Here is a 57,671-nt window from a genome sequence, read left to right on the forward strand (position 1 = left end):
CGTGCCCACGGTCCGCAGGACGGTGGCTCGGGCGGAGCCGCGGTGCGTGAGGTCGCGGTAGGTGCTCATCGCGCCGATTCTGCCTCACGCTCGCGGGGGCGCGCACAACGGGGACCAACGTTCCCCGCGCCCCCTACGGGGCGCCCCCACAGGGGCGCGAGGAACTGCGCGGCCAACCACAAAAACGCCGCAGACGCGACTGCGCAGTACTCAGCAGACGCGACTGCGGATCCGATCGGGCTGAGCGCGCCGTTCCCCGCGCCCCCTACGGGGCGCCCCCCACAGGGGCGCGAGGAACTGCGCGGCCAACCACAAAAACGCCGCAGACGCGACTGCGCAGTACTCAGCAGACGCGACTGCGGATCCGATCGGGCTGAGCGCGCCGTTCCCCGCGCCCCTTGCGGGGCCGGGCCCGCTGCTCCCCGCGCCCCCTACGGGGCGCCTCCGCCCAGGTCGGGCTCGGGGGTGCGCTCCAGTTCGTGGCGAAGGTCGTCGAGCTCGGAGCCCCCCGCCATCTGGCGGGTCAGCTCGTCGAGGGTGATCTCGGCGCGGGTGTGGGCGCCGGACATCGCACCGCGCTTGAGGAGCACGAAGCGGTCGCCGACGAGGTAGGCGTGGTGCGGGTTGTGGGTGATCAGGACGACGCCGAGCCCGGCGTCCCGCGCGGCGGCGACGTACTTGAGGACGACGCCGGACTGCTTCACACCGAGCGCGGCGGTGGGCTCGTCCAGGACGAGCACCTTCGCGCCGAAGTACACGGCACGGGCGATCGCCACACACTGGCGCTCACCGCCGGACAGCGTACCGATGGGCTGGTCGACGTCGCGCAGGTCGATGCCCATGCGGAGCAGTTCGGCGTGGGTGGTCCTGCGCATGGCATCCACGTCCAGGCGCTTGAACGGGCCCGCCCCCTTCGTCGGCTCGGAGCCGAGGAAGAAGTTCCGCCAGACCGGCATCAGCGGCACGACGGCCAGGTCCTGGTAGACGGTGGCGATGCCGCGGTCGAGCGCCTCGCGGGGGCTGGCGAGCCGGGCCTCCTCGCCCTCGATGCGGAAGGTGCCCGCGTCGTGCTGGTGCAGCCCCGCGATGATCTTGATCAGCGTGGACTTGCCCGCGCCGTTGTCACCGAGGACACACGAGATCTCCCCCGCGTGCACCTCCAGGGAGACCCCTTCGAGGGCCCGGATGTTGCCGTAGTACTTGCTGACGCCGTCGAGCTCGACCAGCGGGGTGCGCTCGGGAGCGGCCGTCGCGCCCTCGGGGGCGGCCTCAGTGGTCATTTCGTCGCCTCCGCGCGCTTGCGGACCCACGCGTTCAGCAGGGTCGCGAGGAGCAGCATCGCTCCGAGGAAGAACTTGAACCAGTCCGGGTTCCACTCGGCGTACACGATGCCCTTGCTGGTCATACCGAAGATCAGCGCGCCCACCGCGGCACCGACCGCCGAGCCGTACCCCCCGGTGATCAGGCAGCCTCCGATGACGGCCGCGATGATGTAGATCAGCTCGTTGCCGACGCCCTCGCCCGACTGGACGACGTCGTAGTTGAAGAGCAGGTGCTGCCCGGAGACCCAGGCGCCGAAGGCGACACCCATGTACAGGCCGATCTTGGTCCGGCCGACGGGCACGCCCACCGCGCGGGCCGCCTGCTCACCGCCGCCGACCGCGAAGATCCAGTTGCCCGCGCGGGTGCGCAGCAGGATCCAGGTCGCCACCGCGATCATCGCGAGCCACCACACGATGGTGATCTTGAAGTCGACGCCGCCGATGGTGATCGTCGAGGCGAACACGTCCTTGGCGGACGAGAAGCCCTCCATGTCGGAGATCGACTTGGTGGAGACGGTGCCGCTGATCAGCTTGGTGAAGCCCAGGTTCATGCCCGTGAGCATCAGGAAGGTGCCGAGCGTGATGATGAAGCTCGGCGGGTCGGTGCGGATGAGCATGACGCCGTTGAAGACGCCGATGGCGAGAGTGGCCAGGAGGGACACCCCGACGCCGACCCAGATGTTCGCGGTCATCTGGTAGCTGAACATCGACGAGATCAGCGCGGACGTCGTGACCATGACGCCCGCCGACAGGTCGAACTCGCCGCCGATCATCAGCAGCGCCACCGGCACCGCCATGATGCCGATGGTGGAGGCCGCGTACAGGACCGTGGCCAGGCTCGCGGTGCGCAGGAAGCTGTCGGCGACGACCGCGAAGAACAGGAACACCGCCACGGCGCCCACGACGGAGCCCAGCTCGGGCCGGCCGAGGAACTTCTTCAGGGGCGAGGTCTTGAGCAGCCGCTCGTCGGCCGCCGGCTTCCCCGGCGCGGGTGCGGTCGTGCTCATCGGGTGCCCCGCTTCGCGTATTCCTCCAGCTCGGAAGCCTGATCCTTGGTGATGATCTGCGGACCGGTGAGCACGGGCTTGCCGCCGCCGAGCACGTCGGCGTTGTAGCGGTACAGCCAGAGCAGGTCCACGGCCTCGTACCCCTGGAGGTAGGGCTGCTGGTCGACGGCGAAGCCGAGCTTGCCGGACTTCAGGCCGCCCGCGACCTTCTCGTTCAGGTCGAAGGTGTCGATCTCCGCCTTGCTGTTCGCGCCCTCCTTGGCCTTCACGGCCGTGTCGGCGAACGGCGCGCCGAGGGTGAGGACCGCGTCGATGTCCTGGTCGGACTGGAGCTTGGCCTCGATGGCGGACTGCACGTCGGGCATGTTGGTGCCCTCGACGTACAGGTTCTTCATGTCGCCCTTGAATGTCTTCCGCGCGCCGTCGCAGCGCTGCTCGTGGCCGACGTTGCCCTGCTCGTGCAGGACGCACAGGGCCTTCTTCCTGCCACGCTCGTTCAGCTCGTCGCCGACGGCCTCGCCCGCGATCGTCTCGTCCTGGCCGATGTGGGTCAGGGCGCCGAACCTCTTGGACTCCTCCGAGCCCGAGTTCACCGTCACCACCGGGATCCCGGCCTTGCGGGCCCGCGCCACGGCGGCCTTCATCGCGTCCGGCTTGGCCAGCGTCACGATGATGCCGTCGACCTTCTTGTCGACGGCGGCGTCGACGAGCTGTGCCTGCTGCTGCGCCTCGTCGTGGTGCGAGTACAAGAAGTTGATGTTGTCCTTGCGCGCCGCCTCCTTGGCGCCGTTCTGGACGATGTCCCAGAACGTGTCGCCGTCACCCGAGTGCGTGATCATCGCGAAGGTCCACTCGGGCGTGCTCACCGCCGCCTTGCCCCGCGCCTGCTCCGCCTTGCGCGCGTCCTCGGCCCGCTTGCCCCCGGTGCTGCTGCATCCCACGAGGGACGCTCCGAGTACCGCCACAAGCACGGCACCCACTGCACGTACTCCAGTACCAACCCTTGCCACGTCCCCGTGCCCTTCTCGCTTCGCAGTGTCTGCCGTGTCCGCGGTGCCTGCGGTGTTCGCAGTGCGTGCGGCGCTTGTCGGTGCGGCCGGGTCCGGCTTGCGGACCCGGCCGCCCAAGTATCGGTCACGCGGATCACCGGTGCGGCCATCGGGTGCCGTCGCGGTGAACTCTGCCAGTCGGCTTGAGGAGTTCTAACGGCGAGATCAGGGCAGCGTCAATGACTTTGTCATAACATTCTTACGGGCGCACGAGGCAGTCTCACGGCCGCACGAGACATTCCTACGGCCGTACGAGGAGCTGGAACTCGAAGGAGTACCGCGAGGCGCGATAGATGTGCGAGCCGAACTCGACCGCGCGCCCGGTGTCGTCGAAGGTCGTGCGCTCCATGGTGAGCAGCGGCGCGCCCTCGGCCTCGGCGAGCAGCCCGGCCTCCTCGGCCCCGGCGGCGCGGGCGCCCACGGACTGGCGCGCGCTGTGCAGGGTGATGCCCGCGGCCCGCATCAGGCGGTAGAGCCCGGTGGCCTCCAGGCGCTCCGTGTCGAGCGGGAGCAGTCCCGCCGGGATGCGGTTGCGCAGATGGGCCATCGGTTCGCCGTGCGCGAGCCGGAGCCGCTCCACCAGATGGACGTCGCTGCCCTCGGCCACACCGAGGGCCGCCGCGGTCTCGGCGGACGCGGGCTCGACGACGTTGCGGAGCACCCGGGTCTGCGGCCGCTGCCCGGCCGCCTCCAGGTCGTCGTAGAGGCTGCTGAGCTCCAGGGGGCGCTTGACCTGGCTGTGCACGACCTGGGTGCCGACGCCCCTGCGGCGCACCAGGAGGCCTTTGTCGACGAGCGACTGGATGGCCTGGCGCACGGTGGGCCGGGACAGACCGAGCCGCCCCGCGAGGTCGATCTCGTTGCCGAGGAGGCTGCCCGGCGTCAGCGCGCCGCGCTCGATCGCCGCCTCCAGTTGCTGGGCGAGCTGGAAGTACAGCGGGACCGGACTGCTGCGGTCGACGCCGAGGTGCAGGGCCACCGTGGGGTCCACGGCCGGTTTGGCGGCTTTGGCTGCTGCTGGTTCGGTCACGGGGCGAGCGTAGTCCGGGGAGATGATGACGGGAAGTTCGGAAGTTCTGTTGTCAGGACAAACCATTGACAGGGGTGCGGGCGCGTGGCGATGGTGGGCCCCATGCGCATCGGACTGATCGGCACCGGACGTATCGGCACCTTCCACTCGGCGGTCCTCGCCCGCCATCCGGACGTGGAGTCGCTCGTGGTCGCGGACGTGGACGCCGCGCGGGCGGCGGACCTCGCGGGCCGGGTGGGGGCGGTGACGGCGCCTTCGGTGGACGCCCTCTTCGAGGCGGGCGCTCCGGGCGGGTCGCCCGCGGGTCCCCCGCTGGACGCCCTGGTGATCACTGCGGCCACCGCGGCGCACGCGGAGCTGATCGGCCGCGCGGCGCGGGCGGGCCTGCCGGTGTTCTGCGAGAAGCCCATCGCGCTCGACCTGCCGGGCACCCTGGCCGCGCTCGCCGAGGTCGAGGCCGCGGGCACCGTGCTCCAGCTCGGCTTCCAGCGGCGCTTCGACGCCGGCTACGCGGCGGCGCGCGCGGCGGTGCGGGCCGGGCGGCTCGGCCGGCTGCACACGGTGCGGGCCATGACGTCGGACCCGGCGCCGCCGCCCGCCGCCTATCTGCCGCTCTCCGGCGGCCTCTACCGCGACTGCCTCGTGCACGACTTCGACGTCGTGCGCTGGGTGACGGGGCGCGAGGTCGAGGAGGTGTACGCGATGGGTTCCGACGCGGGGCCCCTGATGTTCCGCACGGCGGGCGACGTCGACACGGCCGCGGTCCTTCTCACCCTCGACGACGGCACCCTCGTCACGGCGACGGCCACCCGCTGCAACGGCGCCGGGTACGACGTGCGCATGGAACTCGCGGGCGAGGCCGACCAGCTGGCCGTCGGCCTCGACGACCGCACCCCGATCACCTCCGCCGAGCCGGACGGGCCCACCGCCCCCGACAAGCCGTGGCCGGGTTTCCTGGAGCGGTTCGCGCCCGCGTACGAGGCGGAGCTCGCCGCGTTCGTGGAGGTCGTACGGGGGGAGCGGGCGAACCCGTGCGACGGGCGGGAGGCGTTGCAGGCCCTGCGGATCGCCGAGGCGTGCGAGTTGTCACGCGCCGAGCGGCGCGTTGTCCGCCTCTCGGAGATACAGGGCTGAGCCTGCGGCTGCCCCCCTGCGGGGGGCCGCAGGGGGCGTGGGCCTCGTCAAGCTCCGTTCAACAGCCCCGCGTCGTGGACCAGCAGGGCGATCTGCACCCGGTTGTTCAGGTCCAGCTTGGTGAGGATGCGGGAGACGTGGGCCTTGACGGTGGCGACGCTCAGATAGAGCTCCGCGGCGATGTCGGCGTTGGACGCCCCCTTGCCCACGGCCACGGCGACCTCCCGTTCCCGCTCCCCAAGACCCGCGAGGCGCCCGAGCGCCCGCTGCCGCCGGTCGAGCTCGGGTCCGCCCCCCGCCACCTGCGAGATCAACTGCTGGGTCACCGAGGGCGACAGGACGGGGTCCCCGGCGGCCACCGCCCGTACCGCCGCCACGATCTCGGCGGGCGCGGTGTCCTTGAGGACGAACCCCGCTGCCCCGGCGCGCAGCGCCCGCAGCACCTGTTCGTCGGCGTGGAAGGTGGTGAGGACGACGACCTCGGGGGCGTCGGGCCGCTTGCGCAGCGTCTCGGTGGCCGCGAGGCCGTCCATCGTCGGCATCCGGATGTCCATCAGGACGACGTCGGGCCGTACCTCGCCGACCAGCGCGGCGACCTCGCTGCCGTCACCCGCCTCCCCCACGATCTCGATGTCGTCCGCGCCGCCGAGCATGAAGGAGAGCCCGGCGCGGACCAGCGGGTCGTCGTCGACGAGCAGCAGCCTGATCGGTTTCATGCGCATACCGTAACCAGCGCCCGGACCCGTCACGGCACCGTCGGTCCCGGTCACGACGGCAGCCTGAGACGCAGCGGCCCGCACCCGAGCCGGTCGGCCTCCAGGGCGGCGTACCGGGGCAGCAGCCGCCGGACGTCGGCGGCCCTGCCCCCGTCCGCCGCCCGGACCAGGAAGGTGACCTCGCCGGTCTGGCAGGACGCCTGGAAGAGCCCCATGTCGTCGCGCAGGAACCCGCGCCCGCGCACCTGGTCCCCGGTGTCCCCCGCGGCCGTGACCCGGCGCCCGCCGTCGTACGAGAGCCCCTTGTAGATCAGCGCGAGCCGGGGGTCCTCGACGGTCATCAGACGCAGTCGGGGGTGGCCGAACAGCACGTCCCGGTCGCAGGTCCGCACCGGTGCGGCCGTGCCCCCGGTGACCAGCGGCCGCTCGAAGCGGCTCTCCCGGTCCCTGCCGGGCAGCCGCAGGCCCTGGACGCCGCAGATCGCGTCCCGCTTCTCGTCGAGGAAGCGGGCGGGTGCGGCCAGGCGCGCGGTGGGGTCGGGGATGGGGCTGTCGCAGCCGCGTCCCGCCATGTAGTCGTTGACGAGGGTGACCACGGCGCGGGCGAGGCGGGCCCGTTCGCCGGTGTCGACGACGTCGTCGTACGTCGTCCAGCCCGCCTCCATGTCGAAGACCAGGGGCCCTTCGCGGTCGCTGTTGCGGCCGACGCAGCCCTCGGGGACCGCGAGCCACGCGCGCGTGTCCGACACCATGCCGAGGAATCCGCCGCCGATCGGCGTCATGCGGGCGGACAGGAACTCGTCCGCCCACTTGTCGCCCGCGCCCGCGAAGCGGACGTCGAGCTGGTGCAGCCGGGCGCGGACGCGGTGGCCGCGCGGCGAGAGCAGTTCGCAGGCCCCGGAGGGTCCGTCCGAGGCGATGCGGTCGTAACTGACGCCCACCTCCGACGACTTGATGTCTCGCTTGCCGTGGAAGAGGTCCGCGACGTCGTCCTCGTCGAACGCGCCCCAGCACGCCCGCTCCCGCCCGAACGGACCGGCCTCGGCCTGCCAGGCGACCCCCGTGCCGCCGAGCAGCGCCCCCACGACGGCGGCGGCGAGCGCGGGCCGCCACCGCCCCCGGGTCAGCCGCCGCCAGTGCCACCAGGGCCGCGGGGCCGCGGCGGCCCCGTCCCCGCTCACGGCGGCTCCGTTCGCACGCACGGCGGCCCCGCCCACGCTCACGGCGGTCACGCCCTCGTTCACAGCGGTCACGTCTTCGCTCACGGCGGCCTCACCCCCGCTCACCGCGTCGCCCTCCGGCTTCCCGTGCGTACTCATCGACCGCTCCCCCTGTCGTCCGCGCCCGGCGCGACAGGCGCGCAACCGAGCCGTCGCGCCACCGCGTTGCTGAACGTGGCGAAGTACTCGTCCGCCGAACCCGTCGACGTACCGAAGGTCAGGAACGCCGTCGGGCGTCCCGCGCACCCGGCGCGTACGAGCGCGTAGCCCTTGCCGGACACGCCGGTGCCGCGCCAGCCCTTGCCGAGCGTCCCGCCCGGGGGCCTGCCGGACGCCCTGCCGTCGTCCGCGCCGTCGAGGAGCGCCGTGAGGCGGGGCTCGCGCACCATCACGGCGTCGAAGAGCTGCTGGTCCGAGCGCTCGCCGAGGCGCAGCGAGCGGCCGATGCGGACCGAGCAGGACTGGAGTTCGTCGTTGACCGCGCCGACCTGGTACTGGACGCGCAGCGCGGTCTCCTTGTCGAGGTCGCCCTCGATGTCGAGGCCCGGTATGCGGCAGGCGCCGCCCCTGGCGAAGGTCTCCGCGCGTTCCGGCAGCGTCGGCACGGGCCCGCTGACCAGCAGCGGCTCCGCGCCGGCGCAACCGGCGGACTCCATCCCCTTGTTCGCGGCGGCGACGAGGAGTTCGGCGACGGCCCGGGAGCCGCCGAGGTCGGGAACGCGGGCGAGGACGGCGTCCGCCTCGGCCTGTTCGCGCGCGTCGAGGGTGACGGCGGTGGGCCGCCCGTCGCGGGTGTCGCAGCGCTTCGGCAGGACGAGCAGGCCGTGGTGGCCGTCGGCGACGCCGGGCAGACCGTCCGGCAGGGGCATCGCGCGGTCACCGAGGTAGCCGCCGAGCCAGCCGACGCGGTCGCCGACGGACGCGGGCGCGGGGCCGTACTTCACGGTGACGGTGGTGCGCTGCCGCTTCTCGTCGCCGTCGCCGTACCGGTCGTGGGAGCTGACCGTGAGCCGGCACTCGCCGCGCCGCGTGTCCGCGGTCGGGGCGGACCCGGTGGCCGTGCGGCTGCGGCCGTCGTCGCCGCCGAAGGCCTCGTCGCCGAGGATGCCGGGGCCGCTGTCCTGTTCCCAGGCGCCCCAGCAGTAGCGGTCACGGCCGTCGAAGGGCCAGGTGTCCGTGGCCCAGGTGCCGGCACCGGAGGCGAGCAGGGCGAGGACCAGACCGCCGGCCGCGGCCCCGCGTCCCGTCCTCACCAACCCCCGTACGCGTGCGAGCCGTTGTGTGCCCCCGGGCGCGTCCCCCGGGCTCTCCCCCGTCACGATCTCCACCTCTCTGCAGGTGGCGGAGATCGTACAGAAGGTGTGCGGAAGCGAATTCAGCAGGCCGTGAAGATCACGGAGGCCGTTACCGTCACGCCCAGGGCAGCCAGGCGTCGACCGCGAAGCTCCCGTCGGGGCCGCCGCCGTGGGTGAGCCGCCCGCCGGCCAGCGAGGCGCGTTCGGTGAGGCCGATGAGGCCCTGCCCGGAGCCGGGCACGTCCGGTACGTCGCCGGGCGGCGGGGGGTTGCGGACGGACAGGGTGAGGCCCTCGCCGGGCCCGCCCGCGACGGTGACCGTCACCTCGGCGCCGGGCGCGTGCTTGCGGGCGTTGGTCAGGCCTTCCTGGGCGATGCGGTAGGCGGTGCGGCCGATCGCCGCGGGTACGGCGTCGGGGTCGGGCACGCGCAGGTCGAGCACCACCTTCATGTCCGCCTCGCGGGACTCCGCGACCAGCGCGTCGAGGGCGGAGAGCGTGGGCTGCGGCCGTCCCGACGCGTCCGTGTCGCCGCCCCGCAGCACCCCGATGACCTGGCGCAGGTCCTGGAGCGCCTCGTGCGCGCTCTCCCGGATGACGCCTGCCGCGCGGGCGATCTCCTCCTGGGGCGCGTCCGGCCGGAACTCCAGGGCGCCCGCGTGCACGCTGAGCAGGGTGAGCCGGTGGGCGAGGACGTCGTGCATCTCGCGGGCGATGGCCTCCCGGGCGAGCTGCTGGGCCTTCTCGGCGCGCAGGGCGGCCTCGTTCTCGGCGCGCCGCGCCCGGTCGCGCAGCGCGAGCAGGAGCTGGCGCCGGGAGCGTACGAACATGCCCCAGCCGATGGCGGTCGCGGTGAGCAGCGTGGTGAGGACGATCGACACCGCGTAGGGCAGATCGGGGTCGGGCCGCCAGGCGTAGAAGGGGATCATCAGGGCCACGGCCGCGGCGCCGAACCACGCCGGGTACTTCCACGGGCGGTGCACGGCGAGCGTGAAGTAGGCGACGAGCGCGGCGCCGCCCGCCGTGTTCGAGACGACGCTGACAGCCAGCATCGCGGCGGCGAACCCCACCGGCCAGCGCCTGCGCAGCCACACCCCGGCGCAGGCGAGCGCGCCGAGCAGATGGTCGAGCGCGGCGAGCCCGTCGGGGACGCCGGGGTCGTTCGCCACCTCGTCGCTGATGATCAGGCCGAGGAAGACCGCGATCAGGAAGCAGGCGAAGTCGACGAGCCAGTCGCGCACGGTCCGCTTGTGCCGCCCGGTCCTGCCGGTGGCCCGGTCCGGGTCCAGCTCGGCGGCGACAGCGGACGGCAGGAACCACTGCCGCCGGGCCACGGGGTCCACGTCGCGCCCGGCCCCCTCCGGGTCCACGTGCTCCGCGACAGGAGCCCGGCCCGCCCGACCTGCCCGGTTCGCCTTGCTCGACCAGCTCGTCCAGCTCTTCACAATCGACAAATCTACGCACCTCCGGGTCCGCCACCCGCTCCCCGGCCGTGATCATCGACGAAAGTCGGGGGCCGCGAGACTTTCGGCGGGGCACGACCGTGCCGGGGAACGCCCTGCGGCGGGAACGGCGCCGCCCCGTGGCCGATGTGCGCGGGGGGTCCACGGGGCGACGCTCGGTGCCATGAAGCAGATGTTGGAATACCTCGGCGTGCTCCTGCTGATCCAGGGTGTGGTCAGTCTGACGAGCGAACTCACCGGCCGGCTGCACGGCTGGGGCGTCGTGCACCGCATCGCGATCGCCGACGGTCACGAGCTGTATCTGAGCATCGCGCTCATCGCCCTCGCGATCGCGGTGTTCGCGGCGGCGGAGAGCCGCAGGTTCGGCTGACCCCGCGGCCGGGCCGCGGGCCCGGCAGCCGTGGACCGTTCAGCGCCCGCGGCCCGTAGCGGCAGCCGCGGCCCGTTCAGCAGCCGTGGTCGACGAGGTCGAACGAGCGGTAGTGGTCGGCGGTGTAGTAGTCCTCCTGGCTGCGGTCGCCGGTGACGATGCGGCGCGCGCCGCGGTGGGAGGAGCCGGGCGTCTTGACGGTGTACTCGTGGTAGTAGCCGTTGCTCTGCTTGGGCAGGATGCCTTCCCGGTTCTGGAAGACGGTGCCGTCCTGCGGGTACGGGTACGGGCCGCCCCTGTCGATCAGCTTGAGCGTGTCGTGGGCCTGGGAGGGCAGGGCGGAGTAGCAGATCTCGCCGACGGCGGCGGCCTGGAGCGAGGCCGGCGCGACGGCCGCCACCGACTGCTGGGGCGCGGCGTTCGCGGTGCCGGTGACGGAGCCGCCGACGAGCAGGGCGGCGGCGAGGGCGGTGACGCTGATGATCCGTGGGGGGATTCGCATGGAGCAAGCATGACGCGCGTAGAGGTTGATGTGTCAACGTCAAGTGCGGCGAATTCTCCGGAAGTTAACCGCCTCCCCGGAGCCCTCACGTATCCGGCAGCCCCCGCACGGCACCTCCGCGTCCATTTACCGCCAGCCCTCCTCGCCCCCCGTCGCTTTGATTGAACCCGTAAGCACTTAGTCCCACACAGCCCCACACAGCCCCACTCAGCCTTACGGCGAAACAAGGAAGCGAATCGACATGTCTCCTCTTACCGGCAAGAAGGCCCTGGTCACCGGCGGCAGCCGTGGCATCGGCGCGGCGACGGCCCTGCGGCTCGCACAGGAGGGCGCCGATGTGGCGATCACCTATGTGCGGAGCGAGGACGCCGCCCGTGAGGTCGTCGCCAAGATCGAGTCGATGGGACGGCGCGGGTACGCGATCCGGGCGGACGCCGCCGACGCGGGGGACGCCGTCGGCGCGGTCGAGCGGGCCGCGGACGATCTGGGCGGCCTGGACATCCTCGTCAACAACGCGGGCGTCGGGGTCCTCGGCCCCGTCGGCGACCTGGCCCTCGCCGACGTCGACCGGGTGCTCGACGTCAACGTCCGCGGGGTGTTCCTGACCGCTCAGGCCGCTGCCGGGCGGATGGGGCGCGGCGGGCGCATCGTCTCCGTCGGGTCCTGCATGGTCCAGCGGGTGCCCGGTCCCGGCGGCTCCCTGTACGCCACGAGCAAGGCCGCGCTCGTCGGGCTCACCAAGGCGCTCGCCCGGGAGCTCGGTGAGCGCGGGGTCACCGTGAACCTGGTGCACCCCGGGCCGATCGACACCGACATGAACCCCGCCGACGGTCCCTACGCCGAGGCCCAGTCCGCCGGGACGGCGCTCGGGCGCTACGGCTCCGCCGGGGAGGTGGCGTCCGCGGTGGCCTTTCTCGCCGGGGAGGAGGCCTCCTATGTGACGGGGGCGGAGTTCTCCGTGGACGGGGGGCATGCGGCGTAGCGGCGGCGCGCGCGGCTGCGGAGCCCCCAGGCCCGCCCCCTCTCCGGTCCTGGGGCTCCGCCCCGGACCCCGCTCCTCGAACGCCGGAGGGGCTCATTCGTTCGCCGGTGCGGCGGAGTTCCAGCGCGCGACGAAGTTTCCAGCGCGCGCGGCGAATTCTTCAGCCCGTCCGGCGTTTGAGGACGAGGCGCGCAGCGCCGACAGGGCGGGGGTCCAGGGGGCGCAGCGCCCCTGGTTACGGAGAAGGGGCGGGCCCGGGGCGCCCTGCGAGTGCCTCTGCCCTAGCCCCCGAGCTCCCGGTACCGAGCCGTCAGCCCCTCGGCCCCGCCCGGGGTGAGCGCCCCGTACAGCCGCAGCCGCGAGATCCCCCCGTCGGGAAAGATGTCCACGCGCGCGTGGGTGCCGACGGCCGCCGCGTCGAGGACGAAGCGGTGGTTGGTGTCGGGCTGGAGCCGGGTCCGGGGCAGGACCTCGACCCACTCGCCGGACTCCCCGTCCCGTACGGACACCGAGGCCCACCCGGCGGAGTTCCCCTTGAGATACGCGGTGTCGATCTCGACGGCGCGGATCGAGGACTGCGCGGCGAGCCGGTAGCGGATCCAGTCGTGCCCCTGGTCCCGCCGCCGCCGCGTCTCCCAGCCGTCGTCCATCTTGCGGGAGCGGCCGGGCTGGATGGTGTTGGTGGCGGGCGAGTAGAACCGGTCGGAGGCGTCCTCGACCAGGCCGCCGTGTTCCAGGGCGACGACGTCGAGGGTGCCGAGGGCGGTGAGCCAGGCGGGGTCGGCGAGGACTTCGCCGTACACGCGCAGGCGGGCGATGCCCCCGTCGGGGTGCTGGTTGACGCGCAGGTGCGTGAACCGCCGCGATACGTCCACGGCGAACCCGTTGGCGGCGTGGCCGCCGACGGGGGTGCGGGGCACGAGGGTGGTCCACTTGACGTCGTCGGCGAGGAGTTCCCCGGGCGTGGGCGAGCCCTCGACGCTGGTGCCCTCGACCGACACCGCCTGCGGATAGTTGCCGCGGAAGTGCGCGGTGTCGACGACGATGCCGTGGACGACGCCGGGCGCGCCGAGCCGTACGAGCGCCCAGTCGTGGTCGTCCTCGGTGGGCCAGGGGTGCTCGGCCGAGGCGCCGCGCCGCCGCCGGGTCTCCCAGCCGTCCATGACCTTGCCCTTGTGGCCGAAGTGCTCGGGGTCGAACTCGGCGTCGTTCGGCAGCAGCAGGTTCTCGCGCATCGCGAAGAACTCGTCGTTGGCGGCGACGACACCGGCACCGAGCCGGCGGTCCGCGAGGTTCGCGTACCGGGTGAAGGGGAAGTCGGCGGTGCGGTAGTCGGCGTAGGGGTCGCCGCCGCCGTAGGGGCTCGCGTCGCCGGTGAAGCCGGATATCGGTGTCGCCGTCACGGTGATCAGTTCTTCCTTTCCAGAAGTCGGCCCGCCGGCGCGGTGAACTCGCCGTCGGACACGATGCGTTGGCCGCGCAGCCAGGTGGACTTCACTACGCCGCTGAGCGTCTTGCCCGCGTAGGCGGTGACGCGGTTGCGGTGCTGGAGCCGCGCGGGGTCCACGGTGAAGGTCTCGTCGGGCGCGAGGACCGCGAAGTCGGCGTCGCGGCCGGCCTCGATGGCGCCCTTCTGTTCCAGGCCGACCAGGCGCGCCGTGCGCGTGGACATCCAGCGCGCGACGTCCTCCAAGCCGTGTCCGCGGGCGCGGGCGGCGGTCCACACGGCGGGCAGGCTGAGCTGGAGCCCGGAGATGCCGCCCCACGCGGTGGCGAAGTCGGCCGTCTTGAGGTCGGCGGTGGACGGGGAGTGGTCGGTCACGACGCAGTCGATGGTGCCGTCGGCGAGCGCCTGCCACAGCAGGTCCTGGTTGGCGGCCTCGCGGATCGGCGGGCAGCACTTGAACTCGCTGGCGCCGTCGGGCACTTCCTCGGCGGTGAGGGTGAGGTAGTGCGGGCAGGTCTCCACGGTGACCCCGACGCCCTCGCGCTTGGCGGCGGCGATCAGCGGCAGGGCGTCGGAGGACGACAGGTGCAGGACGTGCACGCGGGCGCCGATGCGCCTGGCGAGGGCTATCAGGCCCTCGATCGCGGTGTTCTCGCTGACGCGGGGCCGCGTGCCGAGGAAGTCCGCGTACCGGGGGCCGCCCTTCCCGGCGGCGGAGGCGGCGGCCAGCTCGTGCGGGTCCTCGGCGTGCACGATGAGCAGCCCGCCGAACCCGGCGATCTCACCCATCGACACCGCGAGCTGCTCCTGGTTCAGCTCGTGGAACTCCTCCACCCCCGAGGGCGACAGGAAGCACTTGAACCCGAAGACGCCCGCGTCGTGCAGCGGCCGCAGGTCCTTGACGTTGTCGGGCAGCGCCCCGCCCCAGAAGCCGACGTCGATGTGCGCCTTGGCGGCGGCGACGGCCTGCTTCGTACGGAGACGGTCGACCGACGTGGTCGGCGGCAGGGAGTTGAGGGGCATGTCGACGAGCGTCGTGATGCCGCCGGCCGCCGCGGCGCGGGTGGCGGTCCAGAAGCCCTCCCACTCGGCGCGGCCCGGGTCGTTGACGTGGACGTGGGTGTCGACGAGTCCCGGCAGCAGCACGTCGTCGCCGAAGTCCTCGACGCGGGCGTGCGTGGGCACCGCCGCGTCGATGTCGCGCACCGCGACGATCGTGCCGCCCGAGACGGCCACGGACGCGGCACGCGTCCCCTCCGGGGTGATGACGCGCGTCGAGCGCAGCACCAGATCCACGTCGGCCACCGCGACCCCTCTCTGTTCGGTTTCCCGGCCTTCCGGCCAGCGGAATTCAACGTTCTGTTGAAGGAGTTTTCCCTTCGGGGCGCGCCTCGTCAAGGGTCTATACGTTTCCACAAAGTGGAAGTAGAATTCCGCACACCAGAACGTAGCTACGCACAACGCGGACCGTCGAGGGACGCCCCCGGCCCGCCCGGAAGACCGGACAAACACCCACCGAAACCCCCGCCGGCCGCCACCCTGACCGGCACCGACGTGCCGACGGCAGCGGGGCTCCCCCGGAAGGTGCCCGGTAGGCTGCTGCCTTGCCTGCCCTCCTGTAAGGCCCTGAAAGGAACGCGCCGTGCCGACGTCAAGCGCCAGCACCACCGACGCCGCGAAGTCCTCCGCGACCCCCGCGAGCGGAGGCGTCCAGTCCCTCGAGCGTGCCTTCGACCTCCTGGAGCGGATGGCGGACGCGGGCGGCGAGGTCGGCCTGAGCGAGCTGTCCGCGAGCAGCGGGCTGCCGCTGCCGACGATCCACCGGCTGATGCGCACGCTCGTCGCCTGCGGCTACGTACGCCAGCAGCCCAACCGCCGGTACGCGCTCGGCCCGCGCCTGATCCGCCTCGGCGAGTCCGCGTCCCGGCTGCTCGGCACCTGGGCGCGGCCCTATCTGGCCCGCCTCGTCGAGGAGACCGGCGAGACCGCGAACATGGCCCTGCTCGACGGCGACGAGATCGTGTACGTGGCGCAGGTGCCGTCCAAGCACTCCATGCGGATGTTCACCGAGGTGGGGCGGCGGGTCCTTCCGCACTCCACCGGCGTCGGCAAGGCGCTGCTCGCGCACACCCCGCCGGAGGAGGTGCGCGCCCTCCTCTCCCGTACGGGGATGCCCGCCGCCACCGAGAAGACCATCACCACCCCCGACGGCTTCCTCGACGCCCTCGAAGAGGTACGCCGGGCGGGGTTCGCCGTCGACGACAACGAGCAGGAGATCGGCGTGCGGTGCCTCGCCGTGCCCGTCCCCGACTCCCCCACCGCCGCGGCCATCTCCATCTCCGGGCCCGCGGGGCGCGTCACCGAGGCCGCCACGGAGAAGATCGTGCCGATCCTTCAGCAGGTCGCCGCCGAACTCTCCGAGGCCTTGGCCACGTCCACTCCGTCGGCCTGACCCCCCGCCCGCCCCCCGGGGCTCCGCCCCGGACCCCGTGTCGGCGCTCCGCGCCTCGTCCTCAATCGCCGGACGGGCTGAAAACCCGCACCGCGCACCGGCAGACTTCCGCCACACCGGAGAAGACCTGAGCCCGCCCGGCAACCTCCGGGTCCGTCCGGCAACCTCTCAGCCCGTCCGGCGTTTGAGGACGAGCGCGAAGCGCGATCCCAGCCCGTCCGGCGCTTGAGGACGAGGCGCGGAGCGCCGACAAAGCGGGACGGGGCAGGGCAGGGCGGGGCGGCACCCCAGGGGACGCGAGGCTCACCCAGAGGGAAGCGGCGGTTCCCCGAACAGCTCAACTGCTCCCCGGACACCCGCAAGGGCAACGGTCAACGAACTGACCGAACCGATCGCCCCCGCGACAAGCAGCAGCGACCGCCGCAGCCGACGAGGCTCGGGATCACCCTGCGCGGCCATGGCGGCCAGTGCCGCTAACTCGTCCTCGGCGATCGCCCTGTCGGGGAACTCCCCGGGGTGCGCGGCGAGTTGACGGCGCAGCCGGGACACGGCCGCCCGCAGCTCCGCCACCCGCGGGTCCCCGGAACTCTCCGTCACCGCTCTCTGCCCAACGCTCCGCAACACAGCTCTCCCCCTCGCACGTCGTTGTGCGCCTGTCACGCGTGCGGGCCCCGGACGGGCCCGCCGCGGCGTCGGCCGGACACCGAAGGGGCGCGGACAGCGTGCGGCCACGCGGCCACGCACACGTCACTTTCGGCCACACCCCCGGCCGGAACAGGGTCCTAAGAACCCATGCGGTAAGCAAGAGTCATGACCGAATCATCGACTGAATCACCGAGCGAATCACTGACATCTTCCGCCCCCTCGACCTCGTCCGAGATCGTCGGCCTGCTGCTCGCGGCGGGCGGCGGGCGGCGTCTCGGCGGCTGCCCGAAGGCGCTCCTCGAGCACCGGGGCGAGCTGTTCGTGGAGCGTGCGGCGCGGGCGCTGCGGGGCGGCGGCTGCACCCGGGTGCACATCGTGCTCGGCGCCACCGCCGACGTCGTACGGGAACAGGCGAAGCTGCCGGGGTGCACGCTCGTGGACAACCCGCACTGGCACGAGGGCATGGGGTCCTCGCTGCGGGCGGGCCTGGCGTCGCTTCGCGGGTCGGGGGCGGGGGCGGCGCTCGTGTGCCTGGTGGACCAGCCGGGCATCGGCGCGGCGGCGGTGTCGCGGGTGCGGGCCGCCTTCCGCACCACGGCGACGCTCGCGGCGGCGACGTACGGGGGCGAGCGCGGCCATCCGGTCCTGTTCGGCGCGGACCACTGGGACGGCATCGCGGTGAGCGCGACGGGCGACCGGGGCGCCCGCGCCTACCTCGAGGAGTTCGCGGCCACGCTCACGACGGTGGAGTGTGGCGACGTGGCGGACCCGTACGACATCGACACGATGTCGGACCTGGAACGCCTGGAGTGAGCGCCTGGAGGGAGCGCCGGGGGTGGACGCCGACGTCCACGTGGAGTGACTGGCGTGGCACCCAGCGCCATGTTCTGTCGATGAAGAGAATCTCGACATCAACAATCCATTGAACTTCCACCATGAGGAAACTAGTATCCACTGTTCAGAAGCGCCCGACCCGGTGGACGGCGCCCGCAGCCGTATCCCGGCCCCGCGGCACCGAGTGCCGTGCCGACCGCCCGGCGGCCCGCGGCGCGCCGCTCCCGCCCGTGATGCAAGCTCGCTGAAGGAAGTGACAGCTCATGTCCGCACCAGCGCCGTCCCCGCTGGCCATCGTCGACGCCGAGCCCCTGCCCCGGCAGGAAGAGGTCCTCACCCCCGCGGCCCTCGCCTTCGTGGCCGAGCTGCACCGGCGGTTCACACCGCGGCGTGACGAACTCCTCGCCCGCCGCGCGGAGCGCCGCGTCGAGATCGCCCGCACCTCGACCCTGGACTTCCTGCCGGAGACCGCCGCGATCCGCGCGGACGACTCCTGGAAGGTCGCTCCCGCCCCGGCCGCCCTGACCGACCGCCGGGTGGAGATCACCGGCCCCACGGACCGCAAGATGACCATCAACGCGCTGAACTCCGGCGCGAGGGTCTGGCTCGCCGACTTCGAGGACGCCTCGGCTCCCACCTGGGAGAACGTGATCCTCGGCCAGCGCAACCTCACCGACGCCTACGAGCGCCGCATCGACTTCACCGACGAGCGCACCGGCAAGTCGTACGCCCTCAAGGACGCCGCCGAACTCGCCACCGTCGTGATGCGTCCGCGCGGCTGGCACCTGGACGAGCGGCACCTCACCGACGAGGCGGGACGCCCGGTGCCGGGCGCGCTCGTCGACTTCGGCCTGTACTTCTTCCACAACGCCCAGCGCCTGCTCGACCTCGGCAAGGGCCCGTACTTCTACCTGCCGAAGACGGAGTCGCACCTGGAGGCGCGCCTGTGGAACGACGTCTTCGTCTTCGCGCAGGACCACCTCGGCATCCCCCAGGGCACCGTCCGCGCCACCGTCCTCATCGAGACGATCACGGCCGCGTACGAGATGGAGGAGATCCTGTACGAGCTGCGGGACCACGCCTCCGGTCTGAACGCGGGGCGCTGGGACTACCTCTTCTCCATCGTCAAGAACTTCCGTGACGGCGGCCGGAAGTTCGTCCTGCCGGACCGCAACGCGGTCACGATGACGGCGCCGTTCATGCGCGCCTACACCGAACTCCTCGTCCGCACCTGCCACAAGCGCGGCGCGCACGCGATCGGCGGCATGGCGGCGTTCATCCCCTCCCGCAGGGACGCCGAGGTCAACAAGGTCGCCTTCGAGAAGGTCCGCGCCGACAAGGACCGCGAGGCGGGCGACGGCTTCGACGGCTCCTGGGTGGCCCACCCCGACCTCGTCCCCATCGCCATGGAGTCCTTCGACAAGGTCCTCGGCGACCGGCCGAACCAGAAGGACCGCCTGCGCGAGGACGTCTCCGTGGCCGCCGGCGAGCTGATCGCCGTCGACTCCCTCGCCGCGAGCCCCACCTACGACGGTCTCGTCAACGCCGTCCAGGTCGGCATCCGCTACATCGAGGCCTGGCTGCGCGGCCTCGGCGCCGTCGCCATCTTCAACCTCATGGAGGACGCGGCCACCGCCGAGATCTCCCGTTCCCAGATCTGGCAGTGGATCAACGCGGGCGTCGTCTTCGAGGACGGCAGGCCAGCGACGGCGGACCTCACCCGTGAGATCGCCGCGGCCGAACTCGACGCCATCCGCACCGAGATCGGCGCGGACGCCTTCGCGGCGGGCAAGTGGCAGGAGGCGCACGACCTGCTGCTCCAGGTGTCCCTGGACGAGGACTACGCGGACTTCCTGACGCTGCCCGCCTACGAGCGGCTGCGCTGACGTCAGCTCCCCGGATCCGAGTGGCCCAGGCTCCGGCCCGGTGCCACTCGGTCGCGCACCAGGCGCTTGACGGCCGCCGGCTCCGGGAAGCCCTGCTCCTTGCGGTCCCACACCGGCTCGCCGTCCACCCGTACGACGAACACCCCGCCCGTGCCCGGCTTCAGGGCCAGCTCGGTGAGTTCCGTCTCGAAGGTGGTCAGGAGTTCCTGGGCCAGCCAGGCCGCGCGGGGCAGCCAGCGGCACTGGGTGCAGTACTCGATCTCCACGCGATGCGGCGGGCGGCTTCCGGTGGTCATGGGTACCTCTTCGCGGGGCGCGGGTCGGGTTTGCCGTGCAGGTCGGGGACCCGCTTCAGCCAGGCGGGGCGGGCGGCCTCGGTGGCCCGTGCGCGGCGGGTGTCCTCGGCGGCGAGTTCCGCGCGGGACGGGAAGTCGGTGGGGAGCCAGGCCGCGGAGGCGCGGGCGCGGGCCGTCAGGTAGGTGACGTAGGCCTCGCGGAGTTCGTCGGGCGAGGTGAAGCCGGGCTCGTCGGCGAGCCAGGCGTCGGGGACGTCCGCCGTGACGGCGCGCAGCAGCTCCTCGGTGACCAGCGGCGCGAGCTCCGCGTCGGCCGCCCGCGTGTCGGGCCCGTAGCGGCCGAGGGCGTGCCCGCGGAAGTCGTACGCCTTCTCGGCGGTGGCGAGGACCGACGCGGCGTCCCAGCGGTGGTGGAAGACCAGGGCGGCGCCGTGGTCGATGAGCCACAGGCGCGGCGGCCGGACCCCGAACGTGGGCCACACCATGAGGTTCGAGCTGTGCACCGTGCGGTCGACGTTCGCGGTGAGCGCGTCGAGCCAGACGACCTTGCCCGCTTCCTCCGGGCCCACGTCGAGTGCGGTGTCCGGGGTGAAGTCGTGCGCCCCCGGCAGATAGTCCATGCCGAGGTTGAGGCCCGCGCTGGCCCGCAGCAGGTCCTGGACCTCCTGGTGCGGCTCGTGCGCGGCTACCGCCGGGTCGAAGTGGGCGAGCACGAGCTGGGGCACGCGCAGGCCGAGGCGGCGCGCCAGCTCGCCGACGACGATCTCGGCGACGAGCGCCTTGCGGCCCTGCGCGGAGCCGGTGAACTTCAGGACGTAGGTCCCGAGGTCGTCGGCCTCGACGACTCCGGGTACCGACCCGCCCGCCCGCAGCGGCTCGACATAGCGGGTCGCGGTGACTTCTCTCAGCATTCTCCCAGCCCAGCGGCCGGTTCGAGGCTGCGGCCGAGCCGGACCGCCATGCCGTCGAGGACGATGCCGAGACCGAACTCGAACGCGTCGGTGCGCGCGGTGCGCGGATCGGCGTTCAGGCGGGCCTGGTCCGCCACCCGTGCCTGTAGCCGGGGGAACTGGGCCACGATCTGGTCGGCGCTGGCCGCGGCCTCCTGCAACCGCTTCCGCACCGCCTCGCCGTCCTGCCGGCCCTTCAGCAGCCGGGCCTGCGCGGAGTCCTGGTAGGCGGCACCGATCACCAGCGTGAACAGGGTGTTGACCGCCCAGTCGAGGTCGACGCCGGTGAACCCCGCGGCCTCGAAGATCGCATAGCTGTGGTCCTGGTAGCGGGCCATCCCGACGCCGTAGGCCAGACAGCTGGGGATCGCGGGGATCAGCCAGTGATGGGTCACCCCGAGGTCGTAGGTGCTGCGCGCCAGCTCGGTGGCGGCCCGCCGCCACCCCGCCTCCGCGGGATCCAGTACGGAGATCCTGCCCCAGATGCGGTCACTGGCCAGAACTATCAGGTTCTCCTTGCTCTGCACGTGCCAGTACACCGACGTCGCGGCCGAGCCGAGGCTCTGACCGAGGCGGCGCATGCTGAGGCCGTCGAGGCCTTCCTCGTCGAGCAGCGCGATGGCGGCACTCACGATGTGCCCCTGGTTCAGGGTTCGGCGGGTCATGGGCCCACCTTAACTTGAACAGTGTCCGAGACTCACTTGCGTGCCGTTCAGAGCCTCCCGTACGGTGTTCAAGTACGCACTTGAACAGTGTACGAGGAGTGGCTGACGAATGACTGAGGCGACGGTCGCCCCCGCGGTGCGGGTGCGCGGGCTGCACAAGTCCTACGGCTCGAAGCAGGTCCTCGCGGGCGTGGATCTCGACGTGCCCCCCGGCACCGTCTTCGCCCTGCTCGGGCCGAACGGCGCCGGCAAGACCACCACGGTGCACGTCCTGAGCACCCTGGTGCAGGCCGACGGCGGCGAGGTCCAGGTGGCCGGGCACGACCTGCGGAAGGATCCCGACGCCGTCCGCTCGGCCATCGGGCTCACCGGCCAGTTCGCGGCGGTGGACAAGGTGCTCACCGGCGCGGAGAACATGCGCCTGATCGCCAGGCTCCGGCACCTCGACCGCGCGGCGGCCCGGCGCCGGATCGCCGACCTGCTGGAGCTGTTCGAACTCGGCGAGGCGGCGGACGAACCGCTGCACACCTACTCCGGCGGCATGCGCCGCAAGCTCGACCTGGCGCTGACCCTGCTGGACCGGCCGCAGATCATCTTCCTGGACGAGCCCACGACCGGACTCGACCCGCGCAGCCGGCAGGCGATGTGGGACATCGTCCGCGACGTCGTCGCCCAGGGGACCACGGTCCTCCTCACCACGCAGTATCTGGAGGAGGCCGACCAGCTCGCCGACCGGATCGCCGTCCTGGACGGCGGCAGGCTCGTCGCCGACGGCACCTCGGAGCAGCTCAAGGCCCGGATCGGCGGAGGGCGGATCGAGCTGCGCTTCGACACCGCCGCCACCCTCGACGCCGCGGCCCTGGCGGTGCCGGGATCGACGCGGGAGGACGAGACCCTCACCCTCACCGCCCCGATGGACGCCCTCGGCACCCGCTCGATCCGCACGGTCCTCGGCCAGCTGGACCGCGCGCGGATCGAACCGCTCTCCCTGGGCGTGCAGACCCCCAACCTCGACGACGTGTTCCTCGCTCTGACGGGCGCGACCGGCAAGAAGGAAGAGAGCGTGACCCGATGAGCACCACCCTCGCCCCCGCGCCGCGCAGCACGGCCACGCACCCGTTCACCGACACCCTCACCATGCTGGGACGCAACCTCAAGCGGATGCAGCGCAACCCGACGCAGGTGATCGTCGTGATCGCCGTGCCGGTGATCTTCCTGGTGCTGTTCGTCCACGTCTTCGGCAACACGATCGGCGCGGGCATCGGGGCCCACGGGACCGACCGGTATCTGGCCTACGTCGTCCCCGGCGTCCTGGTCCTCGGCATCTCCGCCGGCTCCCAGACGACCTCCGTCACGGTGAACACCGACATGACGGAGGGAATCATCGCACGCTTCCGCACCATGGCCATCGCCCGCGGCGCCGTACTGACCGGCCATGTGCTGGGCTCCATGATCCAGACGCTGCTCGGCATGGCCGGTGTCACGGGCATCGCGCTGCTGCTCGGCTACCGGCCCGACGCGAGCGCCGTGGACTGGCTGGGCACGGCCGCGGTGGTCACCATGATCGCCTTCGCCCTGAGCTGGCTGGCCGTCGCCCTCGGAACCTCCGCGGGCTCCGCGTCGGTCGCGAGCAACCTGCCCATGCCCTTGGTGCTGCTGCCGTTCCTCGGCAGCGGCTTCGTGCCCGCCGACACGATGCCCGACGGACTGCGCTGGTTCTCCGAGCACCAGCCCTTCACTCCGTTCATCGACGCCGTCAGGGGCCTGCTCGACGGCAGGCCCGCGGGCGAGGACATCGTGCTCACCGCCGTCTGGTGCGGCGCGATCGCCGTCGTCGGCTACGCCTGGGCACTGGCCCAGTACAACCGGAAATCCGTCCGGTGAGAAAAAGCGCCGACGAGCGCCGCCGCGAGCATCATCCCCCTCGGCCGGATGTAATCCAGCACGGACAGTGATTGCGAAAGGAAATAACCACGTCGACCTTGGTAAAGGCACGGCGAATGCAGCGCGCGATAAAGTTCTCACGATGAGAACAGGTCGCTCAATTCCACCGTGAATGCGGCTTGATTTTCGCCCCCGTCCCGTCAACGAGACGAAAGCCCATTCGCCGTGCGGCGCCATTCAGTTGATACGCCGCCATGGGCTCACTACCGTGGGCGACGGTTTCGGACGACGTCGGTATGCCTGGTCACAAGGACCACGTCGGATTTCCCGGGCGGTATGTCGACGCCCCGTACCGCCGCGAGCCCCCGGTGCCCCTCCTCCTGGAGTCCTCCTGGAGCCGGCGCGCCGGGCCTGTCGCAGGCATCGAACGCGAAGGGAGCAGGGACATGTCCGATGGCACGCCCGAGTGGAGTGCCGGCCAGGAGGAGCAGCGGGACTGGCCGTGTGTGCACGAACTGGTCGGCGAGCGCGCCCGGTCGGCCCCCGAGGCGGTCGCCGTGGTCGCGGGGCCGGAGACCATGACGTACGGGCAGTTGGACGACCGGTCCGGCCGGCTCGCGAACCTGCTGGTCGACGCCGGGGTACGGCGGGGCGACGTGGTCGCGGTGTGCTTGCCGCGCGGCCCGGAACTCGTCACCGCGCTGCTCGCCGTGGCGCGGGCCGGCGGTGCCTACCTGCCGCTCGACCCCGGGTATCCGACGGAGCGGCTCGGCTTCATGCTGGCCGACGCCGACGTGTCGGTGTGCGTGACGCGGAGTTCCCTGGCGGGGAAGGTGCGCGGGGCGACCGGTGCCGCCTTCCTGGTCCTGGACGAGCAGGAGCAGGCCCTGGCCGCCCGGCCCGCCGAACCTCCGGCCGTCCCGGTCGGCGGGCGGGACGCGGCGTACGTGATCTACACGTCGGGCTCGACCGGCAGGCCGAAGGGCACGGTGATCGAGCACCGGTCGATCACCGCGCTGCTCCACGGCGCCGACTACATCCCGCTGCGGGACGACGACGTCGTCGCCCAGGGCGCCGACGCGACGTTCGACGCGGCGACCTTCGAGATCTGGGCGCCACTGGCCGCGGGCGCCCGGATGGTGGTCGTCGACAAGGACACGATGCTCGACCCGAAGGCCCTCACCGAGGCGCTGACCAGGTACGGCGTCAGCACCCTCGTGCTCACCACGGCGGTGTTCAACCAGGTCGTCGCCGTCCGGCCCGACGCGTTCGCCTCGCTGCGCCATCTGCTCTTCGGCGGTGAGGCGGTGCATCCGGACCGGGTGGCACAGGCCCTGGCGGGGAGTCCGCCGCAGCGCCTCGTCCACAGCTACGGGCCCACGGAGACGACCACCTTCGCCACCTGGCACCTGGTGTCGCGGGCCGACGGGCACCGCACGGTGCCCATCGGCCGTCCGGTCGTGAACACCAGCGTCCATGTGCTCGACGACCGGCTGAGCGAGGTCCCCGCGGGGGTCACCGGTGAGCTGTTCATCGGCGGGCCGGGGGTGGCGAGGGGGTATCTGGCCCGCCCCGGTCTCACCGCGGAGCGCTTCCTGCCCGATCCCTTCGCGACCGCGCCGGGCGAGCGGCTGTACCGCACCGGTGATCTGGTGCGACGGTCCCCGGCGGGGGCGCTGGAGTACGTCGGGCGGATCGACCGCCAGGTCAAGGTCCGCGGGTTCCGGATCGAGCCGAACGAGATCGAGCTCGTCCTCCAGCAGCACCCGGACGTCGACGCCGCCGTGGTGGTCGCCCGCGACGAGGGTGACCACAAGCGACTCGTCGGCTATGTGCGCCCGCTGCCCGGCCACCGTCCGGACCCGGCCGCCCTGCGCGACTTCGCCGCGGAGCGGCTGCCGGACTTCATGGTGCCCGCGGCCGTCGTCCCGCTCGACGGGTTCCCGCTCACCCCGAGCGGCAAGGTCGACCGGGCCGCGCTCCCCGCACCGCAGCTCGGTGCGGACAGCGAGGACTACGTCGCGCCCCGCACGGACGACGAGCGGGTGCTCGCCACGATCTGGGCCGAGGTGCTCGACCTCGACCGCGTCGGGGTGACGGACAACTTCTACGAGCTCGGCGGCGACTCCGTCCTCGGGATCAAGGTGGTCGCCGAGGCTCGGGCCGCGGGCGTGGCGATCTCGGCCAAGTCCCTGTTCCGCCTCCAGACCATCGCGGCGCTGAGCGCCGCGGCGCACGCCGCGGCAGCCGGCTGATCTCTCGACCGTTCCCTATGCGTGGAGGGCGTAGTGCGTACCCAACGACCTGGCCTCAAGGGGCGTCTGGTCCCCGAGAACCGTTATCTGTGGCGTGCGCGGCGGCCGGACGCGGAGCACCGGATCATCTGCTTCCCGCACGCGGGCGGTGGCGCCAACGCGTACGCGCACTGGGCGCGTGCCCTGCCGGAGGCCGTCGAACTGGCGACCGTGCAGCTCCCGGGCCGGCAGAACCGCATCGGTGAGGCCCCGGCCACGGACGTCGGGCGGCTGGTGCAGGAGATCATCGCTGATCTGCGTCCGGCGCTGAGCGGCCCGTTCTCCTTCTTCGGCCACTCCTGCGGCTCGCTCCTCGCCTTCGAGGTGGCGCGGGCGCTGCAACGCCTGGGCGGCCCCCGCCCGGCCCGTCTCTTCCTGTCCGCCCAGTCCACGCCCGATGTGATCTGGGCCGGGCCCAAGCTGCACGAACTGCCGGAGCAGGAGTTCCACGCCGCCGTGCTCAGCCTCGGGGGCTTCGACGGAGAGGTGAGCGCGGACCAGGAGGTCATGGACGAGCTGGTGCCGGTCGTCCTCGCCGACTTCCAGCTCTGGGAGCGGCACCGCATCGCGCGCGTGCCCGCCCTCGACTGCCCGGTCACCGCGCTGGTCGGGGCGTCCGACTGGCGGGCCCCTCAGGAGACCATGGCGGGCTGGAGCGCGTACACGTCGGCTCCGTTCACCACTCAGGTCTTCCCGGGCGGCCACTTCTACCTGACGGAGGAGGGCAACGACGTCCCGGGGTTCGTCGGCCGGGCCCTGCTGGGGGCGTAGCGGGGCCGCCGCAGCGCTGCGGGGACACGAAGGGGGCCGCAACGGCGTCTGCGCCGTGCGGCCCCCTCTGCGCGCTCGTGGGCGGCGGTCAGGGCATCAGCAGCAGCTTGCCGACGGTGCGACGCTGCTGGAGGTCCGACTGCGCGGTGCCCGCGTCGGCGAGCGCGTAGCGCCGGCCTATGCGGACGTGCAGGTTGTCACGGAGCATCCAGGCGAACACCGCGGCGCTCCGCGTCCGCAGCTCGTCGGGGGTGGCGATGAAGTCCGGCAGGAAGGGGCGGGTCAGCTTGATGGAGCCGCGGGTGCCGGTGCTCAGATCAATGGGCGGCACCTTGCCGCTGGACTGCCCGTACAGGACGAAGGTGCCGCGGGGGCGCAGCGAGGCGATGCTGCCCCGGAACGTCGTGCCGCCCACCGCGTCGTAGACGACGTCCACGCCGTCGCCGCCGGTCAGGCGGCCGACCTCGGTGGCGAAGTCGACTTCCGTGTAGCGGACGACCTCGTCCGCCCCGGCCTGCCGGGCGGCCTCCTCCTTCTCCGCGGTGGACACGGTCCCGATGACGCGGACTCCGAGCGAGCGCAGCACCTGGGTGAGGATCAGTCCGACGCCGCCGGCCGCCGCGTGCACCAGAGCGGTCTCGCCGGCCCGTACGGGGTGGCTGTCCTGAGTGAGGGCGTGGACGGTGAGCCCCTGGAGCAGCACCGCCGCGGCCTGCTCGGCGCTCACTCCCCCGGGGACCCTGACGACGCGGTCGGCGGGCAGGACGGCCTGCTCGGCGTAGGCGCCGGGGGCGGGGGTGTCGGCCGTGGCGACCAGGTCACCGACCGCGAGCCCGGTGACGTCGGCACCGAGGGCCGCCACGACCCCCGCGAGCTCGCGTCCGGGGACATAGGGCAGCGCCCGCGGGTAGAGCCCGCTGCGCTCGTAGGTCTCGTGATAGTTGACACCGATGGCGGCGACGTCGACGAGAACGTCACCGGGACCGGGGGCCGGCGCGGCCCATTCGGTGGGTGTCAGCACCTCGGGACCGCCGTGCCGGTATACCGCGACCGCACGCATGACGGCCTCCTTCGGGGGATGGGGCGGGAATGGGGGAGCCGGGGAGTCTCCGACGGATCTCCGTGGCGGGGCTCCTGCCTCCACGGAGATCCATCAGGGACCCCTAGATGGTGCCGACCTCGTCGATGACGCCCGGCAGGCGCTCTCCCGCCCTGATGCGCCGCAGGATGTCCTGCTCGGTGCGTCCGGTGGCGGTGGCGGCGGACAGCACCTCGTGCAGCCGGGCCGACGGCACCACCACCGTGCCGTTGCCGTCGGAGAAGACCCAGTCGCCGGTGTGCACGAGGACGTGGTCGATCAGGCACGTGGTGCCGGCCGACTCGACCCGGTAGGCGCCCTGGGTGTCGGTCGGCACGAAGTTGCTCGCGACGACCGGCCGGACACTCTGCTCGACGACGTCCCGGTCGCGGATGGCGCCGCCCAGAACCATGCCCTCGAACTGCACTTGTTCGAGCAGGTAGGTCGTGGAGAGACCGCCCGCCAGCGCGGCGTCGGTGACCAGTGGTCCGGAGCCCGCGACATAGACCATCCCGCGCCCGTCGGCGACCTCGGGCAGCAGGAAGTCGCGGACCTCGTGCCAGGTGCTGGGCGAGGCGGCGACGATGCTGGGGCCCTTGCGCACCGCCACCCAGCTGACCGTGTACGCGGTGCCGAAGAACATCCGGCCGGCGCCCGAGACGCGGTGCAGCCGCGAGTTCAGCACGCGGTTGGTGACGCCCAGCGCGTCGAGCACGTCCGCGAGCGCCGGAGTGGAGAGGTTGTGGTCGTACACCGTCTGCGCGACCAGGTCGTAGGTCTCGTCGAGCGGCGCTCTCGGACCGGCAGGGCGGACGTCGGTCCCGCCGGTCACAGCGCGGCCTCGTGCGGCACGTGGATGCTGAAGCCCATCCGCACCGGGCCGAAGTCCTCGATGATCTCCAGGCCGTTCGCCTCGGCGGCGACGCTCGTCGTGATGCACGCGTCGGCCCCGCCGGCGGCGCACTCCAGAGCGGCCGCCGCGTTGCTGGTCACATGCTGGACGGCGTAGCCGCGGTCCTCGATGAGGTCGACCGGGGCGGGGTGGCTCAGCACGGTCCGCACCGCGCCCTTGCCGGGGGCGGCGAGCACCATGCGGTAGGTCGACATCATGAAGCACTCGTCGAGCGACATCGACTTGAGGTTGCGAAAGACGATCTCGTTCAGTTTCGGATAGACGACGCAGCCGAGCAGGACGCTCTCGGCCGGGTTCTTCAGGACGCCGTCGACCGCGTTCTCCAGGGTGTCGTAGAGCACCACGCTGCCCCGGCCGACGTTGCGCCGCTCCAGGTAGTGGCGCGCTGCCGCCTCGCAGTTCGTGCCGGTCGGCCCCAGGGTGTGGACCTGCAGGTGACGGTTCTTCTCGGACACAGACATGTGCTTCCCTTCAGCGTCGGTAGTCCTCGCGTACCGGGTGGAAGACATCGATCCCTCGGGCGGCCGTCCGCGCGTGAGCCGCGTGCTCGACGCCGCCGGGGATGATCACGGAGTCACCGGACTCCAGCACGACGGCCTCGCCGTCGACGGTCACCTCGAAAATGCCTTCGAGGCAGTGCACGATCTGCTCGTGCGGATGCCGGTGGGACGGGACGTCGCCACCCTGCTCGAACTGCCACAGGGTGACCGTCATCGAGTCGCCGTGAAGGAACTCGACCTGCCCCTTCGGGAACATGTCGGCGATGACCGACGTCCCCGAGCGATACTTTTTCGCTGCCATTTTGATGCTCCTTCGGTCGGTGCACAGCAATACCGGCGGAGTGAAGTGGGCAAAAAATGTCGATCCGGAGCACGAGCCCGGATGATCGCAAAGGCTTCTGCCATCTGCGGAACCCGGAAGAAAGCGTAGCGCCGGGTGTCCCGGTAACAGGACACCCGGCCAGCTTTCCGGACGCAACTGCCGTTCGTCGAACGGGATTCGACACGTTCCTTGACAGTCCGAGCGGTCGTCTTCATACGCTGGGCAATCCGGGTCCGGCGGCCGACACACGCTGTTATGCGTTCGCTCACCACTGCCGCGCGTCGACCGGAAATCTGCAGGGATCGCCGGCTGCATCGAGCCGCATCGATTGGGGAGGCACCGTGGTGGAAGGGCCGGGCACCGGGGCTGACGACGGAACACGCTCATTTCCGGGACTCTTCGGCCGCCGGGTCGAGGCGGCGCCCGACGCGGTGGCCGTGGAGTCCGCCACCGCCTCGATGACCTACCGGGAGCTGGACGAGCGAGCCGATGAGGTGGCCCGCGGACTGCTCGCCGCCGGAGTCGGCGCCGAAGCGGTAGTCGCCGTCGCCGCACGCCGGACGCCGGAGTGGGTGGCCACGCTGCTCGGGATCCTTCGCGCGGGCGCGGTCTATCTGCCGCTGGACACCGCGCACCCGGCCGAGCGCCTCGCGTACATGGTCGAGGACTCCGGGTGCGTCCTGGTCCTCGCGGACGGGAAGGGCGGCACCGAACTGCCCGGCAGCTCGGTGCCCGCGGCCGGCTTCGGGGAACTGCGCGGGGACGCCCCGGTGCCGAATTGCCCGTCGCCCGACCGGAGCGCCTACGTCATCTACACCTCGGGGTCCACCGGCCGGCCGAAGGGTGTGGTGGTCACCCACGGCGGCTTCGCCGGACTCGCCGAGGCCCACGCCGGGCAACTCGGTGCCGCCCGGGGCAGCCGCGTGCTCCAGTTCGCCTCCCCGGGCTTCGACGCCTCGGTGTGGGAGCTGTGCATGGCCCTGCTGTGCGGCGCGACGCTGGTGCTCGCCGACGACGCGGACCTGGCCCCCGGGGACCCGCTCGCCGCCACTCTGTCGAACCGCCGCATCACGCATGTGACGCTGCCGCCACCCGTCCTCGCGACGCTCCCCGCCGACGCCATGCCCGCCGTCGAGTGCCTGGTCGTCGCCGGGGACGCGACCGCGCCGAGCCTCGTCGAGGCCTGGGCCGGGGGCCGGACCATGGTCAACGCCTACGGGCCGACCGAGACCACCGTGTGCGCCACCATGAGCGGCCCGCTGGTCGCCGACGGCCGGACGCCGGCCATCGGCCGCGCCGTCACGGGTGCGCGGGTCCATGTCCTCGACGCGGAGCTGCGCCCCGTCCCGCACGGCACCGTGGGCGAGTTGTACGTGTCCGGTCCCCTGCTGGCCCGCGGCTACGCGGGCGACCCGAGCCGGACCGCGGCCCGGTTCGTCGCGGACGTGGCGGGACCGCCGGGCGCCCGGATGTACCGCACCGGGGACCTGGCCACCGCGTCGGCCGACGGCACGCTCACGTTCCGCGGCCGGGCCGACACCCAGGTCAAGATCCACGGCGTGCGCATCGAGACCCAGGAGGTGGCGGCCGTCCTCACCGCGCACCCCGACGTCGTGGACGCGGTGGTCACCGTCCGCGAGACGCGGTCGAGCAGGCAACTCGTCGCGTACGTCGTGTCGAAGGAGCGGGAACGGCGGCAGTCGGGTGTGTCGAGCGGGAACTACGGCTCCCTCTCCTTGACACCGGCGGGTTCACCGGTCGACGACCTGCGCGCCTTCGCGGCTCGGACGCTGCCCACGGCCATGGTCCCGGCGGAGTTCGTACCACTGGAGCGGATCCCGCTCACCCCCAACGGCAAGCCCGACCTCGCGGCGCTCGCCGCGCCCCGGCCGCGGCAGGTCGACTACCGGGCTCCGCGCAGCGCGACCGAGGCGCTGCTCGTCGAGCAGTTCGCTCAGGTGCTGGGGTCGGGGCCGGAACTGGTCGGTGTCGACGACGACTTCTTCGCCATCGGCGGCGACAGCATCCAGTCCATCCAGGTGGTCTCCCGCGTGCGCGAGCACGGCGTGCGGATCAGCGCCCGGGACGTCTTCGAGCGGCGGACGGCGGCCGCGCTGGCCGAACTCGCCGCGACGCGCCCGGCGGCAGCGGCCACCGTACCGGCCGAACTGGACGGGGGCGGCACCGGCGCGATGCCGTTGACGCCGGTCGCCCGGTGGATCCGGGGCTGGGGCCCCGGATTCGACCGGTTCCTGCAAGCCATGGTGGTCGCCCTGCCCGAGGGGATCGACGAGGAGGACCTGACGGCGACCCTGGGGGCGGTGCTGGACCACCACGACGTGCTGCGGTCCCGTCTGCGGGAGGACGAGGTCGTGGTGGCGCCCGCGGGCACCGTCGCCCTCGCCCTGGACCGGGTCGAGGGCGTCGTCGACCCGTCCGACCCGGCCTGGCACCGGGTCCTGGAGGGGGAACTGGACCGGGCGGCCGCGAGCCTGGACCCGTCCTCGGGGAACGTCGCCCGCTTCGTCTGGTTCGACGGCCGGCCCGGCGCGCTGCTCATCGTCCTGCACCACCTGACCGTCGACGGGGTGTCCTGGCGCGTCCTCCAGTCCGACCTCGCCGACGCGTGGACGGCCGTCCGTGCGGGGCGCAAGCCGCGCCTGCCCGACGTGGGCACCTCGATGCGCCGGTGGACGCACGCGCTGGCCGAAGAGGCGCACCACCCGCGCCGCCTTGCCGAACTCCCGATGTGGCGCTCGATCCAGGCGGGCCCCGACCCGCTGCTCGGCGCCCGGCGACTCGACAGCACGACGGACGTGGTCGCCACGGTGGCCCACGTCCCGGTGACCGTGCCCGCACCGGTCACCGAGGCGCTGCTGACCACCGTGCCCGCCGCGTTCCGCGGTGACGTCATGGACGGCCTGCTCGCCGCGCTGGCACTGGCGCTGGTCGCGCGGCGCCGGGCCCGGGGGGAGAGCGAATCGTCGGTCCTGATCCGGGTGGAGGGGCACGGCCGGGAGGAGGGCGTCCTGCCGGGAGCGGACCTCGCCCGGACCCTGGGCTGGTTCACCACCGTCTACCCGGTACGTCTCGACCTCGCCGGGATCGACCTCACCGAAGCGCTCGCGGGCGGCCCCGCCGCGGGCCGGGCCGTCCTTCAGGCCAAGCACCGGCTGCGCGCCATCCCCGACAGGGGCATCGGATACGGGCTGCTGCGCCATCTGAACGAGGACACCGCCGCGCTGCTCGGCGCGCAGCCGACCGCGCAGGTGGGTTTCAACTACCTCGGCCGGTTCGCCCCGGCGGACGGCACCGCCTGGAGCCGGATCGAGGTGCCCCAGCTCGCCCAGCTGGACGCCGGCCAGGACCCGGGGATGCCCGCGCCGGCGGAGCTGGACATCAACGCGAGCCTCGTCGACACCGCACAAGGGCCGCGGCTGCACGCCGTGTTCAGCGCCCCCTCGGGTGTGCTGGCACGCGACGAGGTGGCTCGGTTCGCGGAGCTGTGGGGTGCCGCGCTGGCCGCGCTCGCCCGGCACGCGGCCACCCCCGGCGCCGGTGGTCTCGTACCCTCGGACGTGCCGTTGGTGCCGGTCGCACAGTACCTCCTCGACGAGTGGACGCGGCGCCACCCGGATCTGGTCGACGTCTGGCCGTTGACGCCCCTTCAGTCGGGTCTGCTGTTCCACAGCATGGCGAACGACTCGGGCTTCGACGCCTACCAGGTGCAGTACGTGCTGCGGCTGGAGGGCCCCGCCGATCCGGAGCGGCTGCGCGCCGCCGGGCAGCGGCTGCTGGCCCGGCACCCGGCACTGCGGTCGGTGTTCGCGCCCGACGGCAGCGGGGAGATGGTGCAGCTCGTCCTCGGCGACGCCGAACTGCCGTGGCGGGTCGCGGACTTCAGCGACCTGGACGAGAGCGCGCGCACGCGCGCCATGGAGCGGCTGCTGGCCGACGACCTCCGCGAGCACTTCGACCCGGCCGTGCCGCCGCTGGTGCGGATGACGTTCGTCCGCGGCGCGCCCGACGTGGCGGACCTCGTGCTCACCGCTCATCACGCGGTCGTGGACGGCTGGTCGATCCCCCTGATGGTGCGGGAGTTGCTGCTGCACTACGGCTCCGGCTCCCCGCCGCTGCCGGAGGTGCGCAGCCAGCGGGACTTCCTCGCCTGGCGTGCCGCACAGGACCCGAACGAGTCGGCGACGGCCTGGGCGGGCGAACTGGAGGGCGTCGACGGGCCGACGCCGATCGCGGACGGACCGCGCGAGGACGGACCGCGCGAGGACGGACCGCGCGAGGACGGACCGCGCGAGGACGGACCGCGCGAGGACGGACCGCGCGAGAACGGACCGCGCGAGGACGGCGGTGCGGGGATCGGGCAGGTCGACGCCCCGCTCTCGGCGGCACAGTCCGAGGCGGTCGCCGCGTGCGCCGCGCGGCTCGGGGTGACGGTGAACACTCTCGTGCAGACCGCGTGGGCGCTGCTCCTGTCCAAGCTGACCGGGCGGCGGGACGTCCTGTTCGGAGCTGTCGTCTCCGGGCGCCCGCCCGCGGTGCCCGGCGTGGACGCGATCGTGGGCATGCTGCTCAACACGGTGCCGGTCCGCCTGGACTGCGATCCGGGCCGCTCCCTCGCCCACCTGGTGACCGACTTGCAGAGCAGGCAGGCCGCCCTGCTCGACTACCATCACCACGGGCTCAGCGAACTGCACCGGGCGACCGGCGTGTCCGAGCTGTTCGACACGGTGGTCGGCTTCCAGTCGTTCCCGCTCGACCGGACCGGCATCACCGACGCGGGCCGGGAGGCCGGGCTGCGGGTGCTGGGCATCCGTTCCTTCACGGTGAGCCACTACCCGCTGGCCCTCATGGTGTTCGCCGAGCCCGGCAGTCCGCTGCGCCCCTGCGTCCAGTACCGGCGGGACGCGTTCGACGACGCGGCGGCGGCCGGGATCGCCGCCCGGTTCGCCCGGATACTGAGCCTGGTCGCGCAGGACCCGGAGCAGCGGGCCGGCACGCTCGACGCCCTCTCCCCCGGCGAGCGGACGAGAAGGGACGCCGAGCCTCCCGCGTCCGCCGGGCAGACGGTCGACGAGCTGCTCGCCGCGCGCGCACGGTCAGCGCCGGACGCCGTGGCGGTGCGGGGCGCCGGGGGCCTGCTGACCTACCGGGAGCTCGACCGCAGGGCCACGGCGGTGGCCCTGGCCCTGACCGAGGACGGGTTCCGGCCCGGGTCCACGGTGTCGGTGCGGCTGCCGGCCGCACCGGAGCTCGTGATCGCGACGGTCGCGGTGCTGCGCGCAGGCTGCTGCCTGGTGGCGCCGGACGACGACGCGGACCGGGTGCTCGGCGACCTGCCGGCACAGCGGGCGGGAGCGGGCGCCCCGGATCCGGTGCACCCGGGTCGTTCGGTGCGTCCGGCCCGTCCGGTGCAACCAGGCCGTACCGCCGCGCTCCTTGCGACCTGGGGGCATGCGGACGGACGCCGCGTCGTCGCGCTCAGCCACGCGGCCCTCGCCGCGCGCGTCGAGCAGGCCGCGACGCCCGCGCCGCTGCGCACCGCCTGCGACGGTGAGTTCGGGCGGTGGCTCGTCGACGTGCTCGCGGCGGTGAGCGTCGGCGGCGGCCTGGAGATCGCCACCGGCTCCGGCGGACCGCGACCCCCGGCCGAGGACGGGGCCGGGCAGGCCGAGGACAGGGCCGGGCAGGCCGAGGACCGGGCCGGGCAGGCCGCGGGCGAGGCCGCGTGCTCGCACACCGAGACCGGACACCCACGCCTGTCGCCGCCGCACGGTGGCGAGGGCGCGGACCGGCGCGGCTCGCTCTTCGCACCGCGGCCCGGCCTGCGGCTGAACGTACTCGACCACAGCCTGCAACCCGCGCCCGAAGGGGCGGTCGGCGAACTGTACGTCGCGGGCCCGGCGCTCGGGCTCGGCTACCACGAGCAGTCCGCGACCACCTCGGCGTACTTCGTCGCCGACCCCTTCGGTCCTGCCGGGGCCCGCATGTTCCGTACGGGCGAGCGGGTGCGTCGTCGGCCGGACGGCACGCTGCAGCTGATCGGCCGGGCCGACGGGCAGGTGACGGTCCGCGGTGTCCGGGTCGGCCCGCGCGCGGTCGAAGCGGTCCTGACGCAGCACCCCGAGGTGGCGGAGGCCGCCGTGGTGGCGGAACCCGCCGGCACGGCACGGGGCACGGACGGCCGTCCGCTCCTGACCGCGTACGTGGTCGGCGCCGGTGCCGCCCCCGGCCTGCTGGCCGCGTTCGCCGCCGGGCGGTTGCCGCGCGACGTGGTCCCGGACAGCGTCGTCCCGCTCGCGTACCTCCCCCGGCGGCCCGACGGCAGGGTCGATGTGCCGGCTCTGGCCTCGGCGCGGCGCGCCGAGCGGGTCCGCCGTGAGCCGCGCGACGAGCGCGAGGCGAAGCTGTGCGCGCTGTTCGCGGACGTCCTTGAGGTGGACGGCGTCGGCCCCGACGACAACTTCTTCGAGCTGGGCGGGACATCGCTGACGGCGACCCGGCTCAGCAGCCGGATCCGCCAGGAACTCGGTGTCACCGTCTCGATCCGGACCATCTTCCAAACCACCGCCATCGCCGACCTGGCGCGCGCGGTCGAGGAGACAAGCGCGTCCACCAGACCAGCTCTGCGCCGGATGAACAGGAGTGGCCAATCGTGATCCCTTTGTCGTTCGCCCAGCGCCGGTTGTGGTTCGTCGACAAGTTCGAGGGCCCGTCGGCGACGTACAACGTGCCGTTCCGTCTGAACCTTCAGGGGCGTCTCGATGTCGCGGCCCTGCATGCCGCCCTCCAGGACGTCGTGGCCAGGCACGAGAGCCTGCGCACCCTGATCGTGACGGACGAGGACGGCGTGCCGTGCCAGGACGTGCTGCCCCCCGGCCGGGCGGTGGTGGACATGCCCGTGACCGATGTGGCCGAGGCGGACCTGCGGGCGGCCGTGGAGTCGGCCGCCGGGCAGGCCATGGACATCGCGGTGGACCTGCCGCTGCGGGCCACGCTGTTCCGGGTCCGCCCGGACCTGCATGTGCTGGTCCTGCTGATGCACCACATCGCCAGTGACGGCGAGTCGATGGCGCCGCTGGCCCGCGACCTGGCCACCGCCTACACCGCCCGGGTCCGTGCCGAGGCACCCGACTGGCCCGAACTCCCGGTGCAGTACGTCGACTACACGCTGTGGCAGCGGCAGACCCTGGGCGACGAGAGCGACCCGGACAGTCTGCTGTCGAAGCAGGCCGGTTACTGGAGCCGGGAGTTGGCCGGGGTCCCGCAGCCGATCAGGCTCCCGCTCGACCGGCCGCGGCCGCCGGCACCCAGCCACCGCGGCGACGTCGTCGGCGCCGTGCTGAGCCGCGGCGACCTGGCCGCGGTCGAGGCACTGGCCCAGGCGCACTGGGTGACCGTGCCCATGGTGATGCAGGCCGGTCTGCTGGCCCTGCTGCAACACCTCGGGGCGGGCACCGACGTCGCCATCGGCTCGACGATCGCCGGGCGTACCGACCACAACCTCCGCGACCTGGTCGGGTTCTTCGTCAACTCCTGGGTGCTGCGCGCCGACCTGTCCGGCGTCCCGTCGTTCGACCGGTTGCTGACGCTGGTCAAGGACAAGGCCCTCAGTGCCTACGACAACGAGGACGCCCCCTTCGAACGCCTGGTGGAGCTGATCAACCCGGAGCGGTCGACGGCGTACCACCCGCTGTTCCAGGTGATGTTCACCTGGGAGGACGACTTCAGGATCGACCTCGAACTGCCGGACCTGACGGCTCGCCTTGAGGTGCTCGACACCCGGACGGCCAAGTTCGACCTGGAGTTCAACCTCTTCCCCGACCCCGACACGGGTGGGCTGCGCTGCTATCTGGAGTACGCCACCGACCTGTTCGACCGTACGACCGCGACCGGCATCCTGGAGCGGTACCTGCGCCTGGTGGGGCAGTTGGCGCGCGAACCGCAGTTGCCGCCCGCCCGCGCGGACATCCTGACCGCGACCGAGCGCGACCTGGTGCTCGAACGGTTCGCGGGCAGCACACCGGCCGTCCCCGCGCTCACCGTCGCCGGGCTGGTCGACGCGCGGGCCGACGCCGATCCGCACGCGGTCGCCGTGGTGAGCGAGGGCGTCTCGCTCACCTACGGCGAACTGCGGACACGTGCCGATCAGGTGGCGCACGCCCTGGCCGGCCGGGGCGTCGGGCCGGAGGACCTGGTGGGGCTCGCGCTGCCGCGGACCGCGGAGCTCGTGGTCGGCATGCTCGGCATTCTCAAATCCGGTGCCGCCTATGTGCCCGTCGACCCCCGGTACCCGAGCAGGCGCCTCGGCTCCGTGCTCGCCGACGCCCGGCCGCGCCTTGTCCTCACCGACAGCGCGACCGCGCCGTCGATACCCGCGACGGACGTCCCGCTGCTGCTGCTCGACCAGGACGTCCGCACGGCGCAGGACGGGCCGTACGACGCGGCGGCACCGGACAACGCCGCGTACGTCATGTTCACCTCGGGTTCGACCGGTACCCCCAAGGGTGTCGTGATCACCCATGCGGGGGTGGTCAACGGCGTCCGCAGGCTCGCCGAGGTCGTCGGCATACGCGCGGGCTCGCGCGTCCTGGCCGCCACGTCGGTCAACTTCGACGTGTCGGTGTTCGAGATCATCACCCCTCTCTCCGTCGGCGGCTGCGTCGAGATCGTGCGCGACGGGCTCGTCCTCGCGGAGCGCGGCGGCTGGTCCGGCGATGTCGTCAGCACGGTGCCCTCGGTCCTCGCCGAGGTCCTCGACCAGGTGGGCGACGGCCTCGACGCGTCGGCCGTCGTGCTGGCCGGGGAGCCGCTGCCGGACTCCCTGGTGCGGCGGATCCGTTCGGCGGCGCCCGGGGCGCGGGTGATCAACGCCTACGGCCAGACCGAGAGCTTCTACGCCACGACATGCACCGCGGCCGACGGCCCCGACGCCCGCCCCGCCGTTCCCATCGGCACCCCGCTCGGCAACATGCGCTGCTACGTCCTGGGCCCGGGGCTGCGTCCGGTGCCCCCCGGTGTCGTCGGTGAGCTGTACGTCGCGGGTCTCGTCGGCCGCGGCTATCACGGCCACGGCGCCCTGACCGCCGACCGGTTCGTCGCCGACCCCTTCGGCCCGCCCGGGGCCCGGATGTACCGGACCGGCGACCTCGTCCGGTCCGGCCACGACGGTGTACACGAGTACGTCGGCCGCGACGACGCCCAGGTCAAGATCCGCGGGGTGCGCATCGAGACCGGTGAGGTCGAGGCCGTGCTCACCGCGCACCCCGGGGTGGCGCAGGCCGTGGTCACCCCGCGCACGAGCGGCGCGGGGAAGCACCTGGTGGGCTACGTCGTCCCGGTCGCCGCCGGCGACCAGGGCTTCGGCGACGTGGACAGCCTCGGCGACCTGAACGTGGACCTGACGGCCACGCTGTCGGCGCGGGACCTGCGCCGGTTCGCCGCCGAGCGGCTGCCCGAGTACATGGTCCCGTCCGTCTTCGTCCTCCTGAACCGTCTGCCGCTGGCCCCCAACGGCAAGCTCGACCGGGCGGCGCTGCCGGAGCCCGAGTCCGGCACCGGGGAGTACCGCGCGCCGCGCACACCGGGCGAGGAGATCCTCACCGGTCTGTACGGAGAGGTGCTCGGGCTGGAACGGGTCGGCGTGGACGACGACTTCTTCGCGCTCGGCGGGGACAGCATCCGTTCGATCCAGATCGTCTCCCGCGCCAAGGGCCTCGGTCTGGACATCGCGCCGCGGGACGTCTTCGAGTGCCGGACGGCGGCCGAACTCGCGGCGCGGGCGGCGGGCGCGGCACCGCGGGAGCGGTCCGTGCTGCCCGAGCTTGAGGGCGGCGGCACCGGCCGGCTGCCGCTGTCGCCGGTGGCGCGGCACGTGCTGCGGCTCGGCGGGGACGTGAACCGTTTCGCCATGTCGATGGTCGTCGACCTGCCGGCCGGTATCGACCGGGACGGCCTGCTGGCCACGCTCACCGCGGTCCTCGACCACCACGACCTGCTGCGGTCACGGCTCGTACCGGACGGCCTCGTCGTCCCCGCCCCCGGTGAGGTCGAGGTGGCGCCGCTGCTCCGCGAGGTCGACTGCGACGGCCGCTGGGACCAGGAGTGGCACGGGCGCGCGGTCACGGAACTCGACGCCGCCACGGCCGGACTCGCCCCGGCCGAGGGGCGCATGGCCCAGTTCGTCTGGTTCGCCCCGCCCCAAGGCCCCGGGCGGCTGCTGATCGTCCTGCACCACCTCGTCGTGGACGGTGTGTCCTGGCGGGTGCTGCTGCCGGACCTGGCCGTCGCCTGGCAGCAGGTGCGGGACGGCGAGCCCGTCTCGTTGCCGCCGGTGGCCACCTCTGCGCGCAGGTGGGCCCACGCGATGGCGGCGGAGGCCCGCTCCCCGCAGCGCGTCGCGGAGCTGCCGGCCTGGCGCGCGGTCCTGGGGGCGCGGGAGACCCCCCTCGGCCCGCGCGCGCTGGACCCGGAGACCGACGTGATGTCGACCGTGGACCATGTGTGGCAGCGGGTCCCCGCCTCGGTCACCGAACATCTGCTGACCACGCTCCCCACCGCCTACCACGGCGATGTGCAGGACGGGCTGCTCACCGCGCTGGCGATGGCGGTCGCCCAGTGGCGCCGGGACCGCGGCGAGGCGGCGGACGCCCCATTGCTGACCAACGTCGAGGGGCACGGCCGCGAGGAGCAGATCGTCCCGGGCGCCGACCTGTCCCGCACGGTCGGCTGGTTCACCGTGATGCGCCCGGCCCGGCTCGACCTCGGCCCCGTCGACCTGCGCGGCGCGTTCGCCGGCGCGCGGCCCGCGGGCGACGCGCTCCGGGCGGTGAAGGAGCAACTGCGTGCCGTGCCGGACCGGGGCGTCGGATACGGGCTGCTGCGGTATCTGAACCCGGACACCGAGTCGGTGCTGCGGCGCTATCCCTCGCCCCAGGTCGGGTTCAACTACCTGGGCCGCTACTCCCCCACCGACATGCCCAAGGACCTGCGCGACCTCGGCTGGCAGCAGGCCGAGGGCACCACGGACCTGGTGGCGGCCCCCGATCCCGCCATGCGCGCGCTGTCGGTGCTTGACGTGCACGCCCTGGTCACCGAGACCCCCGAGGGCCCGGCTCTGCTGGCACGCTTCGACTACGCCTCGCGGATCCTCACCCGGGACGACGCGCGGGAGCTGGCCAGGCTCTGGGAGCTGGCGCTGCACGGCCTGGCACGCCACGCGGTCGAACCCGGCGCGGGCGGGCTCACGCCGTCGGACCTGCCGCTGGTGCCGGCGAGCCAGCAGGAGATCACCGCCTGGGAACAGGGCTATCCCGGGCTGCGCGACGTCTGGCCGCTGACGCCGATGCAAGCGGGCCTGCTGTTCCACGCCCAGCTCGCGGGTGCCGGCTTCGACGCCTACCAGATGCGTCTGGTGTTCCACGTCGACGGCGCTGTCGACCCGGCGCGGATGCGCCGTGCCGGGCAGGCGCTGCTCGACCGGCACCGCAATCTGCGCGTCGCGTTCACGCGCGACGCGGCGGGCGACCGGGTGCAGGTGGTGCCGGGCCGGGTCGGCCTGCCGTGGCGGCACGTCGACATGAGCGCACTCGCCGAGTCCGAGCGCGGGGCCGCCCTCGACGCCCTGCTCGACGAGGAGCACGCCACGCACTTCGACCTCACGGCGGCCCCGCTGCTGCGGCTCACCCTCGTCACCCTCGGCCCCGACCGGTCCGAACTGGTGCTCACCGCGCACCACGTGCTCTTCGACGGCTGGTCCGTGCCGCTCCTGATGCAGGACCTGCTGCACCTCTACGCCTTCGACGGGGACGGCTCACGGCTGCCCCGGGTGCGCGGATACCGCGACTTCCTGCGGTGGCTGGGCGCTCAGGACCACGAGGCGGGCGCCGCGGCCTGGGCCCGTGAACTGGCCGGCGTCGAGGAGGCGACGCTCCTGGCCCCGCACCGGTCCGACGAGGCCGCCGGGTCCGGCATCGGTCAGATCGACGTGCCGCTCGACGCGGACTCGGCGCGGGCCCTGGAGCGGCTGGCGAGCGAGCTGGGCCTGACGGTGAACACGGTGGTGCAGGGCGCCTGGGCGATGGTGCTCTCCTATCTGACCGGGCGCTCCGACGTGGTCTTCGGCGCCGCGGTGTCCGGCCGCACCCCCGAGGTGGACGGCATGGACTCGATGATCGGGCTGTTCATCAACACCTTGCCCGTACGGGTGGACTGCCACCCGGCGCAGACCCTGCGGACGCTGTTGACGGAGTTGCAGCGCCGTCAGGGCGCGCTCCTCGCGCACCAGCATCACGGGCTGCTCGACCTGCACCGGGCGACCGGTCTCAACGTGCTGTTCGACACGCTGGTCGGCTACGAGTCGTACCCCGTCGACTCGGTCGCCCTCGCCGACGCCGGGGACGCCGCGGGCCTGCGGATCAGCGGCGTGAGCCCGCTCAGCGGCGCGCACTATCCGCTCGTCGTGATGGCCTTCGGCGACCCGAGGCTGCGCGTCGGTCTGCAGTACCGCCACGACGTGTTCGAGCGCCCGGCCGTGGAGGAGTTCGCGGCGCTCATGTCCCGGGCCCTGGGGCAGCTCGTCGACGATCCGGACACCCGGGTGGGCCAGGTCGACTTCGCCGTGACCACGGGGACCACGGGGACCACGGGGCCCACGGAGACCACGGGGACCACGCGGACCACGGGGCACGCTCCCGTGGCGGGCGGGGGCACCGGCTCGGCCGGAGCGGGGCAGTCGATCACGCGGCGGTTCGCCACGCAGGTCGCCGCGACCCCGGACGCCGTCGCCCTCGCCTTCGGCGGCACGGAGCTGAGCTACGCCGAAGTGGACGCGAGGGCCGCCCGGCTCGCCGCGGTGCTCGCCGCGCAGGGCGTGGACCGCGAGACCGTGGTCGGCGTCGCGCTGCCGCGCTCGCCCGACCTGGTGGTGGCCCTGCTGGCCGTGCTCAAGGCGGGCGGCGCGTATCTGCCGGTGGACCCCGGCTATCCGGCCGACCGCCTGGCCTTCATGCTGGCCGACGCCCGGCCGGCGCTCGTGGTCACCGTGGCCGAGTTCGCGGGGCTGTTCACCGGCCGGGACCGCCCCGCGCTGCTGCTCGACGATCCAGCCGTGGTGCGGCGGATCGCGGCGGCCGCACCGCGGGCCGACCGGGAAGGACACGGGGACCAGCAGGCGTACATCATGTACACGTCCGGGTCCAGTGGTGTCCCCAAGGGCGTCGCCGTGCCGCACCGGGCCGTGGTGGGTCTCGCCGACGACCGGCGCTACCGCGGCGGTGCCCACGAGCGGGTGCTCGTGCACTCGCCGCAGGCCTTCGACGCCTCGACCTACGAGTTGTGGGTCCCGCTCCTGAACGGCGGGCAAGTCGTGGTGGCGCCCCCCGGCAGGCTGGACACCGCCGTCCTCGCGGCGCTGGTGGCCGAGCACGGGATCACCGGGCTGTGGCTGACCGCGGGACTCTTCAGCGTCGTCGCGGAGGAGCACCCGGCCTGCCTCACGGGCGTACGGGAGGTCTGGACGGGCGGGGACGTGGTCCGGCCCGCGGCGGTGGAGCGGGTCCTGCGGGCCTGCCCGGACCTGACCGTCGTGGACGGCTACGGCCCCACCGAGACGACCACCTTCGCCACCTGCCACCCGATGGCCTCGCCGGCCGACGTCGGGGACCCGGTGCCCATCGGCGGCCCGATGGACGGGATGCGGGTGCACGTCCTGGATGCCGCGCTGCGCCCGGTGCCGCCCGGCGTACCCGGCGAGCTGTACATCGGCGGCACCGGCCTCGCCCGCGGGTACCACCACCGTTCCGGCCTGACCGCCGGACGGTTCGTCGCCTGTCCGTTCGGCGCGCCCGGCGAGCGGATGTACCGGACCGGCGACATCGTCGCCGAGGACGCCCGCGGCGAGCTGGTCTTCCGGGGCCGGGGGGACGCGCAGGTCAAGATCCGCGGGTTCCGCGTCGAGCCCGGCGAGGTGGAAGGGGCGATGCTCGCCCACGGCGAGGTCGCCCAGGCCGTCGTGGTCTGGAGCGGGGAGCAGGACGGCGACCGGCGCCTGGTCGGCTACCTCGTTCCCGGTGACGGCGCGGGAAGCGCCGACGCCGACGGCGGCGACCAGGTCGGCGAGTGGCGACAGCTCTACGACGACCTCTACGCGGACGCGGACGTCGTCTGGGGCGAGGACTTCAACGGCTGGAACTCCAGCTACGACGGAGCGCCCATCCCGCTGCCGCAGATGCGGGAGTGGCGTGCCGCCGCCGTGGACCAGATCCTGGCGTGGTCGCCGCGCCGGGTACTGGAGATCGGTGTCGGATCCGGCCTGCTGATGTCGCAACTCCTGACGGAGGTCGATGAGTTCTGGGGCACCGACCTGTCGGCACCGGTCATCGACCGGCTGACCGAACAGGTCCGCCACCTGGGCCTCGCCGAGCGGGTACGGCTGCGGACGGCGGCCGCCGACCGGCTCGACGGGATGCCCGCCCGCCACTTCGACACGATCGTGCTGAACTCGGTCGTCCAGTACTTCCCGGACGCCGGGTACCTCGACGCCGTCCTCACCCGGGCGCTGGACCTGACCGCTCCCGGCGGGCGCGTCGTCGTGGGGGACGTCCGGTCGGCGGCGTCGCTGTCCCTGTTCCACACCGGTGTGCGGTACGCCCGCCACCCCCAGGAGCGGCTCGCCGCCCGCCGCGCGGCCGTCGCCCGCGCGGTGCTGCTCGACGAGGAGCTGGTGCTCGACCCCGAGTGGTTCCACGTCTGGGCCGCCCGGCACGGCGCCGTCGCCGACATCCGGCTCAAGCGCGGGTCGGCGCACAACGAGCTGACCCGGCACCGCTACGAGGTCACCCTGCACAAGGCAGCCGAGGACACGGTCGACGTCGGTGCCGCACCGGTGCTGCGGTGGGGCCACCAGGTGGACCGGCTCGACGAACTCGCCCGGCTGTACGACGGGAGCCCGCTGCGGATCAGCGGCATCCCGAACGCCCGGCTCGCCGGGGACGCCGAGGCGTCGGGCCTGCCCGTCGCGCCGGGCGTGGACCCCGAACACCTCGTGCGGTGGGCGGACGAGCACGACCTGGACGTGGTGGCGGCCCCGGGCGGCGCGCCGGAGTGCTTCGACGCGGTCCTGGTCCCCCGCGGCCTCGCCCGCGGGCACGTCCTCGCCGGCGGCTACGTGCCCGTCGGCCGCACGAACCTGGCGGGCAACCCGGCTCGGGCACGCCGGATCGGCGCGCTCGTCGCCGAGGTGCACGAACACCTGCGGGAGCGGCTGCCCGAGTACATGGTGCCCGCCACCCTGATCGCGGTGGGCGAGATCCCGCTGACCGCCCACGGCAAGGTCGACCGCCGGGCCCTGCCCGTGCCCGACCAGGCCGTCGAGGCGTCCGGCCGCGGTCCCCGCAACCCGCGCGAGCAGCTCCTGTGCGGGCTGTTCGCGGACGTCCTGGGCCTGGACCGGGTGGGCATCGACGACGACTTCTTCGAGCTCGGCGGCCACTCCCTGATGGCGACCCGGCTGATCAGCCGGATCCGTACCGCGTTCGGTGCGGAGATACCGATCTCCACGGTCTTCCACGCCCCCACGGTCGCCGGGCTGACCGGCCACCTCTCCTCTGACACCCGGGTCCGCTCCGCCCTGCGCCGGGCCGCGAGCAGGCCCGAGCGGGTGCCGCTGTCGTACGCCCAGCAGCGGCTGTGGTTCATCGACCGGTTCGAGGGTCCCTCGGCCACCTACAACGCTCCGCTGCCGCTGCGGCTGACCGGTGAGCTGGTGCCCGCGGCCCTGCGGTCCGCGGTGCACGACGTGGTCCTGCGCCACGAGAGCCTGCGCACCGTCTTCGTGGAGGACGCGGACGGCGTCCCCTGGCAGCGGGTGCTCCCCCCGTCGCAGGTCCGTGTCGACCTGCCCGTCGTCGACGTCCTGGCCGAGGACGTCGAGGACGCCGTCGTGGCGGGCGCCGGCCACCGCTTCGACCTGGCGGGGCACATACCGGTGACGGCCCGGCTGCTGCGGTCCGCGCCGGACGAACACGTGCTCGTGCTCGTGATCCACCACATCGCCACCGACGGTTCGTCGATGGCACCGCTGGCCCGCGACCTGGCCACGGCCTACGCGGCCCGGCTGCGGGGCGAGGCACCGGACTGGCAGGAGCTGCCGGTCCAGTACGTCGACTACACGCTGTGGCAACGGGATCTGCTCGGCGACGAGTCGGATCCGGACAGCCTGATGGCGGCGCAGAGCTCCTACTGGCGCGCCGAACTGGCCGGCGTCCCGCAGCCCGTGCCCCTGCCCGCGGACCGGCCGCGCCCGCCCAGGGCGAGCCACCGCGGCGACGTCGTCGAGTTCGCGGTGGACGCGGACACGATGCGCGGGGTGGAGGCGCTGGCGCGGGCCGCCGACGCCACCGTGGCGATGACGTTGCAGGGTGCGCTGGCGGTGCTGCTGTCCCGGCTCGGCGGCGGGGACGACCTGACGATCGGTTCGCCGATCGCCAACCGCACCGACGAACAGCTCACGGACCTGGTCGGCTTCTTCGTCAACACCTGGGTGCTGCGCGCCGACCTGTCCGGCAACCCGGCCTTCGTCGACCTGCTGCGCCAGGTGCGGGACCGCGCCCTGGCCGCGTACGAGAACCAGGACATCCCCTTCGAGCGGCTGGTGGAGCTCCTGAAGCCGGAGCGGTCCACCGCCCATACGCCGCTGTTCCAGGTGATGTTCGCCTGGCAGAACTTCGCCCGCGAGGACTTCGCCTTCCCCGGGCTCACCGTGGGCTTCGACCACGTCCGGACCGGCACCGCCAAGTTCGACCTGTTCTTCAGCATGGCCGACCTGCCGGGCCGCGGTGTCCTCGGCGCCCTCGAGTACGCGACCGACCTGTTCGACCACGGCACCGCCCAGCGCATCGCGGACTGCTTCGTGCAGCTCCTCTCCCGTCTCGTTGCCGCCCCCGAGCGGCCGGTCGGCGCCGTCGACCTGATGGCACCCGCGGAACGGGAGCGCGTCCTCGACGCCTTCAACGACACCTCGGTGCCGGTGGTGGACCTGACCGCCGCGCAACTGGTGGAACAGCGGGCGGCGCTCACCCCCGAGGCCGTCGCCGTGGAATGCGACGAGGTCCTGCTGACCTACCGGGACCTGGACGGCCTCGCGAGCCGGCTCGCGGCCGAGCTGGCCGCCCGCGGCGCCGGTCCCGAGACCGTCGTCGGCGTGGCGCTCCCCCGGTCCGCGGACCTGGTCGTCGCGCTGCTCGCGGTGTGGAAGGCGGGCGCCGCCTACCTCCCGATCGACCCCCGGTACCCGAGCGGGCGCCTGGAGCTGATCCTCGGTGCCGCCCGACCGGCCTTGTTGATCACCGACACGGCGACCGAGGAGGTGCTGCCCGCCGTCGAGTGCCCCCGCGTCCACCTGGACAAGGCGCGCGCGGGCCACGCCCTCGCGCCGACGGCGGCACGGCCCGACAACACCGCGTACGTCATGTACACCTCGGGCTCCACGGGTGTTCCCAAGGGCGTCGCCGTCACGCAGCGGGGCGTGGTCAACGGCCTGAGCCGACTCGTCGACGCCGTCGGCATCGACTCCACCACCCGCACCCTCGCCTCGACGTCGGTGAACTTCGACGTCTCGGTGTTCGAGATCTTCGCCACCCTGGTCGCCGGCGGCACCGTGGAGGTCGCCCGCGACGTGCTGGTGATCGCCGAGCGCGGCGGGTGGACGGGCGGGATCGTCAGCTCCGTGCCGTCGGTCTTCGCCGAACTCCTCGACCAGGTGCCGGAGAAGATCCGTGCGAGTGCCGTCGTCTTCGCCGGCGAGGCGCTGTCGGAGGCCCTGGTCGACAAGGTGCGCACGGCGATCCCGGGCGTCCGGGTGGTGAACACCTACGGGCAGACGGAGAGCTTCTACGCCACCGCGTTCCCCGTACCGGGTGACACGGTGCGCATCGGGTCGCCGCTCGGCAACATGCGGACGTACGTGCTCGGCGACGGCCTGCGCCCGGTGCCGGTCGGGGTGGTCGGCGAACTGTACGTGGCCGGGGACATCGCCCGCGGCTACCACGGCCGTCCTGAGCCGACCGCCCACAGGTTCGTGGCCGACCCCTTCGGTCCGCCGGGCGGCCGGATGTACCGCACCGGCGACTTCGCGCGCTGGGACGAGCACGGTGTCCTGGAGTACGTCGGCCGCGGCGACGCCCAGATGAAGATCCGCGGTATCCGCATCGAACCCGGCGAGGTGGAGGCCGCGCTGGCCGCCCATCCCGCCGTGGCGCAGGCCGCGGTCACCGTGCGCGGTGCCGACGAGGGCCTGCCGCGGCTGGTCGGCTACGTCGTGCCGGAGGGCGCGCGGCAGGAGGACCCCGACGCCGATGTCGACCTGGTCTCCGGTGTCTCGCGCGACGAGGTGCGCCGGTTCGTCGCCGCCCGGCTGCCGGAGTACATGGTGCCCGCCGTCGTCATGGTCGTGGACCGGTTCCCGGTGGGCCCCAGCGGCAAGCTCGACCGCGGCGCCCTGCCGGAGCCCGGGTTCGTCGCCGCCGAGTACCGCGGGCCGCGCACATCCGACGAGGAGATCCTCGTCAAGGTGTACGCCGAGGTCCTCGGGCTCGGACAGGTCGGCACCGAGGACGACTTCTTCGCCGTCGGCGGCGACAGCATCCGGTCGATCCAGGTGGTCGCGCAGGCGGGCGCGCTCGGTGTGGAGATCACCCCGCGGGACGTCTTCGAGTGCCGTACGGTCGCCGAACTCGCCGTCGCCGCCGCGGCCCGGCGCAGCAAGGGCCGACGGCCCGTGCTCGCCGAGCTGGAGGGCGGCGCGAGCGGCCCGCTGCCGCTGCCGCCGGTGGCCAGGTACATCGAGGAACTCGGCGGTATGCGCGGCAGGTTCGCGATGTCGGCCGTCCTCGACCTGCCCGCCGGTGTGGTGGCGGACGAGCTGGTCGCGGCGGTGCGCGCGGTACTGGACCGGCACGACGTCCTGCGGTCCCGGCTGGCCGGCGAGGCCCTGGTGATCGGCGAGCCGGGCTCGGTGGACCCGGTGCCGCTGCTGCGCCGGGTGCCGTGCGCGTCCGCGTGGGACTCCGCGGACTGGCGGGCGAGCGCCGCGGCCGAACTCGATGCCGCCACCGGGCAGCTCGACCCTGCCGCGGGCGACATGGCCCGCTTCGTGTGGTTCGACCGTGCGGACGGCGCGGGCCGGTTGCTGATCGTCCTGCACCACCTGGTGGTCGACGGCGTGTCCTGGCGCATTCTCGTGCCGGACCTCGCCACGGCGTGGCAGACCGCGCACACGGGGCGCACCCCGGTGCTCGCCAGGGTCGGTACGTCGGTACGCCGCTGGGCGCACGTCCTGACCGACACCGCGGCCGAGCGGGCCGCGGAGCTGCCGCTGTGGCGGGAGATCCTCGACGGCCCCGACCCGCTCGTCGGCGCCCGCCCGCTGGACCCGGCCGTGGACACCATGGCCACCGTGGACCAGGTGCAGGTCGAGCTTCCGGCACCGGTCACCGAAGCGGTCCTGAACCGGGTGCCCGCCGCCTTCCACGGCGGCGTCAACGACGGGCTGCTCGCCACGCTCGCCCTGGCCCTTGCCAGGTGGCGGGCCGATCGCGGGGAGCCGGAGCCGTCCGCCCTGATCCGCCTGGAGGGGCACGGACGGGAGGAGCAGATCGTCCCGGGCGCCGACCTGTCCCGCACCGTGGGCTGGTTCACCAGCGTCTTCCCCGTCCGGCTCGACCTCGCCGGTGTCGACATCGCCGACGCCTTCGCCGGCGGTCCTGCGGCCGGTGTACTGGTCAAGGCGGTGAAGGAGCGGTTGGTCGCGCTGCCGGACAAGGGTGTCGGGTTCGGCATGCTGCGCTATCTGCACCCCGACACGCGGCGGGAGCTGAGCGCGCTGCCGACCGGGCAGATCGCCTTCAACTACCTCGGCAGGGTGGCCGCGGACAGCGAGATGTCCGGCACCGGCTGGACCGTGGCGGGCGACGCGCTCGGGCTGCTCGCCGACCCCGACCCCGACCAGCCGGCGATGGCCGCGGTGGACATCAGCGCCTACGTGGTGGACACCGCGGCGGGACCGACGCTCGCCGCCCGGTTCTCGTTCCCCACGGGACTGCTCCGCCGGGCCGAGGTGGCGGCGCTCGCCGACCTGTGGACGCGGGCCCTTGCCGGGCTCGCCCACCATGTCGCCGCTCCCGCGGCAGGCGGACTCACACCGTCGGACCTGCCGCTCGTCCCGCTGGACCAGCCCGCGATCGACCTGCTCGAACGGCGCTACCCGGCGTTGCGCGACGTGTGGCCGCTGACGCCGATGCAGTCGGGGCTGCTGTTCCACAGCGTTCTCGCGCAATCGACGTTCGACGCCTACCACATGCAGCTGGTGTTCCACCTCGCCGGACCCGTCGACGCCGAACGGCTGCGCCGGGCCGGGCAGGCGCTCCTGGACAGGTACCCGAACCTGCGGGCCGCCTTCGTGCCGCACGCGGACGACGGCTGGCTCCAGCTCGCCGTCGACGGCGTCGAACTGCCGTGGACCGAGACCGATCTGAGCGGGCTCGGCGCCGACGAACGGCACGAGGCGTTCGAGAGGTTCCTGGCCGAGGACCACGCCACCCGGTTCGACCCGGCACGGCCGCCCCTGCTGCGCATGTCCCTGGTGCGGATGGAGCCCGAGCGCGCGGAGCTGGTGTTCACCGCCAACCACGTGCTCTACGACGGATGGTCGCTGCCGCTGCTGATGCGCGACCTGCTGCGGCTGTACGAGTCCGCGGGCGACGCCGGGGTGCTCGACCGGGTCCGGCCCTTCCGTGACTTCCTCGCCTGGTACGCCGCCCGGGACCGCGAAGAGGCGGCCCTGCGGTGGGCCGAGGAGATGGCGGGGGTCACCGAGCCCACGCTCCTCGCCGCGGGCGACGGCCACACGCAGTCCGGACTCGGCCAGGTCGAGGTGGAGCTCGGGACGGAGCGGGCACGGAAGCTGGCCCGTCGCGCCGCCGAGCTGGGCGTCACGATGAACACCCTGGTGCAGGGCGCCTGGGCGGTGCTGCTCTCGGCGCTGACCGGCCGCGACGACGTCGTCTTCGGTGCCACGGTGTCGGGCCGGCCGCCCGAGGTGGGGGGTGTGGACTCCATGGTGGGCCTCTTCGTCAACACCATCCCGGTTCGGGTGCGGACCGCCCGCACGGACACGCTCGCCGGTGTGCTGACCACGCTCCAGGAGCGGCAGACGGCGCTGATGGACCATCACCACCACGGCCTCGCGGACATCCACCGCGCCACCGGGGTCGGCACGCTGTTCGACACCCTGGTGCTGTTCGAGTCGTATCCGATCGACCGTGCGGGCATCAGCGAGGCCACCGACGCCGCGGGCATCGTCGTCACCGGTATCCGCCCGCTCAGCGGCACCCACTACCCGATGGTCGTCGTGGCGTCCGCCGATCCCGTGCTGCGGGTGGGCCTTCAGTACCAGGACGGCGCGTTCGGCGGCGACGCGGCCGCCGACATCGCGGCCCGGCTCGGCCGTGTGCTCGCGCAGCTGGCCGACGCGCCGAAGGCGCCCCTGCGGTCGCTGGACCTGCTGGCACCTCAGGAGCGGGAACTGCTGCTGCGGAGCCACAGCGCCACCGAACGGCCCGTGCCCGAGCTCACCCTGCCCGCCCTGTTCGCGCGGCAGGCCGAGACGACGCCGGACGCCGTCGCGGTCGTCTTCGGCACGTCCACGCTCACCTACCGCGAACTCGACGAGCGCGCCAACCGGATGGCGCACCATCTGATCCGCAACGGGGCGGGCCCCGAACGCCGCGTCGTCGTGATGCTGCCGCGGTCGCTCGACCTGCCGGTGGCGCTGCTCGCCGTGCTCAAGTCCGGGGCCGGGTACGTCCCGGTCGACCCGGCGCACCCGGCGGCCCGCGTCGAGCACGTCCTCGCCGACTGCGAGCCGGTCCTCGTCGTCGACGCCGACACCGTCGCGCTGGATCTCAGCGGATGTCCCGGCACCGCGCCCGATGTCGACCCGGCGCCGGACAGCACCGCCTACGTCATCTACACCTCCGGCTCCACGGGGACGCCGAAGGGTGTGGTCGTCCCCCACGCGGCGCTGGTGAACTTCCTGGCGGCGATGGCGGACGAGTTCCCGCTGGGGGCGGACGACCGGCTGCTCGCGGTCACCACCGCCGCCTTCGACATCGCCGCTCTGGAGATGTACCTGCCACTGCTCGCCGGGGCCGCCGTCGTGGTGGCGCCGACCGGTTCGGTGGCCGATCCGAGCGCGCTGGCAGAGCTCCTCGACCGGCATCGGATCACCATCATGCAGGCGACCCCGTCCCTGTGGCAGACGCTCGTCGCGCACGATCCCGGGGCGCTGCGCGGCCTGCGGCTGCTGGTCGGCGGCGAGGCGCTGCCGCCCGCCCTCGCGGAGGTGCTGCGCACCGCGGGCAGCGGCGCCACCAACCTGTACGGCCCGACGGAGACCACCATCTGGTCGACCAGTGCGGCGGTCACCGACGCGCGGCCCTCGATCGGCCTCCCCGTCGCCAACACCCGGGTCCATGTGCTCGACCGGTTCCTGCGGCCGGTGCCGCCGGGTGTGGTCGGCGAGCTGTACATCGCCGGACTCGGCCTGGCCCGGGGCTATCTGGGCCGGCCGGAACTGACCGCGGAACGGTTCGTCGCCGATCCCTTCACCGCCGGGGCACGCATGTACCGCACCGGTGACCTGGTCCGCAGGCGGGTGGCGGGGGAACTGGAGTACGTCAGCCGCGCCGACTTCCAGGTCAAGATCCGCGGTTTCCGGATCGAGCCGGGCGAGATCGAGGCGGTGCTGACCGCGCACCCCGGTGTCGCGCGTGCCGCCGTGATCGCCCGGGAGGACCGGCCGGGCGACCGTCGCCTGGTCGGCTACGTCGTCCCGGACGACACGGTCCGGGCGGCGGCGGGCGCGGCGGAGCAGGTGGAGGAGTGGCGGCAGGTCTACGACCGGGCGTACACCGAGACGGATTCGGTCCGGGCCGAGTGGGGCGAGGACTTCGCTCTCTGGAAGTCGGCCTACACCGGTGAGCCGATCCCGGTCGCCGAGATGTCCGCGTGGAGGGACGCCGCGGTCGCTCAGGTGCTGCGGTCGTCGCCGCGCCGGGTCCTGGAGATCGGTGTCGGTTCGGCGCTGCTGCTGTCCCGTGTCGCGCCCCGCGTCGACGAGTTCTGGGGCACGGACCTGTCCGCCGAGGTGATCGACCGTCTCCGTGCGCAGTGTGCCGGTGCCGGACTCGACGACCGTGTGCGGTTGCTGGCACGGGCCGCCGACGAGACCGACGGGCTGCCCCTGGCGCACTTCGACGTGGTGGTGCTGAACTCGGTGGTGCAGTACTTCCCCACCGTCGAGTACCTGCGGACCGTGCTCGACAAGGTGGTGGGGCTGCTGCGTCCGGGCGGCCGGATCGTGGTCGGCGACGTGCGCAACGCGGACTCGCTGCGCGCCCTGCACACCGAGGTGGCGCGGCTGCGCACCGTCCCGGGGGCCGCCGAGCCCGCGTTGCGCACCGCCGTGGACCGGGCCGTGCTGACCGAGCGGGAACTCGTCGTCGCCCCCGACTGGTTCGACGCGTGGTCCCGTGACCGCGGGCTGGGCGCCGACATCCGGCTGAAGCCCGGCCACCACCACAACGAGCTGACGCGCCACCGCTACGAGGTCGTACTGCACACGGAGCGGGCCCAGGACGTGGCCGCCGTCCCCGGCAGGACCTGGCGCGGCTTCGCCGACGCCGAGCGGTTCCGCCGGGAGCAGGGCGCGGGGCCGGTGCGGATCACCGGCCTTTCGAACGCCCGCTTCGGCGGCGAGGTCGACCCGGCGGAAGTGGACGCCTGGGCCGCCGCCCGCGGCTGGGACGCGCTGGCGGTACCCACCGCCGTGCCGGAGCGCTTCGACGTGGTCCTGTTCGCCGGGCGGGAGGCGGGCCGGGCGGTGTCCGGCACCGTCGTCGCCGACGGCCCGCACCGGGCCCTGCACAACGACCCGGTGCGCGCGAGGCAGCTCCTGTCCCTCGTCGCGACGCTGCGGGAGGAGGTGCGCGAGCGGCTGCCCGAGTACATGGTGCCCGCCGCCGTGCTGGCCGTGGAGGCCCTGCCGCTGACACCCAACGGCAAGCTCGACCGCAGGATGCTCCCGGCGCCCGACTACGGCGCGGCGGGAACCGGGCGGGCTCCGTCCACTCCGTGGCAGGAAGCCCTCGCCGGTCTGTTCGCCGAGGTGCTGGGCCTGCCCGCGGTGGGGGCCGACGACGACTTCTTCGCCCTCGGCGGTCACTCGTTGCTCGCGACCCGGCTGATCGGCAGGATCCGGGCCGCGCTCGGCGTGGAACTGCCCATCCACGCGCTCTTCCAGGCACCGACCGTCGCCGGTCTGGCGGAGCAGCTCAGTTCCGGCACCACCGGTGACGGCCACAGCGACCCCTTCGACCTCGTGCTTCCCATGCGCACCACGGGTGACCGCGAGCCGCTGTGGTTCGTCCATCCCGGGATCGGCCTGTCGTGGGCGTATCTCGGTTACGTCGGCCATCTGCCCGCGGACCGGCCGGTCTACGGGATCCAGGCCAGGGGGTTCACCGGCACCGCGGTGCCCGCGTCGATCGAGGAGATGGTCGACGACTACGTACGCCAGATCCTGCGCGTGCAGCCGGCCGGGCCCATCACGCTGGTAGGGCTCTCGCTCGGCGGCACCCTGGCCCATGCGATGGCCGCCGAACTTCAGCGCAAGGGGCATCGGGTGGCCGCCCTCGTCCTGCTCGACTCCGTGCCCGCCTCGTGGTTCGCCGACAACGCGATCCCCGACGTGGACGAGGCCAGGTACTTCTTCGGCCGCCATCTGCCCGCGCTGGCGGGGCTGCCGAACGGCGACGAGAAGTCCCTGGTGGACACCGCTTCGTCGATCATGGTCCAGCACATGCGGATGCTGCGGGACTTCGAGTCCCCGGTCTTCCGGGGCGACGTGGTGTTCTGCAACGCCACCGAGGACAAGGACGAGTCCTACGCCGGACTGTGGGCGGCCCACGTCACCGGGACGGTGCGCGACCACGACATCCCCTGCGGCCACGTCGACATGCATCTGCCGGGCCCGGCCGCAGCCGTCGGCCGTGTGATCACAGCGGCGCTGGCAGCCAGCGATTCCGCCCGAGCCACCGAGGAGAACCGATGACCTTGCTCGCCGACCAGTGGGCCGGAAACAGCAAGCACTTCTGGATGCGCGGGGAGCCGCCGCGGGAGCCGGTCGTGCTGGACGAGGCCTCCGGCATCTGGCACGTCTACGGATATCCGGAGGCACTCGAGGTCCTCGGCGACACGGGGGTCTACTCGTCCGAGACGGCCCGCCGGTTCGCGCCCTCGGGCGGCGAGGAGTTCGCCGAGGGCAACCTGTTCCAGCTCGACCCGCCGGACCACCGCGAGCTGCGCAGGCTGACGGCGCAGGCGTTCACCCCCCGCGTGGTCGCCGATCTGGAACCCCGCGTCGCCGAGATCACCCACGAGCTGATCGACCGGCTCCAGGGTCGGGACGGCTTCGATCTGGTGGCCGAGCTGGCCTATCCGCTGCCGATCGTCGTGATCTCCGAGCTGCTCGGCGTTCCCGCCGGCGACTACCCGCTGTTCAAGGGGTGGGTCGACGCCATGATGGCCGCGAACGGGCAGTACGACCCGTCCGACGACCCGGAGAAACAGGCCGAGGACGCCCGCCCCCAGCTGGAGGCGTCCGACCGGATCACGGACTACCTCCTGGAGCACACGCGCGAGCGCCGCAAGCGGGGGCGCGAGGACCTGCTCACGCGCTTCGTCCAGGCCGAGGTCGACGGACAGCGGCTGACCGACCACCAGATCGCCAAGATCGGCAATCTGCTGCTGGTCGCGGGGCACACGACCACGGCGATGCTCCTGGCCAACGCGGTGCTGTGTCTCGATGCCTGCCCCGACCAGCAGGCCCTGGTCCGGGCCGACCGCTCGCTGGTGCCCACCATGTTCGAGGAGGTGCACCGGTTCATGACGCCGGTCTCCGCCGTCTACCGGGCCACCGGCACGGACACCGAGCTGGCGGGCCGGCACATCCCCGCCGAGCGGATGGTGATGGTCTGGTGCGCCGCGGCCAACCGGGACGCCCGCCAGTTCACCGACCCGCACACCTTCGACGTCACGCGCGATCCCAACCCGCATCTGGGTTTCGGCCGTGGCATCCACTTCTGCATCGGTGCCCCGCTGGCCCGCCTCGAGGGCCGCGTCGCCCTCGACATCCTCCTCGACCGCTACCCCGTGCTCGGCCTCGACCCGCACAGGCCGCCGACGTTCATCCCCTCGCACGACCTGATCGGCGTCCAGGACCTGCATGTCGTGGCCGAGCCGGCCGAAGGCCGCGGCGGAGCACGCTGACCGCGCTCGCCGCACGACGGACACCCGCCACCCCATCTCCGGGTCACAGCCCGAGCGGACCCGAGCAAACCCGAGCGACTTCCGAGCGAACCCGAGCGAACCCGAGCGCCTTCCGAGCGAACCCGAGCGAACCCGAGCGCCTTCCGAGCGAAAGAGAATCCATGAACGCGATCACCGACTTGTGGAACGTCCACCCGCGCCACACCTGGCTGCGCGGTGAGCGACCGAGCGAGCCCGTCGAATTCGACAAGGAAACGGGCATGTGGCACGTCTACGGGTACCCCGAGGCGGTCACCGTGCTGGGGGACCCGGCGACGTACTCCTCCGACGTGGCACGCAGGTTCGTGCCCGGTTCCGACCAGTGGGACTTCGACGGCAATCTGACCCAGCTCGACCCGCCGGAGCACAAGAAGCTGCGCGCGCTGGTCAGCCGGGCGTTCACGCCGAAGATGGTGGCCGATCTCGAACCGAGCATCGCCAAGGTGACCGACGAGCTGATCGACGAGCTGGAGAGCGACGAGTTCGACCTGGTGGACGCCCTCGCGTACCCCCTGCCCATGATCGTCATAGCCGATCTGCTCGGGACGCCCCGGGAGGACCGCGACCTGATCAAGAAGTGGGCGGACGACAGCCTCGCCGAACGCGGTCAGATCAAGACCACGGACGAGGACGGCGAGCAGGCCCGCTCGATCGCCAGCCAGAGCGACGACCAGCGCAAGATGAACGACTATCTGCTGGAACACGTCATCGACCGGCGCAGGAATCCGAAGAACGACCTGCTGACCCGCCTGGTCCAGGCCGAGGTCGACGGTGACCGGCTCACCGACAACCAGGTGGTCAACTTCACCAGCCTGCTGTTCTTCGCCGGCCACGTCACCACCACCATGCTGCTGGGCAACACGCTCCTGTGCCTGGACGCGTACCCGGAGCAGATGGCGCGGGTCCGTGCGGACCGCGGTCTGGTGCCCGCCGCGATTGAGGAGTCGCTGCGCTGCCTCAGCCCGCTGGCCTCCGCCTACCGTGCCACCGACGCCGACGTGGAACTCGGCGGTACGCGCATCCCCAAGGACCAGATGGTGGAGGTGTGGCTCTCCGCCGCCAACCGGGATCCCCGCCGCTTCCCCGATCCGGACACCTTCGACATCACCCGGAACCCCAATCCGCACCTCGGGTTCAGCCAGGGCGTCCACTTCTGCCTCGGCGCCCCGCTGGCCCGGCTGGAAGGACGGGTCGCCCTGAACATCCTGCTCGACCGGTTCACCGAGGTGCGCGTCGACCACGAGCGCACACCGCGGTTCCTCACCTCGCCCGACTTCACCGGGGTGTGGACGTTGCCGCTGCGCACCCGCAGGTAGACGGCCGCGATGGACGACACCTACGACGTCGTCGTGGTGGGCGCCCGCGTCGCCGGAGCCCCGACCGCCATGCTGCTGGCACGGGCGGGCTACCGGGTCCTGCTCCTGGAGCGCGGGCGCTTCCCCCGGGACACCCTGTCCACGCTGCTCATCCACCAGCCCGGGTGCGCGTTGCTCAAGCGGTGGGGCGTGCTGCCCCGGGTGGCCGCCACCGGGTGCCCGCCGATCGACCGGGTCAGCTACACCGTGGCGGATGTCCGTCTGGAGGGTTCCTCGTGGGCCGTCGACGGGGTGCGGACCGCCTTCGCGCCCCGCCGTCATCTCCTCGACTCCCTCCTGGCCCAGGCCGCGGTCGACGCCGGGGCCGAGTTCCGCGACGAGTCCACCGTGGTCGACGTGGTCTTCGAGGAGGAGCGGGCGACGGGGGTGCGGGTGCGCTCGGGCGGAACCGAGTACACCGTGCGTGCCGCTCTGGTCGTCGGCGCGGACGGGATGCGGTCGACGGTCGCGGCCAAGGTGGGCGCGCCCGTCGAGATCGAGGACCGCAAGATGAGCTGCGCCTACTACACCTTCTGGTCGGGGCTGCCGCAGCGGTTCCGGCTGCACGAGGCGGCCGGGAGCTGGGTGGGGGCCATCCCCACCAACGACGGTGCCACGCTGGTCGGCGCGTACTTCCCGCAGCACCGGTTCGGTCAGTTGCGCGGCAACGCGCTCGGGGCGTTGCTCGACGCGGTCGGCGAGACCGCGCCGGAGCTGCGCGAGCAGATGGCCGACGGTCATATGGTCGAGCGGCTGCACGGCACGGGCGACCAGCGGAACTTCTTCCGGAAGGCCGCAGGACCCGGCTGGGTGCTGGTGGGGGATGCCGGGCACCACAAGGACTCCATCAC

At 73.0% G+C, this 57,671-nt stretch carries 34 protein-coding genes (1 of these 34 running past the window's edge); 15 read left to right on the forward strand and 19 right to left on the reverse strand.

Translation table 11 applies throughout. The annotated features are described in order from the left end of the window. Positions 1–431: 431 nt before the first annotated feature. The 4 genes from GPA10_RS15760 to GPA10_RS15775 all read right to left on the reverse strand — a co-directional run bounded on the left by GPA10_RS15760 (position 432) and on the right by GPA10_RS15775 (position 4,369). Positions 432–1,280, reverse strand: a complete 849-nt coding sequence (locus GPA10_RS15760) for an ATP-binding cassette domain-containing protein (RefSeq protein ID WP_157166092.1) — start codon at positions 1,278–1,280, stop codon at positions 432–434. Beyond that, positions 1,277–2,329, reverse strand: a complete 1,053-nt coding sequence (locus GPA10_RS15765; protein ID WP_157166093.1) for an ABC transporter permease — start codon at positions 2,327–2,329, stop codon at positions 1,277–1,279. The genes GPA10_RS15760 and GPA10_RS15765 overlap by 4 nt, the downstream gene beginning before the upstream one ends. Further along, positions 2,326–3,339, reverse strand: a complete 1,014-nt coding sequence (locus GPA10_RS15770) for a sugar ABC transporter substrate-binding protein (RefSeq protein WP_484600348.1) — start codon at positions 3,337–3,339, stop codon at positions 2,326–2,328. The genes GPA10_RS15765 and GPA10_RS15770 overlap by 4 nt, the downstream gene beginning before the upstream one ends. A gap of 280 nt (positions 3,340–3,619) precedes the next feature. Further along, positions 3,620–4,369 carry a GntR family transcriptional regulator gene (locus GPA10_RS15775; RefSeq protein WP_343040995.1) on the reverse strand — a complete coding sequence of 250 codons (750 nt, stop codon included), beginning with the start codon at positions 4,367–4,369 and terminating at the stop codon, positions 3,620–3,622. 141 nt (positions 4,370–4,510) lie between these two features. On the opposite strand from GPA10_RS15775, the gene GPA10_RS15780 reads away from it, so the two are divergent. Continuing rightward, on the forward strand, positions 4,511–5,542 hold the full coding sequence (locus tag GPA10_RS15780) for a Gfo/Idh/MocA family protein (protein ID WP_058849448.1): 1,032 nt from the start codon (positions 4,511–4,513) through the stop codon (positions 5,540–5,542). Between the two features lie 47 nt (positions 5,543–5,589). Here GPA10_RS15780 and GPA10_RS15785 read toward each other — a convergent pair whose 3' ends face one another. The 4 genes from GPA10_RS15785 to GPA10_RS15800 form a co-directional block, all read right to left on the reverse strand. After that, positions 5,590–6,258: a response regulator gene (locus GPA10_RS15785; protein WP_157166095.1), complete on the reverse strand. Its 669-nt coding sequence runs from the start codon at positions 6,256–6,258 to the stop codon at positions 5,590–5,592. 50 nt (positions 6,259–6,308) lie between these two features. Further along, positions 6,309–7,577 carry a hypothetical protein gene (locus GPA10_RS15790; RefSeq protein ID WP_198351615.1) on the reverse strand — a complete coding sequence of 423 codons (1,269 nt, stop codon included), beginning with the start codon at positions 7,575–7,577 and terminating at the stop codon, positions 6,309–6,311. After that, positions 7,574–8,731: a hypothetical protein gene (locus GPA10_RS15795; RefSeq protein ID WP_343040930.1), complete on the reverse strand. Its 1,158-nt coding sequence runs from the start codon at positions 8,729–8,731 to the stop codon at positions 7,574–7,576. The genes GPA10_RS15790 and GPA10_RS15795 overlap by 4 nt, the downstream gene beginning before the upstream one ends. Positions 8,732–8,888: 157 nt before the next feature. Beyond that, positions 8,889–10,142, reverse strand: coding sequence for a histidine kinase (locus tag GPA10_RS15800; RefSeq protein ID WP_343040996.1), 1,254 nt, complete (start codon positions 10,140–10,142; stop codon positions 8,889–8,891). A 256-nt stretch (positions 10,143–10,398) separates the two neighbouring features. Between GPA10_RS15800 and GPA10_RS15805 the strand changes: the two genes are divergently transcribed. Continuing rightward, positions 10,399–10,605, forward strand: a complete 207-nt coding sequence (locus GPA10_RS15805; RefSeq protein WP_157166097.1) for a hypothetical protein — start codon at positions 10,399–10,401, stop codon at positions 10,603–10,605. 76 nt (positions 10,606–10,681) lie between these two features. On the opposite strand, the gene GPA10_RS15810 is transcribed toward GPA10_RS15805, so the two are convergent. Then, positions 10,682–11,107: a guanyl-specific ribonuclease gene (locus GPA10_RS15810; RefSeq protein ID WP_157166098.1), complete on the reverse strand. Its 426-nt coding sequence runs from the start codon at positions 11,105–11,107 to the stop codon at positions 10,682–10,684. 241 nt (positions 11,108–11,348) lie between these two features. Here GPA10_RS15810 and GPA10_RS15815 point away from each other — a divergent pair, with 241 nt between their 5' ends. After that, a complete protein-coding gene (locus tag GPA10_RS15815; RefSeq protein WP_157166099.1) occupies positions 11,349–12,089 on the forward strand; it encodes an SDR family NAD(P)-dependent oxidoreductase in 741 nt (246 codons plus the stop codon). A 281-nt stretch (positions 12,090–12,370) separates the two neighbouring features. On the opposite strand, the gene alc is transcribed toward GPA10_RS15815, so the two are convergent. Both alc and allB read right to left on the reverse strand, forming a co-directional pair. Then, complete coding sequence (alc, locus tag GPA10_RS15820) at positions 12,371–13,492, reverse strand: allantoicase (protein WP_343040931.1); 1,122 nt, start codon at positions 13,490–13,492, stop codon at positions 12,371–12,373. Positions 13,493–13,497: 5 nt separating this feature from the next. Next, complete coding sequence (gene allB / locus GPA10_RS15825) at positions 13,498–14,841, reverse strand: allantoinase AllB (protein ID WP_343040932.1); 1,344 nt, start codon at positions 14,839–14,841, stop codon at positions 13,498–13,500. Positions 14,842–15,178: 337 nt separating this feature from the next. Between allB and GPA10_RS15830 the strand changes: the two genes are divergently transcribed. After that, positions 15,179–15,988: an IclR family transcriptional regulator gene (locus tag GPA10_RS15830; RefSeq protein WP_058849221.1), complete on the forward strand. Its 810-nt coding sequence runs from the start codon at positions 15,179–15,181 to the stop codon at positions 15,986–15,988. A 303-nt stretch (positions 15,989–16,291) separates the two neighbouring features. Here GPA10_RS15830 and GPA10_RS15835 read toward each other — a convergent pair whose 3' ends face one another. Next, positions 16,292–16,612, reverse strand: coding sequence for a DUF5955 family protein (locus tag GPA10_RS15835; protein ID WP_058849222.1), 321 nt, complete (start codon positions 16,610–16,612; stop codon positions 16,292–16,294). Between the two features lie 186 nt (positions 16,613–16,798). Between GPA10_RS15835 and GPA10_RS15840 the strand changes: the two genes are divergently transcribed. After that, a complete protein-coding gene (locus tag GPA10_RS15840; protein ID WP_157166100.1) occupies positions 16,799–17,446 on the forward strand; it encodes a nucleotidyltransferase family protein in 648 nt (215 codons plus the stop codon). 284 nt (positions 17,447–17,730) lie between these two features. After that, positions 17,731–19,353: a malate synthase A gene (gene aceB / locus GPA10_RS15845; RefSeq protein ID WP_157166101.1), complete on the forward strand. Its 1,623-nt coding sequence runs from the start codon at positions 17,731–17,733 to the stop codon at positions 19,351–19,353. Positions 19,354–19,355: 2 nt separating this feature from the next. Here the strand turns inward: aceB and GPA10_RS15850 are convergent, their stop codons facing one another. The 3 genes from GPA10_RS15850 to GPA10_RS15860 are packed head-to-tail and all read right to left on the reverse strand — an operon-like array spanning position 19,356 to position 21,264. Further along, positions 19,356–19,649 carry an Rdx family protein gene (locus tag GPA10_RS15850; RefSeq protein WP_058849225.1) on the reverse strand — a complete coding sequence of 98 codons (294 nt, stop codon included), beginning with the start codon at positions 19,647–19,649 and terminating at the stop codon, positions 19,356–19,358. Continuing rightward, positions 19,646–20,560 (reverse strand): HipA family kinase, encoded by a 915-nt coding sequence (locus tag GPA10_RS15855; protein ID WP_157166102.1) that lies wholly within the window; start codon positions 20,558–20,560, stop codon positions 19,646–19,648. Before GPA10_RS15855 ends, GPA10_RS15850 begins: the two co-directional genes overlap by 4 nt. Beyond that, positions 20,554–21,264: a TetR/AcrR family transcriptional regulator C-terminal domain-containing protein gene (locus GPA10_RS15860; protein ID WP_157166103.1), complete on the reverse strand. Its 711-nt coding sequence runs from the start codon at positions 21,262–21,264 to the stop codon at positions 20,554–20,556. The genes GPA10_RS15855 and GPA10_RS15860 overlap by 7 nt, the downstream gene beginning before the upstream one ends. A gap of 109 nt (positions 21,265–21,373) precedes the next feature. Between GPA10_RS15860 and GPA10_RS15865 the strand changes: the two genes are divergently transcribed. The 4 genes from GPA10_RS15865 to GPA10_RS15880 all read left to right on the forward strand — a co-directional run bounded on the left by GPA10_RS15865 (position 21,374) and on the right by GPA10_RS15880 (position 26,213). After that, a complete protein-coding gene (locus GPA10_RS15865; protein WP_157166104.1) occupies positions 21,374–22,339 on the forward strand; it encodes an ATP-binding cassette domain-containing protein in 966 nt (321 codons plus the stop codon). Further along, positions 22,336–23,148 (forward strand): ABC transporter permease, encoded by an 813-nt coding sequence (locus tag GPA10_RS15870; protein ID WP_157166105.1) that lies wholly within the window; start codon positions 22,336–22,338, stop codon positions 23,146–23,148. The genes GPA10_RS15865 and GPA10_RS15870 overlap by 4 nt, the downstream gene beginning before the upstream one ends. Before the next feature lie 446 nt (positions 23,149–23,594). After that, on the forward strand, positions 23,595–25,403 hold the full coding sequence (locus tag GPA10_RS15875) for a non-ribosomal peptide synthetase (RefSeq protein ID WP_198351616.1): 1,809 nt from the start codon (positions 23,595–23,597) through the stop codon (positions 25,401–25,403). A gap of 33 nt (positions 25,404–25,436) precedes the next feature. Continuing rightward, positions 25,437–26,213, forward strand: a complete 777-nt coding sequence (locus GPA10_RS15880) for a thioesterase II family protein (protein ID WP_343040934.1) — start codon at positions 25,437–25,439, stop codon at positions 26,211–26,213. An 88-nt stretch (positions 26,214–26,301) separates the two neighbouring features. Here the strand turns inward: GPA10_RS15880 and GPA10_RS15885 are convergent, their stop codons facing one another. The 4 genes from GPA10_RS15885 to GPA10_RS15900 all read right to left on the reverse strand — a co-directional run bounded on the left by GPA10_RS15885 (position 26,302) and on the right by GPA10_RS15900 (position 29,005). Further along, complete coding sequence (locus GPA10_RS15885; protein ID WP_157166107.1) at positions 26,302–27,273, reverse strand: quinone oxidoreductase family protein; 972 nt, start codon at positions 27,271–27,273, stop codon at positions 26,302–26,304. 103 nt (positions 27,274–27,376) lie between these two features. Continuing rightward, entirely contained in the window at positions 27,377–28,123 is a 747-nt protein-coding gene (locus GPA10_RS15890) for an RraA family protein (protein WP_058849233.1), read from the reverse strand. Next, positions 28,120–28,665, reverse strand: a complete 546-nt coding sequence (locus tag GPA10_RS15895) for a prephenate dehydratase domain-containing protein (protein ID WP_157166108.1) — start codon at positions 28,663–28,665, stop codon at positions 28,120–28,122. The genes GPA10_RS15890 and GPA10_RS15895 overlap by 4 nt, the downstream gene beginning before the upstream one ends. A gap of 10 nt (positions 28,666–28,675) precedes the next feature. Further along, entirely contained in the window at positions 28,676–29,005 is a 330-nt protein-coding gene (locus GPA10_RS15900) for a cupin domain-containing protein (protein WP_157166109.1), read from the reverse strand. Positions 29,006–29,367: 362 nt separating this feature from the next. Here GPA10_RS15900 and GPA10_RS15905 point away from each other — a divergent pair, with 362 nt between their 5' ends. The 5 genes from GPA10_RS15905 to GPA10_RS15925 all read left to right on the forward strand — a co-directional run. Further along, positions 29,368–35,700: a non-ribosomal peptide synthetase gene (locus tag GPA10_RS15905; RefSeq protein ID WP_198351617.1), complete on the forward strand. Its 6,333-nt coding sequence runs from the start codon at positions 29,368–29,370 to the stop codon at positions 35,698–35,700. After that, complete coding sequence (locus GPA10_RS15910) at positions 35,697–54,209, forward strand: non-ribosomal peptide synthetase (RefSeq protein ID WP_157166111.1); 18,513 nt, start codon at positions 35,697–35,699, stop codon at positions 54,207–54,209. The genes GPA10_RS15905 and GPA10_RS15910 overlap by 4 nt, the downstream gene beginning before the upstream one ends. Next, positions 54,206–55,426, forward strand: coding sequence for a cytochrome P450 (locus GPA10_RS15915; protein WP_058849238.1), 1,221 nt, complete (start codon positions 54,206–54,208; stop codon positions 55,424–55,426). Before GPA10_RS15910 ends, GPA10_RS15915 begins: the two co-directional genes overlap by 4 nt. 161 nt (positions 55,427–55,587) lie before the next feature. Next, entirely contained in the window at positions 55,588–56,781 is a 1,194-nt protein-coding gene (locus tag GPA10_RS15920) for a cytochrome P450 (protein WP_157166112.1), read from the forward strand. Between the two features lie 9 nt (positions 56,782–56,790). After that, positions 56,791–57,671 carry the 5' portion of an NAD(P)/FAD-dependent oxidoreductase gene (locus tag GPA10_RS15925; protein WP_157166113.1) on the forward strand. It continues 316 nt past the right edge of the window, so only the first 881 of its 1,197 coding nucleotides appear in the window; it begins with the start codon at positions 56,791–56,793; its stop codon lies off the right edge, out of view.

This window comes from Streptomyces typhae, from assembly GCF_009755605.1.
GTDB classification, from domain to species: Bacteria; Actinomycetota; Actinomycetes; order Streptomycetales; family Streptomycetaceae; genus Streptomyces; species Streptomyces typhae.

Bases quoted from the DNA above. Each gene is read 5' to 3' on its own strand.
- GPA10_RS15760 (WP_157166092.1), bottom strand. From the start codon at position 1,280: ATGACCACTGAGGCCGCCCCCGAGGGCGCGACGGCCGCTCCCGAGCGC.
- GPA10_RS15765 (WP_157166093.1), bottom strand. From the start codon at position 2,329: ATGAGCACGACCGCACCCGCGCCGGGGAAGCCGGCGGCCGACGAGCGG.
- GPA10_RS15780 (WP_058849448.1), top strand. From the start codon at position 4,511: ATGCGCATCGGACTGATCGGCACCGGACGTATCGGCACCTTCCACTCG.
- GPA10_RS15785 (WP_157166095.1), bottom strand. From the start codon at position 6,258: ATGAAACCGATCAGGCTGCTGCTCGTCGACGACGACCCGCTGGTCCGC.
- GPA10_RS15790 (WP_198351615.1), bottom strand. From the start codon at position 7,577: ATGAGTACGCACGGGAAGCCGGAGGGCGACGCGGTGAGCGGGGGTGAG.
- GPA10_RS15805 (WP_157166097.1), top strand. From the start codon at position 10,399: ATGAAGCAGATGTTGGAATACCTCGGCGTGCTCCTGCTGATCCAGGGT.
- GPA10_RS15810 (WP_157166098.1), bottom strand. From the start codon at position 11,107: ATGCGAATCCCCCCACGGATCATCAGCGTCACCGCCCTCGCCGCCGCC.
- GPA10_RS15815 (WP_157166099.1), top strand. From the start codon at position 11,349: ATGTCTCCTCTTACCGGCAAGAAGGCCCTGGTCACCGGCGGCAGCCGT.
- GPA10_RS15840 (WP_157166100.1), top strand. From the start codon at position 16,799: ATGACCGAATCATCGACTGAATCACCGAGCGAATCACTGACATCTTCC.
- aceB (WP_157166101.1), top strand. From the start codon at position 17,731: ATGTCCGCACCAGCGCCGTCCCCGCTGGCCATCGTCGACGCCGAGCCC.
- GPA10_RS15850 (WP_058849225.1), bottom strand. From the start codon at position 19,649: ATGACCACCGGAAGCCGCCCGCCGCATCGCGTGGAGATCGAGTACTGC.
- GPA10_RS15855 (WP_157166102.1), bottom strand. From the start codon at position 20,560: ATGCTGAGAGAAGTCACCGCGACCCGCTATGTCGAGCCGCTGCGGGCG.
- GPA10_RS15860 (WP_157166103.1), bottom strand. From the start codon at position 21,264: ATGACCCGCCGAACCCTGAACCAGGGGCACATCGTGAGTGCCGCCATC.
- GPA10_RS15865 (WP_157166104.1), top strand. From the start codon at position 21,374: ATGACTGAGGCGACGGTCGCCCCCGCGGTGCGGGTGCGCGGGCTGCAC.
- GPA10_RS15870 (WP_157166105.1), top strand. From the start codon at position 22,336: ATGAGCACCACCCTCGCCCCCGCGCCGCGCAGCACGGCCACGCACCCG.
- GPA10_RS15875 (WP_198351616.1), top strand. From the start codon at position 23,595: ATGTCCGATGGCACGCCCGAGTGGAGTGCCGGCCAGGAGGAGCAGCGG.
- GPA10_RS15885 (WP_157166107.1), bottom strand. From the start codon at position 27,273: ATGCGTGCGGTCGCGGTATACCGGCACGGCGGTCCCGAGGTGCTGACA.
- GPA10_RS15895 (WP_157166108.1), bottom strand. From the start codon at position 28,665: ATGTCTGTGTCCGAGAAGAACCGTCACCTGCAGGTCCACACCCTGGGG.
- GPA10_RS15900 (WP_157166109.1), bottom strand. From the start codon at position 29,005: ATGGCAGCGAAAAAGTATCGCTCGGGGACGTCGGTCATCGCCGACATG.
- GPA10_RS15915 (WP_058849238.1), top strand. From the start codon at position 54,206: ATGACCTTGCTCGCCGACCAGTGGGCCGGAAACAGCAAGCACTTCTGG.
- GPA10_RS15920 (WP_157166112.1), top strand. From the start codon at position 55,588: ATGAACGCGATCACCGACTTGTGGAACGTCCACCCGCGCCACACCTGG.